Annotated in this window: 53 protein-coding genes, 1 tRNA gene and 1 rRNA gene (2 of these 55 only partly in view); 4 read left to right on the top strand and 51 right to left on the bottom strand. The window is 45.5% G+C overall.

Annotation, left to right across the window (positions count from 1 at the left end):
* From VV089_RS04945 to VV089_RS04920, 6 genes are all read right to left on the bottom strand, one after another.
* Positions 1–326, bottom strand: the 5' portion of a protein-coding gene (locus VV089_RS04945) for a hypothetical protein (protein WP_334335145.1). Its footprint begins 412 nt before the window's first position; 326 of the gene's 738 nt are visible here — the first part of the coding sequence; it begins with the start codon at positions 324–326; its stop codon lies beyond the left edge, outside the window.
* The gene (locus VV089_RS04940; protein ID WP_334335144.1) at positions 295–1023 is read right to left on the bottom strand and encodes a pseudouridine synthase; all 729 of its coding nucleotides are present in this window, start codon (positions 1021–1023) and stop codon (positions 295–297) included. Before VV089_RS04940 ends, VV089_RS04945 begins: the two co-directional genes overlap by 32 nt.
* On the bottom strand, positions 1010–2467 hold the full coding sequence (locus VV089_RS04935) for an RsmB/NOP family class I SAM-dependent RNA methyltransferase (protein ID WP_334336211.1): 1458 nt from the start codon (positions 2465–2467) through the stop codon (positions 1010–1012). Before VV089_RS04935 ends, VV089_RS04940 begins: the two co-directional genes overlap by 14 nt.
* 151 nt (positions 2468–2618) lie before the next feature.
* A complete protein-coding gene (locus VV089_RS04930; RefSeq protein WP_172543458.1) occupies positions 2619–3440 on the bottom strand; it encodes a GTP pyrophosphokinase in 822 nt (273 codons plus the stop codon).
* Between the two features lie 97 nt (positions 3441–3537).
* Entirely contained in the window at positions 3538–4197 is a 660-nt protein-coding gene (locus VV089_RS04925) for a M23 family metallopeptidase (RefSeq protein WP_172543457.1), read from the bottom strand.
* A gap of 39 nt (positions 4198–4236) precedes the next feature.
* Positions 4237–5685 (bottom strand): aminoacyl-histidine dipeptidase, encoded by a 1449-nt coding sequence (locus VV089_RS04920; protein WP_334335143.1) that lies wholly within the window; start codon positions 5683–5685, stop codon positions 4237–4239.
* 31 nt (positions 5686–5716) lie between these two features.
* Between VV089_RS04920 and VV089_RS04915 the strand changes: the two genes are divergently transcribed.
* A complete protein-coding gene (locus VV089_RS04915; protein ID WP_172543455.1) occupies positions 5717–6649 on the top strand; it encodes a transporter in 933 nt (310 codons plus the stop codon).
* Between the two features lie 43 nt (positions 6650–6692).
* Here the strand turns inward: VV089_RS04915 and VV089_RS04910 are convergent, their stop codons facing one another.
* From VV089_RS04910 to VV089_RS04835, 16 genes are all read right to left on the bottom strand, one after another.
* Complete coding sequence (locus VV089_RS04910) at positions 6693–7265, bottom strand: ATPase (protein ID WP_172543454.1); 573 nt, start codon at positions 7263–7265, stop codon at positions 6693–6695.
* A gap of 37 nt (positions 7266–7302) precedes the next feature.
* The gene (gene coaD, locus VV089_RS04905; protein WP_172543453.1) at positions 7303–7794 is read right to left on the bottom strand and encodes a pantetheine-phosphate adenylyltransferase; all 492 of its coding nucleotides are present in this window, start codon (positions 7792–7794) and stop codon (positions 7303–7305) included.
* Positions 7795–7979: 185 nt separating this feature from the next.
* Positions 7980–8543: a 16S rRNA (guanine(966)-N(2))-methyltransferase RsmD gene (gene rsmD, locus VV089_RS04900; protein WP_334335142.1), complete on the bottom strand. Its 564-nt coding sequence runs from the start codon at positions 8541–8543 to the stop codon at positions 7980–7982.
* A 4-nt stretch (positions 8544–8547) separates the two neighbouring features.
* Positions 8548–9789, bottom strand: a complete 1242-nt coding sequence (locus tag VV089_RS04895) for a glutamate-5-semialdehyde dehydrogenase (RefSeq protein ID WP_334335141.1) — start codon at positions 9787–9789, stop codon at positions 8548–8550.
* 189 nt (positions 9790–9978) lie between these two features.
* A complete protein-coding gene (locus tag VV089_RS04890) occupies positions 9979–10569 on the bottom strand; it encodes a 5-formyltetrahydrofolate cyclo-ligase (RefSeq protein WP_172544680.1) in 591 nt (196 codons plus the stop codon).
* Positions 10550–10768: a DUF896 domain-containing protein gene (locus tag VV089_RS04885; protein WP_334336210.1), complete on the bottom strand. Its 219-nt coding sequence runs from the start codon at positions 10766–10768 to the stop codon at positions 10550–10552. The genes VV089_RS04890 and VV089_RS04885 overlap by 20 nt, the downstream gene beginning before the upstream one ends.
* 265 nt (positions 10769–11033) lie before the next feature.
* Entirely contained in the window at positions 11034–11885 is an 852-nt protein-coding gene (locus VV089_RS04880; protein ID WP_172544678.1) for a patatin-like phospholipase family protein, read from the bottom strand.
* 81 nt (positions 11886–11966) lie between these two features.
* Positions 11967–12410: a hypothetical protein gene (locus VV089_RS04875; RefSeq protein ID WP_172544677.1), complete on the bottom strand. Its 444-nt coding sequence runs from the start codon at positions 12408–12410 to the stop codon at positions 11967–11969.
* 99 nt (positions 12411–12509) lie between these two features.
* Complete coding sequence (locus VV089_RS04870) at positions 12510–14180, bottom strand: putative polysaccharide biosynthesis protein (protein ID WP_334335140.1); 1671 nt, start codon at positions 14178–14180, stop codon at positions 12510–12512.
* Between the two features lie 29 nt (positions 14181–14209).
* On the bottom strand, positions 14210–15334 hold the full coding sequence (locus tag VV089_RS04865; RefSeq protein ID WP_172544675.1) for a DUF3048 domain-containing protein: 1125 nt from the start codon (positions 15332–15334) through the stop codon (positions 14210–14212).
* A 29-nt stretch (positions 15335–15363) separates the two neighbouring features.
* Positions 15364–15873 (bottom strand): rRNA maturation RNase YbeY, encoded by a 510-nt coding sequence (gene ybeY, locus VV089_RS04860; protein ID WP_334335139.1) that lies wholly within the window; start codon positions 15871–15873, stop codon positions 15364–15366.
* On the bottom strand, positions 15851–16858 hold the full coding sequence (locus tag VV089_RS04855; protein WP_172544673.1) for a PhoH family protein: 1008 nt from the start codon (positions 16856–16858) through the stop codon (positions 15851–15853). The genes ybeY and VV089_RS04855 overlap by 23 nt, the downstream gene beginning before the upstream one ends.
* A gap of 31 nt (positions 16859–16889) precedes the next feature.
* On the bottom strand, positions 16890–18125 hold the full coding sequence (yqfD, locus tag VV089_RS04850) for a sporulation protein YqfD (protein ID WP_334335138.1): 1236 nt from the start codon (positions 18123–18125) through the stop codon (positions 16890–16892).
* On the bottom strand, positions 18119–18361 hold the full coding sequence (locus VV089_RS04845; RefSeq protein WP_172544671.1) for a YabP/YqfC family sporulation protein: 243 nt from the start codon (positions 18359–18361) through the stop codon (positions 18119–18121). The genes yqfD and VV089_RS04845 overlap by 7 nt, the downstream gene beginning before the upstream one ends.
* Positions 18362–18433: 72 nt before the next feature.
* Positions 18434–18991: a DUF2284 domain-containing protein gene (locus VV089_RS04840; RefSeq protein WP_334335137.1), complete on the bottom strand. Its 558-nt coding sequence runs from the start codon at positions 18989–18991 to the stop codon at positions 18434–18436.
* Positions 18988–20325, bottom strand: a complete 1338-nt coding sequence (locus VV089_RS04835; RefSeq protein WP_334335136.1) for an AAA family ATPase — start codon at positions 20323–20325, stop codon at positions 18988–18990. Before VV089_RS04835 ends, VV089_RS04840 begins: the two co-directional genes overlap by 4 nt.
* Positions 20326–20507: 182 nt before the next feature.
* On the opposite strand from VV089_RS04835, the gene VV089_RS04830 reads away from it, so the two are divergent.
* Positions 20508–20580 (top strand) — tRNA-Ala (locus tag VV089_RS04830).
* 30 nt (positions 20581–20610) lie between these two features.
* Positions 20611–21597 carry a diaminopimelate dehydrogenase gene (locus tag VV089_RS04825; RefSeq protein WP_334335135.1) on the top strand — a complete coding sequence of 329 codons (987 nt, stop codon included), beginning with the start codon at positions 20611–20613 and terminating at the stop codon, positions 21595–21597.
* A 103-nt stretch (positions 21598–21700) separates the two neighbouring features.
* Here the strand turns inward: VV089_RS04825 and VV089_RS04820 are convergent, their stop codons facing one another.
* From VV089_RS04820 to VV089_RS04700, 25 genes are all read right to left on the bottom strand, one after another.
* Positions 21701–27061: a DNA cytosine methyltransferase gene (locus VV089_RS04820; RefSeq protein ID WP_334335134.1), complete on the bottom strand. Its 5361-nt coding sequence runs from the start codon at positions 27059–27061 to the stop codon at positions 21701–21703.
* A gap of 361 nt (positions 27062–27422) precedes the next feature.
* Positions 27423–28364 (bottom strand): hypothetical protein, encoded by a 942-nt coding sequence (locus VV089_RS04815; RefSeq protein WP_334335133.1) that lies wholly within the window; start codon positions 28362–28364, stop codon positions 27423–27425.
* A 5-nt stretch (positions 28365–28369) separates the two neighbouring features.
* Entirely contained in the window at positions 28370–29479 is a 1110-nt protein-coding gene (locus VV089_RS04810) for an MBOAT family O-acyltransferase (RefSeq protein ID WP_334335132.1), read from the bottom strand.
* Positions 29480–29580: 101 nt separating this feature from the next.
* A complete protein-coding gene (locus VV089_RS04805; protein WP_334335131.1) occupies positions 29581–29817 on the bottom strand; it encodes a hypothetical protein in 237 nt (78 codons plus the stop codon).
* Positions 29818–29877: 60 nt separating this feature from the next.
* Positions 29878–31026 (bottom strand): alginate O-acetyltransferase AlgX-related protein, encoded by a 1149-nt coding sequence (locus VV089_RS04800; protein WP_334335130.1) that lies wholly within the window; start codon positions 31024–31026, stop codon positions 29878–29880.
* Between the two features lie 8 nt (positions 31027–31034).
* Positions 31035–31718 carry an MBOAT family O-acyltransferase gene (locus tag VV089_RS04795; RefSeq protein WP_334336209.1) on the bottom strand — a complete coding sequence of 228 codons (684 nt, stop codon included), beginning with the start codon at positions 31716–31718 and terminating at the stop codon, positions 31035–31037.
* The gene (locus VV089_RS04790) at positions 31646–32428 is read right to left on the bottom strand and encodes a hypothetical protein (protein ID WP_334335129.1); all 783 of its coding nucleotides are present in this window, start codon (positions 32426–32428) and stop codon (positions 31646–31648) included. Before VV089_RS04790 ends, VV089_RS04795 begins: the two co-directional genes overlap by 73 nt.
* Positions 32429–32448: 20 nt before the next feature.
* Positions 32449–33390: a GNAT family N-acetyltransferase gene (locus tag VV089_RS04785; protein ID WP_334335128.1), complete on the bottom strand. Its 942-nt coding sequence runs from the start codon at positions 33388–33390 to the stop codon at positions 32449–32451.
* Between the two features lie 12 nt (positions 33391–33402).
* The gene (locus VV089_RS04780) at positions 33403–34497 is read right to left on the bottom strand and encodes a DegT/DnrJ/EryC1/StrS family aminotransferase (protein WP_334335127.1); all 1095 of its coding nucleotides are present in this window, start codon (positions 34495–34497) and stop codon (positions 33403–33405) included.
* Positions 34498–34554: 57 nt separating this feature from the next.
* Positions 34555–35973, bottom strand: a complete 1419-nt coding sequence (locus tag VV089_RS04775; RefSeq protein ID WP_334335126.1) for an oligosaccharide flippase family protein — start codon at positions 35971–35973, stop codon at positions 34555–34557.
* A 32-nt stretch (positions 35974–36005) separates the two neighbouring features.
* Positions 36006–36803, bottom strand: coding sequence for a glycosyltransferase family 2 protein (locus VV089_RS04770; RefSeq protein ID WP_334335125.1), 798 nt, complete (start codon positions 36801–36803; stop codon positions 36006–36008).
* A 171-nt stretch (positions 36804–36974) separates the two neighbouring features.
* Positions 36975–38033: a polysaccharide pyruvyl transferase family protein gene (locus tag VV089_RS04765; RefSeq protein ID WP_334335124.1), complete on the bottom strand. Its 1059-nt coding sequence runs from the start codon at positions 38031–38033 to the stop codon at positions 36975–36977.
* Positions 38034–38050: 17 nt separating this feature from the next.
* Positions 38051–39232, bottom strand: coding sequence for a hypothetical protein (locus VV089_RS04760; protein WP_334335123.1), 1182 nt, complete (start codon positions 39230–39232; stop codon positions 38051–38053).
* Between the two features lie 69 nt (positions 39233–39301).
* Entirely contained in the window at positions 39302–40399 is a 1098-nt protein-coding gene (locus VV089_RS04755) for a glycosyltransferase (protein WP_334335122.1), read from the bottom strand.
* Between the two features lie 16 nt (positions 40400–40415).
* On the bottom strand, positions 40416–41183 hold the full coding sequence (locus tag VV089_RS04750) for a glycosyltransferase family 2 protein (protein WP_334335121.1): 768 nt from the start codon (positions 41181–41183) through the stop codon (positions 40416–40418).
* Entirely contained in the window at positions 41128–41880 is a 753-nt protein-coding gene (locus VV089_RS04745; protein ID WP_334335120.1) for a sugar transferase, read from the bottom strand. Before VV089_RS04745 ends, VV089_RS04750 begins: the two co-directional genes overlap by 56 nt.
* 35 nt (positions 41881–41915) lie before the next feature.
* Entirely contained in the window at positions 41916–43154 is a 1239-nt protein-coding gene (locus VV089_RS04740; RefSeq protein WP_334336208.1) for a DegT/DnrJ/EryC1/StrS family aminotransferase, read from the bottom strand.
* A gap of 107 nt (positions 43155–43261) precedes the next feature.
* Entirely contained in the window at positions 43262–43777 is a 516-nt protein-coding gene (locus VV089_RS04735) for a transcription termination/antitermination NusG family protein (RefSeq protein WP_334335119.1), read from the bottom strand.
* Between the two features lie 297 nt (positions 43778–44074).
* A complete protein-coding gene (loaP, locus tag VV089_RS04730) occupies positions 44075–44602 on the bottom strand; it encodes an antiterminator LoaP (RefSeq protein ID WP_334335118.1) in 528 nt (175 codons plus the stop codon).
* Between the two features lie 522 nt (positions 44603–45124).
* Entirely contained in the window at positions 45125–45865 is a 741-nt protein-coding gene (gene sigE / locus VV089_RS04725; protein ID WP_172544664.1) for an RNA polymerase sporulation sigma factor SigE, read from the bottom strand.
* Between the two features lie 47 nt (positions 45866–45912).
* Positions 45913–46704, bottom strand: a complete 792-nt coding sequence (locus tag VV089_RS04720) for a sigma-E processing peptidase SpoIIGA (RefSeq protein ID WP_334335117.1) — start codon at positions 46702–46704, stop codon at positions 45913–45915.
* Positions 46705–46955: 251 nt separating this feature from the next.
* Positions 46956–47630, bottom strand: a complete 675-nt coding sequence (locus VV089_RS04715; RefSeq protein ID WP_334335116.1) for a uracil-DNA glycosylase — start codon at positions 47628–47630, stop codon at positions 46956–46958.
* A gap of 96 nt (positions 47631–47726) precedes the next feature.
* The gene (gene hisF, locus VV089_RS04710; protein WP_334335115.1) at positions 47727–48488 is read right to left on the bottom strand and encodes an imidazole glycerol phosphate synthase subunit HisF; all 762 of its coding nucleotides are present in this window, start codon (positions 48486–48488) and stop codon (positions 47727–47729) included.
* Positions 48489–48563: 75 nt separating this feature from the next.
* Positions 48564–49169: an imidazole glycerol phosphate synthase subunit HisH gene (hisH, locus tag VV089_RS04705; RefSeq protein ID WP_334335114.1), complete on the bottom strand. Its 606-nt coding sequence runs from the start codon at positions 49167–49169 to the stop codon at positions 48564–48566.
* A gap of 41 nt (positions 49170–49210) precedes the next feature.
* Entirely contained in the window at positions 49211–49645 is a 435-nt protein-coding gene (locus VV089_RS04700) for a hypothetical protein (protein ID WP_172544659.1), read from the bottom strand.
* A 223-nt stretch (positions 49646–49868) separates the two neighbouring features.
* On the opposite strand from VV089_RS04700, the gene VV089_RS04695 reads away from it, so the two are divergent.
* Positions 49869–50843 carry a CPBP family intramembrane glutamic endopeptidase gene (locus VV089_RS04695; RefSeq protein ID WP_334335113.1) on the top strand — a complete coding sequence of 325 codons (975 nt, stop codon included), beginning with the start codon at positions 49869–49871 and terminating at the stop codon, positions 50841–50843.
* Between the two features lie 3 nt (positions 50844–50846).
* On the opposite strand, the gene VV089_RS04690 is transcribed toward VV089_RS04695, so the two are convergent.
* The 4 genes from VV089_RS04690 to VV089_RS04675 form a co-directional block, all read right to left on the bottom strand.
* Positions 50847–51902 carry a dihydropteroate synthase gene (locus tag VV089_RS04690; RefSeq protein WP_172544657.1) on the bottom strand — a complete coding sequence of 352 codons (1056 nt, stop codon included), beginning with the start codon at positions 51900–51902 and terminating at the stop codon, positions 50847–50849.
* A 91-nt stretch (positions 51903–51993) separates the two neighbouring features.
* Positions 51994–52635: a corrinoid protein gene (locus VV089_RS04685; protein ID WP_172544656.1), complete on the bottom strand. Its 642-nt coding sequence runs from the start codon at positions 52633–52635 to the stop codon at positions 51994–51996.
* A gap of 93 nt (positions 52636–52728) precedes the next feature.
* Positions 52729–54915, bottom strand: a complete 2187-nt coding sequence (locus VV089_RS04680) for an ASKHA domain-containing protein (protein WP_334335112.1) — start codon at positions 54913–54915, stop codon at positions 52729–52731.
* Positions 54916–55164: 249 nt separating this feature from the next.
* Positions 55165–57671 (bottom strand): 23S ribosomal RNA (locus tag VV089_RS04675); it runs 387 nt beyond the window's last position.

The raw sequence follows: 57671 nt of genomic DNA, 5'->3' as shown, positions 1-57671 counted from the left end.
AATTCCAACAAAAGGTACTCAAAACATATGATACTCAACAAGAAAACATTGTCTTTCCCATCTGCATAAGTTTTTAACAGTTTTTGTTCCCTATATACCTGTAAATTGTCAAATGCATGATCTAATACGATGATATATTGATTGTTCCGATCCTGCAATGCTTTTACAGCTTTTACAAGCTCGCTGTTATTTTTCTTACTTTCAACAATCACATCAGGACAAAGCTCCCGCATCAATGTCTTCCAAAACAGGAAGCCTGCTTTTCCTTTGCGATCTCCAATCCAAAAATAGGTCTTAGACGGCATCCATTTCCCCTTTTCTTTCATTTTGCAGTTCAGCCAGCTCTTCTTCCGTCAGAGGACGGTACTCCCCCGGCTGTAGGCTCTCGTCCAGGGTCAGGCTGCCCATGGAAAGCCGCTTTAAGTATAAAACCTCGCAGCCTGCTGCATGAAACATCCGTTTAATCTGATGATATTTTCCCTCCTGGATGGTCACCCGTATGCGGGATATCTCACCGGAGGACAAAATCTCCAAAAGGGCAGGCAGGGTCAGGCGTTCTTCCCCGATGTCCAGCCCCTCGCGGAAGCGCTTCACATGTTCCTCCGTTACCCGGCCCTGAATTTTTGCCTCGTAGGTCTTGTCAACATGATGCCTGGGCGACAAAAGCCTGTGGGCCAGCTTTCCGTCGTTGGTGATCAGCAGCAGTCCTTCCGTATCCTTGTCCAGACGCCCCACCGGAAAGAGATCCTTCCGCTTTTTTGACACAATCAGATCCAGAACCGTCCGGCACTGCCCGTCAGTCCGGGCCGAGACGCAGCCGGCCGGCTTGTTCAGCATATAATATTCCAGTTCCGTATAGATAAAGGGTACTCCCTCCACCAAAACCGTCTGCCCCGGATTCACCTGGCATTCCGGGCGCGTCACCTTTTCTCCCTCAAGGGTCACAAGCCCTTTTCGAATCTTCTGCTTTACCTGGGAGCGTGTGCCCGCTCCCATATCACAGAGGTATTTATCCAGACGCATGCTGCCACCTCCAGCCTGGGTAATATTTATTCCGGAGCTGTCCGTTCACCAGCTTGCCCCAGCCCAGGGAAAATCCGTCCACACAGACGAGGCACCAGCCCGAACCGGGGAACTCCGTGTCAAAATCTCCCTCCTCCAAAGTGAGTGTTTCTCCCTTCAGATAACGGACTACCCTTTGATCCGAAGAAGAAAAGTCCACGCTCACCTTACAGGTATCCTTCCTTAAGGTCATGGCCAGGGGCTGGCTTGGGGTAAACCTCTTTTTCTCCACATCGCCAAGATACAGGCCTGTCCGGAGAAAACGCAGGCCCCGGATAGAATAATTCCAGAGGGGCTTAGGCAGACTATAAAGCCTTTTGTCATACAGGCGGAGGCTTTCCTTTGGAATATGGATGCCAAGTGTTTCTGCAAACTCCTCCCACTCCGGACAGGCATGCGCCGCTTTCAGAGAGACGCCACAGCTTCCTTTTTGCTTCCGGGTTCTTTTTTCTGTTCCGGCCTCTTCGCTTTCTCCGTCTTTTCCGGTATCTTCCTCACCTTTTTGCAGAAGCGCCAGAAAATGTCCCTCCCCCTTCATCCGGTGGGGATAGATGCGCACGCAATGCTTTAACTGCCAAAATAAGCTCTCTCTGTATTCTTCCGTTCTCCCCGGAGCAAAGCCGTCGTATTCCGGCAAGGGACACACGCGAAAAGAAGGCTCAGATTCCAGAAGATGTGTTACCGCCCCCTCGTTTTCCTTGGGGGAAAAGGTACAGGTGGAATAGAGAAGCATGCCGCCCGGCTTTAACATCCGCGCCGCCTGCACAAGAATCTCCCGTTGAATCGGCGCATACCAGTCCGGCCCATGCTCCAGCCAGTCCTTTACCATGGCCGGATCCTTGCGGAACATCCCTTCCCCGGAACAAGGAGCGTCAACCAGGATTTTATCAAAAAACTGCGGAAAATAAGAAGCCAGACGCTCCGGGCTTTCACTGGTAACAAGGATATTCCCCTGTCCGAAAAGCTCCAGATTCTTCAAAAGCCCCTTGGCCCTGGAATTGCTGATGTCATTGGCTGCCAGAAGCCCCGTCCCTCCAAGGCGGGCCGCCAGCTCCGTGGCCTTGCCTCCCGGCGCTGCGCAGAGATCCAGAACCCTGTCTCCCTCCTGAATGGGAAGAAAGGCTGCCGGCGTCATGGCGCTGGGCTCCTGGAGGTAATAAAGTCCCGCCGCATAGTAAGGATGCCTGGAAGCCGGAGCATCCGCCTCCAGGTAAAAGCCATTTGGAATCCAGGGAATCTCTTCCAATGGAAAAGGAGAAATTTCTTCAAATTTCTCCGCCTCCGCCTTGGAAGTATTTACCCTGAGCCCCCGAAAGCCGGCGCTTGTTCCGCTCTCCAGATACGCCTCGTAATCGTCTCCCAGTAAATCCTTCATATGTTCCAAAAATGCTTCCGGTAATTCCATTGCCATACCTTTTGTACCTATCGTAAGTCCTGTCATATCTCCTCCGGCACACCCTGTCTGAATCCATTTTCAGCCATAAATACCTATGCCTGAAATTTGATTTGCAGGCTGCAGGAGACATTACTGTTTTCAGTTCCGTAACATTACTGCTTTACGTAATCTTCGTAGTATCCGACAAAGCCTGGGCCCGGTAGCCCTCGGCAATAAGATCCAGCTGCTTGTCAAACCGCTCCAGCTTTTCTATATCGTTCATGGCATAAATCCGGTAAAATTCATCCTGAATCTTTACAATCTCCCGTTTGTTTGCCACATTATAGAGATTCTGAATGTTGTTCAGAATATCCGCCACAATATTCGCCTGGATCTGGAAGGAAATCTGGGCGTCCATAATCTCGCTGCGCACATTGGACATCTCATTGTCCAGGACAATGATAGCGTCCGCCGCATTCAAAAGCCGCTCTCTGATGTGCTCCGGAATATTCCGCTTATACTTGTACTGAAGGGAGTGCTCCACCGTCGCCCAGAAATTCATGGCCATGGTGCGGATCTGCACCTCCATCTGCAGTCTTCTAGGGCCCTCTAAGGTGTCCACCTCGTAAAAAATAATCATATGATAGCTGCGGTAGCCGGAGGTCTTCATCTGGCGGATATAGTCACGCTCCTGCTTCACATCCATGTCATTGCGGTTGCGGATGATCTCCACCACCCGGTCAATGTCCTCCACAAACTGGCAGATGATCCGGATGCCGGCCAGATCCACGATCCGATCCTCAATGCGCTCCGGCGCAATCTTTTTTTTCTGGCACTTATCAAGAATACTGGCAATGGTCTTCACCCTCCCCTCCACACGCTCAATGGGGCAGTAAATACCTTTGTCCTTGTGTTCTTTTATCAAATGGTTAAACTTTGTTGTCACTTCCTTGACGGCAAGCTCATAAGGATTGAGAATCTCTCGCCATAATTGTATTTCCATTTGTAATCTCCATTTCTCTTCTGTCACAGACAAGGCAAGCCGGACGCCGTCTTCCAAAAAGCCCCAGGCCGGCAGTAAAAATCCGGTTTCCAAAGCTTTAGTAGGCACAGCGCAGCTTATTCTGTTCCAGATATTTCAGAAACCAGTAGGGATTGACCGCAAGTTCCCGGATCTCTTCCGTCCGTATGTAAATCCCCAGATGCAGGTGCACATCAAACTTTCCCCTGGTTCCCTCCTTAACTCCGTAGCCGGTATCTCCCATGTAACCCAGGATCTGCCCGGCCTTTATCACATCGCCCTCCTTAAAATCCTCCGCATAGGAATCCAGATGGGCATAGTAAAAGTATACGTTGTGAAGGCTGCGGATTCCGATGCGCCAGCCTCCTTTTTCCAGCCACCCAACCCGTTCCACCACGCCGTCGCTGATGCTGACGATGGGGTAGTAGCCGCTTTTCTGAATCCCGGCCATAAGATCCGTGCCCTCATGGCCGTATGAGCCGCCGTAGGTCCGCTCGAACATCCAACTGTTTTCATAGGAAACCAGGGCCTCCTCATTCTGGGTAGACTCGGGCACCGGAAAATAAACCAGATCCTTCCAGATATCCTCATACAGCTCATAGTACTTACGCGCCTGCTCTTCCACATCCGACGCCTCCGTGGACGGCAGAGCCGCTTCCCCTAACCGGACAAGCTGGAATTGAATCAGAAAGCAGACCGAGATAATCAGTAATAGATAAGAAGCAATTGACAGCCGCATACGCGCTCCACTTTTTATACTCCATCCATTACTATATGCTTACCGGAGCTCTTTTAGAACCTCCAGAACAAATTCATACACGCGTTTTACGGAAGAAATGCTGATGCGCTCCTTCGGCGTATGGATATCGTACATATCCGGCCCGATAGATACACAATCCAGGCCCTCAATCTTTCCGCTGAAAATACCGCACTCCAGCCCCGCATGGATGGCCTCCACCTTAGGCTCCTTCCCATAAAGCTTTTCAAAAACCTGTACCATGGTATCACGAAGAACCGAATCCTTCTTATACTCCCAGCCCGGATAAGAGCCTGTTTCCTCGTAGCTTCCCCCGAGGAATTCCACACAGTGGCACAAGCGGCTTCCCAGTTCTTCTTTCTCCGTCTCCACAGAGCTTCTCACGCTGAATACAACATGGGCCTCCTCTTCCATCAGCTTCAAAGTCCCCAGATTCAGGGAGGTCTGCACCAGTCCCGGAATCTCCATGCTGTTGCGGATCACTCCGTTTGGCACCATATGAAGGAGATAGAGAAGCTTGGAAGCGCTTCCGCGGGTCAGCGCCTTTCCTTTTTTTCTTCCCTCTGCCTTATAGGTAACGGCGACGCCGGGATCATTGGATGCATACTCCTTCTTGTAGACAGCATCCCACTTTGCCAGCGCCTCCTTAAGACGCTCTTCCTCCGCCTGGCTGACGCAGATCCCGGCCTCGGTTCTCCGGGGAATGGCATTGTCCATCAGGCCGCCCTCCAGGGCTTCCAGGCGAAAATCCATTTCCTCAAACAATGCACAGAGCAGACGGCCCATCAGGATATTGGAATTGCCGTGTTCCTTGTGGATCTCCACGCCGGAGTGACCGCCAAGAAGCCCTTCCACTGCTACCTTATAATAGCTCCCTTCCGTGTCCTCATATGCGACAGGTAGAATACATCTGCTGCGCATTCCGCCGGCACAGCTTACGGTGAAAATCCCTTCCAGCTCGGAATCAATATTAATCAGCCGCTTTCCCGAAAGCCGGCTCATATCCATGGCGTTGGCCCCCAGAAGCCCCGTCTCCTCGTCGGTGGTGAACACGCACTCCAGCCGCGGATGCTTTAAGGTATCGTCATCCAGAACGGCAAGGGCCATGGCGACAGCGATCCCGTCGTCGCCTCCCAGGGTGGTTCCGTCGGCGGACAGCAGATCCCCCTCTACCTTCAGCTCAAGTCCGTCCTTTTCAAAATCAATGGGATTATCCGCTTCCTTTTCACAGACCATGTCCAGATGTCCCTGCAGAATCACTGTGGGAGCGTCCTCGTACCCTTCTGACGCTTCCTTTACAATCACCACGTTCCATGCCTCGTCCTGCCAGGCTGTCAGATTGTGATCCTTCGCAAACTGCATACAGTAATCGCTGACGCCCTTTGTATTGCCGGAGCCATGGGGAATGGCGCACAGATCCTCGAAATAGTGAAATACCTGCTTTGGTTCCAGATTTGCTAATTTGTTCATATGCTGCCTCCTGTCTTTCATATATATGAATATGATGAAAAAAATACTTTATTTTTCCGTAATTCTTATATTGCTGGCATTTCTTCTGGCAGATCCCGCTCATGCGGTGGATGCCTCCCGGGCCGGGCTGATGCTGTGGTTCCACACCCTGGTTCCTACGCTTCTGCCCTTTTTGATCCTGTCCAATCTGCTGATTGCCATGGATGGAGTGTCTTACCTTACCCGGTTTCTCTATCCTGTCCTTCACCGGCTTTTTGGCTGTTCCCGAAACGGCTGCTTCTGTATCGCCTCCGGCTTTCTCTGTGGCTATCCCGTTGGAGCCAAGCTGGCCGGCGACCTGACCCGGGAGGGGCGCGTCACCTTGGAAGAGGGCAGCTACCTCCTGGCCTTCTGCAACAATGCAAGTCCGGCCTTTCTCATCGGCTATTGTCTGACGGATTCCTTAAAGAGACCGGAGCTTCTGGCCCCCACACTCATGATTGTATACGGCGCCCCTCTTTTGCTTGCAGTTTTTCTCCGCAGAAAAAGGAATTTTCCGGATCCGTACATAGAAAAAGAGACATCCCGATCTCAAATCAGCTTCAAAATCGTAGATGTCTGTATGATGAACGGACTGGAAAGTATTTTAAAGCTTGGGTGTTACATCATCCTGTTTTCCATACTGGCAAGGCTTCTGATACAGATTCCCTGTCCGTCTTCCTTTGTAACCTGCATAAGCGCAGGAATTTTGGAAATGACCAACGGAATCGCCCTGGTTACCGCTGACAAAACCCTCCCGTTTCCCATGCAGTATCTGTCTGTCCTCTGCTTTCTCTCCTTCGGAGGGCTTTCCGGCGCTGCTCAGACAGAGAGCATGATCCTGGACAGCGGCCTGTCCTTTGGGGCTTATCTAAAGGCAAAGCTGCTGACAACCGCCCTTGCCGCCGCTCTTCTGGCAGGATATCTGCTGCTGTCCTCCCTGTAAGGAGACGACCTTATGCGCCGCGGTTCCCCCGGCAGCCCTTCCTTTATTCCTCCAGGTCGGACAGCTCCTCCTCATTCAAGGCCGGCGCCAGTTCGTTGCGGTTGTTGGCCAGAATGTCGCTGAAGCTTCGAAGGGAGCCCATCATATTCTCATACTTTGCCATATGGCTTTCCATGGTTTTGTGGATAAGATTCTGCAGGTTGCCCAGCATATCGTCGGTGTAATGCATGGCCTGCATCCGGAAGTTGTTCGCATCGATGGTGGCTGCGTCCAGCTTCCGCTGGGCCTCCGCCTCTGCCGCCGCCATAATCTCATTTGCCTGAACATAAGCCTGCTGCATGATCTCGTGCTCATTGATCAATTCGGAGGTATGTATATTTGCCTCCTTGATAATGGCGTCTGCCTTTGCCTGCGCATCTGCGAGAATGGCGTCCCGGTTGGCGAGCACCTTCTGGTAACGCTTAATCTCTTCCGGTGTCTTCATCCGAAGCTCCCGAAGAAGCTCCTCGATCTCCTCTTTATTCACAATGATGTTGGTCTTTGACAATGTCTGTGGCTTGCAGCCGTCAATGTACTCTTCAATCTCCTCGATAATCTGTTCAATCTTACTGCTCATGCTGCTCACTCCTTTTCAAGATCTATACTCCCTTAGCTTACCCTTCCGGCAGTACTTCCATCCGCTCCTGAATCTTTTTTTCCACAAAAGGCGGAACAAAGGCGGATATATCGCCACCAAAGCCTGCCACCTCTTTTACGGTGGTGGAGCTGAGATAGGCATACTCCAGACTGGTCGTTAGGAATATGGTATCCAGATCCGGATTCATAATCCGGTTGGTCTGTGCCATCTGAAGCTCGTAGTCGAAGTCTGTAATCGCCCGAAGGCCCCGGACAATCACGCGGGCTTCGCACTCTTTTGCAAATTCTACCAGCAGTCCTGTAAAGGATCTGATTTTTACATTCGGGTATTCCTTTGTTACTTCTTCTAACATCTTAACACGTTCTTCCACAGAAAACAACGGAGATTTTGCGCGATTGTTTAAAACGCCCACTACAAGCTCCTCCACCACCCGGGAAGCACGCACAATGATATCCAGATGCCCAAAAGTGACCGGGTCAAAGCTTCCTGCATAAATTCCTCTTACCATAAGTTTTTCTCCTATTTAAAGTCGCTGCGCGACGGCACTAAAGAGCAAAGTCCCTTCGGCACACTTGTAATGAGAGAAACTTTTATTCGAAAAGCACTCATAAAAGTTCCTCTCGTGCGCCTTTGTGACTTTGCCGTCCGACAGAAATTCTTTCTCAAAATACTTGACTTTTCTTAGCCGGACTCTTATGAATCCTCCTGGATACGCCTTAAAAAAAGATGCTTGTTGGTTTTATAGTTCTTGATCTTACAGGCCGTGAAGCCGCAGTCCTTAATCCAGTCTGCAGCCGCATCTTTTGTGGTCTCCAGGATCACGGTTGTCTGCCCGTCTGCCAGAGAGGAATTCTGAAGGGCCGCCAGCGCCTGCTGCTCCAGCCCCTGTCCGTAAGGCGGATCCATAAAAATAATGTCAAAGGCTTCCTCCCGCTCAAGCTGATAAAGGGCCGACACCGCATCTGCTTTCAGTACTCTGGCCCGATCCGAAAGCTTTGTAAAGGAAAGGTTCTCCTTAATACAGGCTGCTGCTTTCTGCTGATGCTCCACAAAAACCGCTTCCCTGGCCCCTCGGCTCAGAGCTTCGATGCCGATGGCTCCGGTGCCCGCAAAGAGATCCAGGAACCGGCAGCCCAAAATATCCTGCTGAAGCATATTGAAAAGGGTCTCCTTAATACGGTCCGTAGTGGGACGCGTATCCAGTCCTTCTATACATTTAAGCGGAAGGCTTCTGGCCGTCCCTGCAATCACTCTCACAAGCTTACCCCCTTACCTGTCCGGTTCCGCGAATCTCGTATTTGTAGGAGGTAAGGGCCTCCAGTCCCATAGGGCCTCTGGCGTGAAGCTTCTGGGTACTAATGCCGATCTCCGCCCCGAATCCGAATTCAAAGCCGTCTGTAAACCGGGTGGAAGCATTCACGTACACAGCCGCCGCGTCCACCTCACGCAAAAACTGCTCTGCATGAGCTTTATTCTCTGTAATAATGGCCTCGGAATGGCCGGTATTGTAACGGTTGATATGGGAAACCGCCTCCGAGATACTGTCCACAACCTTTATGGAAAGAATATAGTCCAGATACTCTGTTCCCCAGTCGGCTTCCTGGGCTTCCTTCATGGGAACCGCTTCCCTGGCCCTTTCATCCCCCCGTAGCTCCACCTGCTTTTCGGCAAGCCGCTCTGCAAGCATAGGCAGAAAAGCATCCTTTACCTTCTCGTGGACGATCAGGGATTCGCAGGCATTGCATACGCCGATGCGCTGTGTCTTGGCATTGAAGACAATCTCAGCCGCCATGGCAAGATCCGCCTCCTCGTCCACATAGATGTGGCAGTTGCCGGAGCCTGTCTCAATCACGGGGATGGTGCTGTTGTTTACTACCGCAGCAATGAGGCTTGCGCTTCCCCTGGGAATCAGCACGTCGATATACTGATTCAGCTTCATAAAAGCCGCCGCTGTCTCCCGGCTGGTATCGGAAAGAAGAGAAATAGCCGCCGGACATTCGCACGCATGCAGGGTCTCTCTCAAAACCTCCACAATGGCCTGGTTGGAATACAGTGCGTCGCTTCCTCCCCGGAGCACCACTGCGTTGCCTGTCTTAAAGCAAAGGCCGAAGGCATCCGCCGTTACATTGGGCCTGGCCTCATAGATAATCCCGATGACGCCTAAGGGAACACGCACCTGGCGGATATGCAGGCCGTTTGGAGGCCTGTGCTCCCCCATAACCCGGCCGATGGGATCGGGCAGCGCCGCAATCTGGCGCAGTCCCTCTGCCATTCCCTCGATCCGCTCCGGCGTCAGAAGGAGACGATCCAGAAGGCCTGCCTTCATGCCCTTTTCCCTTCCCCTGGCCATATCTTTTTCATTGGCCGCCAGTATCTGAGCCCTGTGTTTTACCAGATCTTCCGCAGCCTTCGTTAAAACCTCATTCTTTTTTTCCTCTGACAGGATGCGAAGAAAGGGCTCTGCTTCCTTTGCCTCTTGTCCAATCCGTTCCAATAATTCCATAGCTTTCTCCTATTTGCAGCCGCTGTGCGGCTACACTAAAGGGTAAAGCTGCTTCGCCACACCGGTAATGAGGGAAACTTTTGTTCGAAAAAGCACTCATAAAAGTTCCTCTCGTGCGCCTTTGCAGCTTTACCGTCCAGCAGAAATTTTTTCTAATTAAATATTTGACATTTCTCAGCCGGACTGTTTTTATGTATCGGATCCTGCCATAAGGCACCGCTTTTCCGTCACAACCTTTGCCGGGCGGATATCGAATTCTTCAAAGGGTACTTCCTCTTTTACCTGGAATTCAAACGCCAGGGCAACGGTTACAAGTCCCGGATGTTTTTCCAGAAAGCGGTCATAGAAGCCTCCTCCGTATCCTACCCGGCGGCACTTTAGGTCAAAGGCTACCCCCGGCATAAGCAAAAGGGCATCCTCCTCTTCTGCCGGATGTTCCTCCCTGGGCTCCTGGATGCCGAAGCTGCCCTCCTCCAGATCCTCCTCAAAGGAAGTAATGTAGAAAAACCGCATCTCCTGCCCCAGCACCTTGGGGACGGCTACCCGTTTCCCGGCCGCCCAGGCAGCGCGGATCACATCCCTTGTCTCTACCTCATGCTTGCAATCCATGTAGGCGTAAAGAATCCTGGCCTTCTGATATTCGGGCAGTGCAAGGAGCCGTTCCTTCACGGACAGGCTCATGGCGTGGATCTCTTCATCTGTATGGGCCTTACGCAGGCTGCGGATCTCCCGGCGCAATTCCTTTTTTTCCTGTTTTCTGTCAGTTTCCTTTTTTTGCATGCTTCTCTCCCAGATTCGTTACCGTGCCGTCTGCTTCTCTGATATCGATGCGGTCAAGCTGTCCCCGGAGGTTCATGCGCACCGCCTCAATGTATTCCCGGCGAAGCGCTGCCTGCTCCTCTTTCTCTGCGTCTGTTAAGCCCTCTGCTTTTGAGCGGTGGTACAGCTCATTGATCCGGGCTATCTTCTTTTCGTCCATCATTTCCTTTGCTCCTATTCCAGTTCCGCATAGAGCCATTCCGTACACGGGATCTAGATGGATTTCCGGTCACAAAAAACATGTGCCCGTAAATCCATCTGTGCACGTAACGGCTCTATGCTGTTTCCAGTTCCGCATAGAGCCATTCCGTACACGGGATCTAGATGGATTTCCGGTCACAAAAAACATGTGCCCGTAAATCCATCTGTACACGTAACGGCTCTATGCTGTTTCCAGTTCCGCATAGAGCCATTCCGTACACGGGTTACCTCCTCAGGTACTCGGTCACCTGGGAGAAATTGTCCTTTGCGTACTCGTAGCCATGATTGTAAAAATCTGTCAGTACCTTCACGTTATCCTCTGTATTCTTCACCACCGGAACCTGGGGGCGGATCACCAGGATGTGTCCCCGCGCCTCCAGCTCCTCCAGAAGCTCCATGGTCTGATTATAATAATAAGCCCGGTTCTTAATGGCCCGGATCAGGTACGGGTACTTCTGGTACAGAAGCCTTGCCATCCGAAGGGATCTTCTGGCCGGAGGCTTCCGGTAGCCTGCCTGCCGGGTGAGGATCACCACATTCTTCTTCACCCCGTCATGTAAGGCCTTCCGGATGGGAATGGAATCGGCCACGCCGCCGTCCAGCAGCGGAATCCCGTCCACCTCCACCATGGGCGACACAATGGGAAGGCTTGCAGATGCCCTGCAGGCTGCCATCAGACGCTCCCGGCTCCTTCGCTCCGTAAGATAAGCGGCTCTTCCCGTCAGACAGTTTGTGGCTGTCAGAACACAAGTCTGCCTGGAGGAAAAGAAGGTGTCATAGTCAAAGGGGATAATCTTATTGGGAAATATATCAAAGATCAAATCCATATTAAAAAGACTGTGATTCTTCACCAGATTCCGAAATCCCACGTAGCTTCCGGCCTCCAGAAAATCTATGGTACAGGTCTTCATCCGTCCCGGCTGGCGGGACACGTAATTCACGGCATTGCAGGCTCCTGCGGAAACACCGATGACATAGGGCAGATAAAGCTTCTGTTCCATAAAATAATCCAGAACACCTGCCGTAAACACGCCTCTGGTTCCGCCGCCCTCCAGTATCAATCCTGCTCGTCTCATTTCCTATTGCCTCCAGAAAATCAAAGCCAAATCTTTGTATAACACTTCTAATTTACACCATAACCAGAAGAATAGCAAGTTTTAACTGGAGTAATTCTCCAAAAAATCATAAAGCTCCCCGGGACTTTTCAGTCCCTTTCCCCGAAGAACCTCCTCTTTCAAGTCATCGGGAAGGTCCTCCAGGGTGATCTCCGTCTCCTCATAAAGGGTCTCCCGGTCTCCCAGATATATCTTCACATTGCCGGCCTCAAAAACGAGATAATAAAGGTAAGCTTCCGTCTCATCCCGGACTGCCTCTGCTGACGCTTCCCTTCTGGCGGCCTCTATGGCTCTCTCCTGCTGTTCCTTTTCTTCCCGTTCTCTGGCTTGTTCCAAAGACGCCTGCCGGATGGGGAGCGTCATAGGCCCCTGAAGGCTCAGCAGATCCTCCTCCCCCGCATGTTCCGAATAAAGTGTTCCCGAATAATAGGCCAGTCCCCCCAGAATCCCCACCGTCAGAAGGCCGGCAATGATCCTTTTTGTCATAAAAAAATCCTCCTTTTGTCCATACATGCCCAAAAGGGCTGTCTCCCAGGCAGGTTTCTGCCATTTACGATAGTATGGACAAAAAAGGAAGATCTTATCTTACAAAAGATGCATTTTTTTCAAGATACGCACCAGAACATGGCCTTTGGGAAAGGCTGCAAGCTCCTGTTCCGTAATTCCACGAAGGATCAGCATAAAAAAGCCATAGATAAAGACGGCCAGGATAATGCATACCACCGCAGTAAATCGCACTCCAATCAAGTCCTCCAGAGGGATGGACACAAGCCAGCAAGTTAACCCCATAATCGTAGAGGACACAACAGGAATGACAAAGGTGCGCACCAGCTCCTGCCGGTAGCGCAGGTGCCTGCGGATAGCCAGCCCGTTCAGAATGCACATCATCACTGCAAAAAACAGGTAAGAGAGCACCACGCCGAATATGTGAAGCTGAAATACCTGGACAAGCACTACCATAAGCCCCAGATGCAGCGCCAGGGAAATCAAGGCGTTGCGCACCGGAATGTGCATTCGGTCAATTCCCTGAAGAATTCCGTTGGTCAGCGTGGACAGTCCGTAGAAAATCACTGCCATGGAGCCTGCCCAGAACAGCTTCGGCGCAATCGGGTCTGTATTCCAGGAAAGCAGATTCAGTATCGGCTCCGCCAGGGCCGTAAGCCCGAAGGCGCTGGGAATACAGATAAACATTACCATACGGATGGCCCCGTCTGTCTTTCTGCGCATCTCTTTGCGGTTTCCTTCCATCCTCGCCCTTGTCAGAGCCGGGATAGTAGACGCAGACAGCGCCGAGGCCACGGCAATGGGCACGTTGGTAAGCAGCTTGTATTTTCCTACATAAATGCCCCAGTAAACCTCAACCACAGACTTTTCCATCTTCTGCACATCCAGCATCAGATATTTAAAAAGGCCTTGATCCAGCACGCCGCTGATGTTGTAGACCGCCGTGCTTAAAATAACCGGGACAATGGTCAGAACCAGCAGCTTAAAAACCGTTCCATAGCTTTCCCGGCTTCCCGTGCGGTCCCGCTTCATCTGACGCTGCAGCACCCGGTTATACATAAGCATCACGATGATGAGAAAAATAAGGCCGGACAGGGCTCCCAGACTGGTTCCAAGGGTACTGCCGGCCGCCCCGTAGATAGGGCCGCTTCTGCCGTCCGCGATTCCCGCCTTCTCATCCAGGGAAACGCCGTACCGGAACAAAAGGCTGGCCGCCGTAATGCTCACTACCGCATTAAAAATCTGCTCAATCACCTGGGAAACCGCCGTAGGCATCATGCTCCCCATGCCCTGGAAAAAGCCCCGCAGCACTCCCATGACAGCCAGGAAAAATACAGCCAGAGCCAGAACCTTGAGGCTCAGCTCACTCTCCGGCGTATTCAAAAGGCTTCCCGTAAAAAAGCCGGCCCCCAGATACGTCACCGCAGAGCCTGCAAGCCCCACTACAAGGGCCATATACAAGGCTCCCTTAAAAATGCGGTAAGCATTCCGGTACTGCCCAAGGGCCGCCTTTGCCGAAACCAGCTTGGATACGGCCAGAGGCAGGCTGTAGGAGGAGATCAGCAGAATGATATTGTAGATCTCGTAGGCTGCCGAATAATAGTCGTTTCCATGATCGGTAATGATATTGGTGACAGGCAGACGATAAAGCATACCGATGATCCGGCTTAAGATCGAGGCCGCCGCCAATATACTGCCCTGCATTATGTAATTGGTGCGGTTTTTTGTCTTTGTCTTTTTCTGCCTGCTCATATCTGCCCTTTCACCGGCATGCATCCAAACTACTGAATCACTGCCTCATCCGCATAATCATTCCAGACAATGCAGACAAAGGTTTTTCCATTATTTAACACAATCTGATTGTTTTCTTTATCATAGTACCGGGCCGGCGCTCCCAGATCCCCTTCCGTATTCCAGTAGCCTTCAATCATCTTCCCGTTGGTGAACACAATACAGTCGTTGTTGTAGGACTGGCTGGCAAAATGGAGGTAATCATCCTCGTCCAGCACAACGCCGTCGCAGTACTGGAAGATCACATTGGTCACCGCCACCTGCTCTCCCGTCAGTTCATCTATATGGGGGTTGCCGTAGGTGGAGCGGTAATACTTCCGATCAGAAGCATTGTACTCAAAGGTCGCCTTCACGCCGCCGAAGCCGTTCTCGCCATGGGTTCCGCCGGGCTGGAGAAATACGGCGTCCGGGTATCCCTCGTACTCTTCAATCTCTCCGTCGGCTGCAAAACGGAACTTCTCGGCGAAATCGCCCGGCATATCCATATTGTAGCCCTTTTTCTCAATGTCCTTCCAGATTCCCTCCGGAAATGCATACAGGGTATGCTCCCAGTCCTTGCCGGGACGTGAAATACGGTCGTACATATTGGCGGCCGGCTTCTTAATCCCCTTGGTTCCTCCGGACAGCACGTCAAACTCGCCGCCGTTCAGGGAATCCAAGGCATAAAACGCCTGTCCGAAATGAGCGTAAACAGCGTCGAACTCCTGTGCAAAATGAAGGAAATACAGACGGCAGCTTCGTACAGAACCAATCCGCTCCAAGTCCTCCCAGTCCTCAAAGATTCCCATCCAGCGCGTAATCCGCTTTTCCACGGGGCACTCGTAAATTACACTGGCATTGTTCACACCGGACATAGGAAGCGCTTCCTTCTTATTGTTGAGCATGATTGCCAGGGGCCGTCTTGACGCCAGCTCCTGATCGATCCATTCGCCTGTAAAGTAGCTGCGCACCTTTCCGTCCACTACTTCCCGGCCGTCGCTGCCCTCCGAAGCCTCTGCGCTCTCCACAATCTCACTTTCCGTATCCAGGTCTTCTTCCTCTGATTTGTCTTTTCCACAGCCTGCAAAAATCAAAGCAAAAGCCAAAGTCAGAAGAAACAGCTTTCCCTTTTTCATATTGCGTCCTCCTATTCTCATTCCTGTTCCTAACGTAATATACGTAATATATTCAAAGAATGAAGAATGGCCTCCTGCCTTTTCTCCATTTCCTTTGCTTCCCCGGTTTCCATGTGATCGTAGCCGAACAGATGCAGCATACTGTGCGTAATCAGAAAAGCAAACTCCCGCACCTCGCCGTGCCGGTACTTTTTCGCCTGCTCACGCACCTTTTCCATGGAAATAATAATGTCGCCCAATAAAAGCTCCCCGGTATCCGGATGAAAGCAGCCGCAGGCTTCTGCCTCTGCGCAGGAAAAATCCGACGGGCTGTCATACTCCAGCATGGGAAACGACAGTACATCCGTGGCCCGATCGATATTCCGGTGCTCCCGGTTAATCTTACGTATTCCGGCGTTGTCTGTCAAGAGCAGGCTGACTTCCGCCTCATAGGGACAGCCCTCATAATCCAGCGCCGCCTCTATCACCTTTCTGGCCAGAGCCGGAAGGTCTGTTCCCTGGATCTCTATCTTACTCTCATCTTCTAGATTGATTGTCATAAGCATCCTTTCTTCTGCCCCTGCGCTCCAGAGCCTGCTCGTAGCTGTCATAAGCCTGTACAATTTTCTGAACCAGCGGATGACGCACTACGTCCTTGCTTGTCAGGGCGCAAAAGCCTATCTCTTCCACCCGGGACAGTACCTTTAACGCCACATCCAGTCCGGAGCGCGCTCCAAAGGGCAGATCCTTCTGGCTGGAATCTCCGGTTACAATCACCTTAGACCCAAAGCCAATCCGGGTTAAAAACATCTTCATCTGGGCGGGGGTGGTATTCTGGGCCTCATCCAGGATGATATAGGCATTATCCAGAGTTCTTCCCCTCATATAAGCCAGAGGGGCCACCTCAATCAGCCCGCGCTCCATATTTTTCAGGAAGCTGTCTGCCCCCATAATCTCATAAAGGGCATCATAAAGAGGCCGCAGGTAGGGGTCTACCTTGCTCTGGAGGTCTCCCGGCAGGAATCCAAGCTTCTCCCCGGCCTCGATAGCCGGCCTCGTGAGAATGATACGGCTGACCTCATTGTTCTTAAAGGCCGTAATGGCCATAGCCATAGCCAGGTAGGTCTTGCCCGTTCCGGCCGGCCCGGTGCCGAAGACTATCATCCGCTCCCGGATCAGATCCACATAGCGCTTCTGTCCCAGTGTCTTGGGCTTGATGGGCTTGCCGCTCATGGTGTGGCAGATGAGATCCCGGTCAATCTCCGTCAGAGCCTCCTCCTGCCCCTCCATGGAGAGAGCCAGGGCATAGTCTACATTCTGTTCCTGTATGACATTGCCCCGTCTGGAGAGAATTAACAGCTGCTCCAGAACCCGGGCAGCCTGCCTTCCCCTGTTCTCCGGCCCTAGAATCTTTACCGTCCCGTCCCTTGGAATCACGGAGACCTTCAAGGTCTGCTCAATCTTTTTCACAAATACATCAAACTGGCCGAATACATTGCGCTCATGCTCGGCCGGGATATCTATCAAGGTTTCTGCTATATTCAAATCTTACTGCTCCTGTCCTTTTCATTCCTGCTTACTTTTCTTCCTGGGAAGGCGGTGAAGGGCTTTCCAGAATCTCGGCTGGCGCGCTGCTCCCAATTTCCTCCACTGCAATAATCGTTCCTACAGCTATACAGGTATTTGTGCCGACTTCTATTTTAACATTATTTTCAATAATTTGAACCCCCTTTTGTATTAAATTTTCCTGAAATTCTTCTAAATTTTCCTTTGCGATAGCTTCTGCCTCTGCCCGGCTGTAAGATTCTGTATATATTTCATACTCTTCATAGAGGGTGGTGCCAAATGCCAGGGGCAGGTAAAAGTTCTCGGTAAGCTTTAGAGGGTACTCGGTATTGAGGGCGCTGAAGCGTTCAAAATTCGGCTTCAGATTGAGGGAAAGGGTTTTCTGGCCCAGCTTTGCATAGAAGCCGTGACGCTTTTTTCCCGTGGGATGCCGGACCTCATGGGACAGGACAAACTCGTCGTAATAGGTGTAGGTGGTTCTGGCATATACATCCGCGTCTGCGGCCGTATACTGGTACCCCGCCACCTCGCCGCTGTCATTTAAAATGTCAATCCGCCCCTGCACCAGGAGCTGTCCCTGTTCCACCTCGTCTCCAACCTGGATCTGGGACACGCCGCTGCGGACGAGGACGCTTGTGATAATGCCCTCCCTGGCCGCCGTGATATCCTGGGGCTCTTCGGACTTGGCTTCCTCTGTTACGGGCATGCTGTCCATATTTTCCCGGATGCGGATGAGAAGCCTTGTTCCCTTGATCTCTGCGGAAACCCAGATAATGTCCGGAAACTGGATACGGATCATGGACTGGATCTCCTTACAGTCCACCTGGCTTTTTTTCATGCCGTGGACGATATGCTCGGATTCCAGGTAGTCCAGAATCACGTTGGTGGTTCTGGAATAGTTCCCTTCAATATGAATGTTCCAGATGAATAAGGACATGGTGTACAAAAATGCAATGCACAGGAGGATCCCCGCCACGAACATTTTCCGGTTCCGGTAACGGTGCAAAAAAAAGGGAAGCCCTTGCCGCTCTGTGACCAGAAGATGGGCTTTCGTCTTCCTTCTTAAGGGCTTAAGCCTCCGAAAATCCCGGATACTTACATTCATTTCATAACAGCCGCCTTGATTCTGCAGATCCCAGATCTCAATGTGGTGAGCCTTGCAGAGATTTAAAAAACGCTCCGGAGAATATCCGGTCAGCCGGACACGCACATATCCGTAAAGGTAACGAAAAAACGAAGTCAGCAATATTTCACCTCCAGGATCTCTCCGGTAATCTTCATTTCGTCATTCGTATAGTAGGAAATGTACAGGCCGGCTCCGTGAATCTCCAGCTTGCAGGTCTTGGTCTGGATGCGGATCAGCTCCTCTGTATATTCAATGAGGCTCATGTAGTTTTCCACATAAGCCTCGTGTTTTCCTGTGATGGTTATAATTGCTGCGCCGAGCATCAAATCCTTGGGCAGATTTAATGCGTCTGTCATTTCTTCCTTCCAGTTCATTGGCCCCGGGCTTTCTTGTTTCCTTACTCTTACTATATGCCTGGGGCGGCGATTCTATACCCTTTCCTGTGAATGTGATTCCCGGTACAGAATCAGGCTGAACCAGGTGACCAGGTTATTTCCGCTAAGGAAGGCGATGCCGCACTGCTCTGCAAGGCCTGTGACTAGGATTCCGTAGCCTTCCATGCATGGAAGCATCCGATCCGGAAACCGGCAGGGCGCATCCGGCCAGGCGCAGCGCTGGCAGACAGCACAGGATTCCGTAGACAGGGTCAGGGTCTCCTGCTGCTGATTTTGAAAGAGTTCTCTGATCTGATGGGTGAGCTTTTCGTGCTCCGCCCGGGTAGAGAGCAGTTCGTCCATGTTCTCTATATCGGAAACCTCCGTCATGGTGGTAAACAGGAAGCCGCCCTCGTAAGCTTCACAGCGCTTTTTGCATTCCTCCACAGTTCCCACGGCCGGAGGGCAGGACCAGGACTTTCCGTATCTGGGGCACTCGGTTCTGCAGATATGGCGCACCTCTTCCTTAAAATGGATGTCTTGGATCTGGATGAAGGCGTAGGCGCAGATGGGGTAGGCTGTGATGGCAGATTCGATAGTTTGAAGATTCATAGGCACGCCTCCCTTTCCAATATGTGCTTAAATGCTATCTCTAAATCCATGTGCGGCAAGGCTCCATATTTTCCGTCCAGATAATTTTTTAAAATACGCTCTTCCGGACGTAATTTATAATCAGACAAGGAGTAGATCTCGCTTACCAGATTATCTTTATCCTTTTCAACCATAACAATCTGATCATGCCTGAGCAATTCACCATCCAGATAAATCGGATTATGTGTATTAAAAATCAATTGAGCTCCTCTTTGATTTAATTCTTTGTTGTTAAAAATCCGAATCAGAGATACCACAATTTCAAAATGCAGGGATGCATCCATTTCGTCCAAAACAATTACACCGCCTGTCTTAAGCGCATCGATAAAAGGCTGAAGCAGCCTTATTAAATGAATCGTCCCTTTTGATTCCATTAATTCAGAATCAACAATCATCCGGATAGCGTATTTTGAGTTCGCAGATTCTTCATTTTCGAAGGGAACGGTATACACCGAGCACATCGCCAGCTCATCATTTTCTGTTTCAGTAACAAAGCTGATTTCCTGATTTCCAAACTCTGCAAACCCCATGATCTCCTTTACAGAATCACTTTCAAAATACTTCCTTCCAACCTCCTTTTTCTTTTCTCCGGATGCCTGCAAAATGCGTTTTAAATCCTTCTGCCGAAAATTCATTTCATTGGCATTCATAATAACATGAAAATTTTCAAACCATTCCCGAAACTCTGAAATATAGTTTCCTGCAATCAAATTGCTGATAGCGCCTGTAACCACTAAACTTTTTTCATCTAATGACTGATTTAATTTTTTCAATAAAATCGTGGCAAAAGCTTCCTCGTTTTTTTCGATATATCCCTTTTTTACCAAACTGCTGATTGGCATTTGAATATTATCCTTATTTGTCCTTTCAAAGATCTCATCTTCATTAATATATAGATATTCTCTTATGACATCATACTTGTCAATATCTGTAAATTCAATTCCATATCTAAATATGTTGTTTAGGGTGGCAAACACAATTTCCAGTTCCACAGGAAGAAACCAATTATAGTCTCTTATAAAAGAAAGGGTGCTGTTATAAGGAGCCAATTCTTTACAATCCAAAGTTCCTTCTGTTATCATTTTGTGCAAAATATCCATAGCTAATATAACATTAGACTTTCCGCTTGCATTCGCTCCATAAATAACAGACATCGGAAGAACACGAATCCGGTTTCCTGACACCGTTCTATTAACAATATAATCGTTGTGCGTCTTCTGCAGGCTTGACAGCATCGTAAAAACGACTTCATTCCTAAAGGATCTAAAATTTTTCAACTTAAAGTTTAGTAACATGATTCTTGTTTTTCCTTTCGAACATATATCATCATTATACTATAATATTGAATTTTATCAACAATTTTATTGTCATTTATAATATACACATTTTCGTTCTCCCTATACGCACAATATCCATAGCATAATTTGAAAAATTAATTCTTGTGCTGATAAAAGTTTTGTGCTATACTATCAGCAATGGGGCATTGGCGCAGCTGGGAGCGCGCCACACTGGCAGTGTGGAGGTCACGGGTTCGAATCCCGTATGCTCCATTATTTTTATTGAAAAAAGGAGACGACGCTATGAGCATTCGAATTGGAATTTTAGGCTACGGCAATCTGGGACGGGGCGTAGAGTGCGCAATCCGCCAGAACCCGGACATGGAGCTTCTGGCCGTATTCACCAGAAGAGATCCGAAAAACGTAAGCATTCTCACAGATACGGCAAAGGTCTGCCATGCAGACGAGGCGAAGAACTGGAAAGGGAAGCTGGACGTACTCATTCTCTGCGGCGGAAGCGCCACAGATCTTCCGGTTCAGACTCCGGAGTATGCAAAGCTTTTCAACGTAGTAGACAGCTTCGATACCCATGCGCGGATTCCGGAGCATTTTGCAGCCGTAGATGCGGCGGCAAAGGAAGCCGGCAATACGGCAGTCATATCCGCAGGCTGGGATCCGGGAATGTTTTCCTTAAACCGCATGTATGCCAACGCCATTTTGCCGGAGGGGAAAGATTACACTTTCTGGGGCCGCGGCGTGAGCCAGGGACATTCCGACGCTCTGCGCAGAATCCCCGGCGTAAAGGATGCCAAGCAGTATACCATTCCCGTAGAAGCAGCGCTGTCATCTGTGCGCGCCGGAGAAAATCCGGATTTGACCACCAGGGAAAAGCATACCAGAGAGTGCTTTGTAGTGCTGCATGAGGGAGCGGATCCGGCGAAGATAGAAGAAGAAATCAAAACCATGCCCAACTACTTTGCAGATTACGACACGACCGTGCATTTTATCAGCGAGGAAGAAATGAAGCGGGATCACAGCCGCATTCCCCACGGAGGCTTTGTCCTGCGAAGCGGCGCCACAGGCTGGGAGAAGGAAAACCATCACTTAATTGAGTACAGCTTAAAGCTGGACTCCAATCCGGAATTTACTTCCAGCGTGATTGTCGCTTATGCAAGGGCAGCTTACCGCCTGTCAGCGGAAGGCGCTCATGGGTGTAAGACCGTATTTGATATAGCGCCGGCTTATTTAAGCGCAAAGAGCAATGAAGAACTGCGGGCATCCATGCTTTAATTTTAATCGTCGGCAAATGAATAACCAGGTATAAACAAGGGGCGCTCTTACTTAGCAGCGCCCCTTGTTCACGGAAGATAAATCTCACAGCTTCCGTTCCCTCTCACGCCCGCTCTCTCAGCCGTTTTTCCACGGTTTCCGGAATTAACCCATGTGTTTTTATATTCCTGCAGTATATTCCAAGCTTCATAGTTTCAGCCGGCTCCCGGCGCAGCTGCCTGCTTCCTTCCTCCCAGTGCATCAGATGAACCGCTCCTTCCCCGTCCACGGCCGCCAGGCTTTGGTTCTCGCAGAGCGCCGTGTATTTAAGCCCCTGCTGCCGTCCCTGTGCCAGAAGGCTTGCGGCGCCCTGACGGTATCTGTATACAAAAATTTCCCCGGAACTGCAGCCTGCCGCAAGCTCCACGCCGTCCCCCTGCGCCAAAGCGTCAAGCGTAATAAGATTTCCCGGCAATTCCAATGCAAATACTCCCACATCCTCACATGTTTCTGCTGAAAACAGCTCTATCCTTCCTCTCCCGTCACTGATAACCGCAAGCTTATCTCCGGTTAAGGTTCCGCTCCCCTCCTCCTTTACGCTCCATTCTTTCACAATACGGTAGTCCTCCATATGAATAAGAAGAATGCTGGTATGCTCTTTGTGCCTGTCCTTGACAAGGGCCAGCTGCCCTTTGACACAAAGCAGGCTGCGCTCTCTCTGCTTTTTGTATTCCTGCCGGACAAAGGCCTCGCCGTTCTGCACCTCAATCACTTTCAGCATACTGCCGCTCTGTGTAAAAATCTCACCCTGTTCCCCGAAAAACGCATTTTCCAAAAGGGGCACCGGGAACAGGTGGGAAATCTCCTCCTGCTGCCTTACCTCCCATCTGCGCATGCTGCCGTCCCGGTACAGGCAGTGCAGCTCGCCCTTCTCATACCGAATGGCGCAGATCGGGCAGGTCTCTTCCAGACGGGCGCCCGTCATATCACAATAGGAGCAGTCGCTGTCATTAAGGCACACATTATTCAGGTTGGCATTGTGAAACCAGGAACCTCTTAAGCTCTGGCCGGAAAGATCTGCGCCCGGAATGTCAACACCGCTTAAATTCTTTTCCTGCCAGTCTGCCTTCGGAATTCTTTTGTCTATAAAATAGAACATCTGCATGATTTTCCCCGCCAGGCTTTTGCCCCGGACTGCCTGGCCTCTCTCACTGCCCACATCCTCCGCCATACGTATCAGCTTCTGCCGTACTTCTTCAAACCTCGTCCTATCCTCTGTGATAAGCTCCGATAAAAATCTTAAAATCTCATCGTTAAAATAGCATTCTTTGAACAAAGCTTCAAAGTCCCCGGAATCCCTCTGCAATACCTGCTGCAGATACACTGCCACAAAATATTCCTGGATGGAGCGGTGGGAAAACTTCACTCTGCTGTCTCCTGCATATTGAAACAGCGTCCGCATGGAAAAACGGTGATCGGCGTCTTCCCTCTCATTTTCATCCGGATTCTTTTCCTTCCACAGCACCTCCGCCGCAGACCTTCCGAGATAAGTTTCGAATTCTCTCACAGAGAGGGTTTCCTGCCCGTTCTGCCAGAGGGCATACGCCATGGCCGAAAGCGCTTCACAAATCCGATCCACGGTCTCTTTTTTATTTAAAAGAATTTCCTCTTTATATAAAAAGCTTCTGTCAAACTTCCGGTTCAGACATTCCCGGATGTAGTGGTCATAGATAGAAACACTGGAACGGATACTCCACTCCCCGGACGCCAGCAGCTGTCCCATCATATCCAGGAAGAAGGGCTTTCCCATCAGCCCGAAGAGCTTTTTATCCACCAAAAGCTGCTCCTGCCTTTCGATTCTTTTTTCCTCCGAAATTCCGGACATCAGAAATTCTTCCCTGTCCTCTGCCTCTACCGGGGCCAGGCTGAGGGCCTCCAGGCCGCCCACGCGTTCATCCAGCCACTGCTTCACATCGTTCTGTTCAAAACACTGTGTACGCGATGTAATGAGCACTTTTGCTTCTGTCATAAACTCTATGCATTCGTTCAAAAGGCGGATATTTTGGGAAACGGTTTTTCGGTCAATCACAGAAGAGATCTCGTCAAACCCGTCCAGGCATATCAGCACATGAAACTTCTCCTTTAATTCCAGAAAATCCGCATAGTCACAGGAAAGCTCTTTCATCCGCTGCTCTATAAAGGCCTTCGGATCCTTCGTGCGCTCCAGGCCTTTCAGTGAAATGCATACAGGCAGATAATTCTCCTGGGGATTCTTCACGAATTCCTCCAGAAGCCTTCTGCACAGGCAATACAAAAAGAAGGTCTTACCGTCTCCGAATTCTCCAAGAACAGCTCTTACCCGAGGCCCCCCGCCTTTCAGCCAGCGAAGCATATCTTCCTCCAGATACTCTTGCGACAGCGTTCCGTTTTCCTCATAAAACTTCAATTTTGTCCTGCGCAGGAAGAGTTCTTCATACTGCCTGCGTATGGCCGGATCGTTCTGGAGATCAAACATCAGCCGCTCCGGCTCAAAGGGATAGCTGGTCAATCCCTTGGGCAGCATCAAAACCGGCATCAGCTTCCTTTTCCATTTTTGAATGATTCTCCACTTTTTATCCTCGCTCCAGCCAGCCGGATCCTCCTTAGGCCTGGCCGCTTTTCCGAAAAATCTTTCGTAAAGCTCAGGCTCTAACCCCATCAATTCCTGAATCTGGTTTTCTGAATTCCAGACCTGGATATCTTTGATGGGCGGATAAAACCTGTGCTTATGCGCCTCCTCAAATAACTCCACGGAATAGCTGTCCAGACGGCAATTGGGAGCAATCAGAACCCAATGCTCAATTTCTTCCTTGGCAGATCTTTGAGCCTCCAGGATTTTCGACACAATATCCCCTTCCCTAAGCGCTCTTGATTCCACTGATTTACATTCGAAATAGCAGCGTCTTTTCTGCCCGGTCTCATCGGAATAAACAAGATCCAGATCACGGCCGTTCTGGATTCCGCCTGGCTTTTTCTGTATGTATTCCAAGTCCGCCGAAGCTTCCCTGGGCGCATCTGCCGCCTCCCAGGTAAAGAGATGACTCAACAGGGAGAGAAACGCCTGCTCCAGAACCTGTCCTTTCTCCGCAGAGCTTTTGTACAGCTTCTCTTCTTTTCCTACTGGAATGCTGCTTTCCTCCTGGAATGCTTCTTCTGCGTCTGCTTCATTTGCCGGCTCCTTTTCTGCTGCTTCTGCCAGCGTATACTTTTTAAGCCCCTCAAAGGGACTGGCCGCCTTTGACAGCAGCAGCCAGAGCCGTGCCAGGCTTTTTCCGGAAAGGGCTGTCTTCTGCTCCCTTAAGCCCGACAAAGCCTCCAGCTCTTTTTTTATCTGCCCTGCAAGCTGCTTTGCCTGGATAGACAGCTTTTGAAAGCTTTCTTTTGCCTTCTCATATTGTTCTTCCAGAATGCAGCTGCAAAAAACCTGCAATTCTCCGGCTTCCTCTTCCAGCTCAAGAAGCGTCCTGGCTTCCTCGCGCAGATTTTGTTCCAGCAGCACAAGACGCCCGTAATTCTTTCCCGGGAATTTTTTTGCTGCCAGACTGAGGATAAAGTGCAGGCTGTTCCCTTCCTGCTTTCCCAAAACATAGATTTGGCGAATGTCCGGCTCCAAAAGCATACGCCACATATTGACCGTAATCAGCCGGCCGGAGGCGGAAGTATGGAATCCATCTAAGTGCTTTTCCCGTTCCCTTGAAGCCTGAAGGGAGTGGCAAAGATACGTCTGGCTTTCAGCCTCCTGACCGCGGCTGCGCCTGGTAAGCTCCTGATACAGTTCCTCCGCCTGCTTCACAGATTCTGCTATGATCACGGTTTTTCCGCGATATAAGGCCAAATCCTTCCAAAGCCAGTCTGCCAGGGCATTCTCCCGGATTCCGGGAACCGATGCTTTTTGCTCTTTTTCTTCTTCCTGCTCCCACACTTCTCCTTCTATAGAAACAGGAAGAAGCTGCCGCTCCCGAATGGCCTGGGCTAAGGTATAGGAATAGCGGACAGGGCCGAATATCTCCTCTGCCCCGGAATTTTCAACGGATGTAATGCCTGCATAAATGATTTGGGGCAGGTATTTCCTCGTTTCCTTCAATTGCTTCCAGCCGTCTTCCACATCCATTCCAATCAAAATCAGATTGGCGCGGAAGTCTTTTGGATGAATTTCCTTTACAAAATTTGACCATCTTATATAGGAAGTAATGAAAACCTGCTCTTCGTTGAAAAGAAAGCGGTAAATCTCCTGTACCGATTCCGCAAGACATGCCTGTATCTGCTTTGACGCAAGTCTTTCTCTTATCTGGCGGCCGCTTCCGGCGTAGGCCGACAAAATAATGATCTTCCATGCGCCTTTTGTCTCTGTCCTCATTCCTTGAACCAGAAGGCTTAAGACTTCTGACTTGCCAAGACCAGAGGGCATACACAAAAGACCTGTTTTTTTCTCATAGAGGAACCTTTCAAAGGGCTGCAGCAGATGCGCAGCCAGCTTTCTCTGTAGGGAATTCTCCGGTTTGTCCTCCTGCATTTCCTCTGGCTTCTTTCGGAGCGTTTCCAGAAGCTGTGGGGCAAGCCTCTTTTCCACTGCATAGATGCCCGCTTTATTCAGCGCCTTTAAGATGTGGGAGCGGGACATTTTGTCCGGAAACATGGTTTCCTTGTCTCCCGAAAGCAGCAGATATTCTTTTTCCGTAAGATTGCGGACTCCACGGGAATCTCTCACAAAAGTTTCTCGATAGCTTCGGGGCGTCAACGCCGGACAGACCGTACATTCTCTTAATTCAAACTGGGGCCCCTGTTCTGTTCTATGAGATACTATCTTATAAATTTTTCCCCGTTTTAATTCCTGCTGTGCAAGCAGCTCTTCATAGCGCCGGGGAATTCTGTAATAGACGTCTTTCTGTTCCTCTGCTCTCCACAATTCTTCTATTGTCCTCACAGAATGGCAGGGCTCTGGAAATTCAAATTCATAGCTGCTCGCACCCTCCCGTATGCCTATGAGATATCCTTTCTTTCCCTGTACAGGCACACCTCCGTCTCTTCCTTTTTCTAAAATGCGATAGCTGTATTGATAATTATTCTGCTTTACCAGCTCCAGAATCTCATTGTTATGCGCCAGCATCTGAAACGCCGGAAACATAAAGCAGACAGCCCGGGGCTGATGTTTTGATAGGAGGCTGTCTACAAAGTAAAGCTGCTCCCTGCTTTTATCTTGATAAGCTCGATTTACCGAAATCGAAAAAGGGCCGCAACTCAAAGATGCCAGGAGTATGTCATGGCTTGGGATTTTGTCTGCGGCATGGCTTAGCTCTCCCAGATAAAAAGGAATGTCTGGAAAATTGCAGCGGTGGATCTGGGCCTCATCCTCGGATTCTCCCTGGGCCCAGATTACCTCGACTCCCTGATTTTGAAATGCTCTTGTAAGTGTTCCTGTTCCTGCGAAGAGATTGACTGCTTTCATGTGCTTTGGATTGTCCTTTTCTGGTGTATTTCTGTTGTTCTTACTATAGCAAAAAGTGGGGGGAGTTGTCGAGAAGGAATGTTGGATGTGTTTATGATTTTGCTGAACTTTTAGTATGGTGAGCAACGGCTATGAGAAGCAGCCGCTAATTGAAGTTTATGAAAATGATATTTCCAGACACAAAGGCAAAGTGAACCTCTGCCTTTGTTAAACTGGATTAATTTATACAATATGAAACAGTGATTATTCCTACAGAGACCCAAAAAAGCGAAGATAAACCTGTGCCTTCCTTTAAAATATATGTCTCTGTACAGAAAACGCAGTATGCTTTGCACTTCTCAAATATAGCTATTGCAGCTGTTTAATTCTCTTTAATAAAAACCTCCTTCATCAGAACATCAACAAATTTTTTTGCCCCCTCTTCATTTAAATGATCTCCATTCATAAATAAATCATAATTATCTTTGAAACGTTTGTCAGAAGAATAATCATAAAACTCCACCTCTGTACTATTGACAATTTCATCTATTACTTGATAAAAGTTCTGATAAAAATCAGTGTCTCTCATCTCTACTGCTTCTAAGTATTCTGATAAAAACGGAGTTATTAATAAAATCGGCCTAGTCCCAAGCGCTTTGCATTCCTTAATGATTTGGACTAACGCATCTATCTCTTCTTGATTAATAATTCTATTTCCATATTCATCAAATTTGTTTGTAATAATATGTCTCTCTGATGAAGCAGATACATTTTTCTCCAAATCAATATCAGATGCCTTTCCTTCCCATTCGCTATGATCTGCCTTTTTGACAATCGCTTGAAAAACCTCTTCATAAGCAGAAGTAACCGGAAAATATCTTACATATATATCTGTGTCTAATTCATAGTTTTTGATTAACTCCGGCGGCAAAATTTTATAATACCTTTTATTTTTTGATCCAAAATCCTGCGCCTCTTCCTCTTTCTGGCCAAATAATGAAAAGTAAGAAACCGGAATAAATACAATGGCTCCCTCTTGAATGTTATCTTTATAATTTTCAAGGATTCTTAAATCATATGACAGCATTTGTGATTCAAGCCCAAAATTGAAACATACATATTGTTTCTCATAGTCTTCATAACAAAATCCATAAAGTCCATGGCTGGAACCAAAATTACACACTTGAATATTACTGGGTAACGTTTCAAATTTTTTTGTATAATCTTTATCTAAATCCCTTCCTTTATACCATTCATTTATTCCTATTATCAAAAAACTAACACAAAAAACATAAAGCAATATTTTAAAAATAAATTTTCTCATATTTATTAAAACTGAAAATATACAAATTCAGCTGCTACTCCTTTCTGTGCAAACAAAACAATAAATACACCTAATATAATATAAACTCCCCATTCAATTCCCTTATTCTTCATACAAGCCAACTTCAATGTCCTTTTTTTATATGTAACAAAATCTATTGCTGCGAGAATCAAAATGAGCATGCCTAGATAGAATAACCTAAAACCGTTTATATCCAGTGCCATATAGCCTTTTTGTATATATGCTGCCGGCATAGTAATTCCATTTAAAATATTAGTCAGCACGTATACTGCATCATCTAAATTATCAGCCCGAAAAAATACCCATGTCACATTACAAAAGCCAAATACTACAAGCCATGATAAATATCTCCCTATTCTCCACTGTTTTATTTTCTTTATTGATTTATAAAATATATTTTCAATAATTTGTGCACATCCATGGAGCCCTCCCCATATTAAGAACGTCAAATCTGCACCATGCCACATGCCGCTGACAAGAAACGTAATAAGAAGATTTCTATTTTGTTTTAAAGCAGAACATCTATTTCCCCCTAACGGAATATAGACATAATCTCTAAACCAGGTGGACAGGGAGATATGCCATCTCTTCCAAAATTCCCGAATCGAACTCGAAAAATATGGTGCTGAAAAATTTGTCATCAAATCGACTCCCATAAGTTTTGCTGTTCCAATAGCAATACTTGAATACCCGGAAAAATCACAATAAATTTGTAAACTAAAGAAAAAAATAGTAACTATTAATGCTAATCCATCATACCTTCTCAATTCTCCATAGACTTGATTTACATATAGAGCTAAAGTATCTGCTACAACAATTTTTTTAAAATATCCCCAAAGCATTATTTTTAATCCTTCTATAGCCACTGTCCCATTAAATTTCTTTGCACTTTTGATTTGAGGCAATAAATTCTCTGCTCTTTCAATAGGACCAGCAACCAATTGTGGAAAAAAAGAGATAAAAGCTGCATAATATCCAAAATGATGCTCTGCTTTAATATCCCCACGGTAAACATCTATAACGTAACTTAATGTTTGAAATGTATAAAATGAAATTCCTACAGGTAAAATCAGGTTTAATGTAACCGGGCTCAATTCTATTGAAAATATTTTCAGACCTTCAAATATACTGCTTATAAAAAAATTGAAATATTTAAAAAGGAAAAGAATTCCTAAACAGAAAACAGATGCTGCAATTAAAAATGTACGTTTATTACCCCCCCCCTAACCTCTGCTTTTTCTATTTCCAGCGCTGCAAAATAAGAAATAGCTGTTGTTCCAAAAATCAAAATTATATATTGAGGATTCCAGCTCATATAAAAATAATAGCTTGCGATAAGAAGTAATCCCCAACGATATTTATGGGGTAATATCCAATATATAATAAATACTACTGGTAAAAAAAGAATATAAGCGAAAGAATTAAAAAGCATAGCAAACTCCTTATTATAATTTCATATTTTATAAAAATCATTAGCTATAAAACCTTTTATTTATAATGATATTTCTCCATTATACATAAGCACTACAACGTCTGGTTCATAACTTTGAATATACTCTATATAACTACTGTTATACCTGCCTGGAGATGGATCTAAATATCGAATTTCTTTAAAATATAAGCTCATATACTGTGACATCGGCCTGCCATATGAATGCGAAATAAATAATGCTTTTAACTCATTATTACTTTCATTATTTTTTATAATATTCTCAACATATCCTCCTCTTAAAAAAACCATATATTTATTTTTATAATTTTTATCAAGCAACCGCTTTTCATCAATAAAACACTCATAAAAATCACCCGAAAAATATCCTGTTCTTTTTCCATTTATTAAATGTTCATAATTAAAATCTGTAGAGAATGCAGGCATAATAATAGAAAAATTCTCCTTTTTAGAGTAATGCTCCCCCACCCTAATCCCAACGCTCCCTAAAAATGAAGATTCATAATCTATCAGTTTATATTGATCTATATCCTGGAACTTTTCCATATCATACTCTTTAAATGAAACTTCAAATTTTTCATATAAATATTTCATCACTATACTATTCGCTTGAAAAGCAGCTTCACAAGTCCAATGGTGATCTGTCTTATAATAAGCTTCATCCGTAAAATATACTCGTAAATCACAGACAGGAACTCCTCTTTCATTTAACTTTTCAACTAAAAGCGCCTCATTTTCCTTCGTTTTATCTATCCCATATCCTTGCAGATCCTCTACATCTGCATAGCTTTTATAAGGACATTGTACAAAAAGAAATGGAATATCCAGCCCTTTTGTATATTGATATAAAGTCTCAATATTATCAGACACATTATCCACAGCCGCATAAGCCGGGCTGTCCTTAAAATACAATCTCCCATTTTTATCACTTACTACATCTAATAAATCTCTTTTTAATAGCACCTTTTGTATTAATCCAAAGCTATTAATCCATTTATCATCCGTCTGAAAAACTTCTTTAAGACTTTTCTCAAAATGATATGTCTGCTCTTTAGTCAGTACCTTTTCATTTGAAATTACCCTCCATGATTCTCTATAAAGCTTCAATATGCTTATTCTATTCAAAAATATGTTATAACAAATAATAAAAAAAACGGTATTTATGGATATATATTTTATAATTTTTCTCATAAAGAACCTCAAAAATTAAAATAAATAAATGGATTGTATGTGCTTTTTATTAAATAACAGCAGCAAAAATAAAAGAGTATAGGAACCGATAATTGTTCGAGAATTTCATAAATAATAGTATTTCCAATTTTTTTCTTTATCACGGACATAACAGGGATTGTTCCCAGAATACCCACTATCAAAAAAATAAAATTTTCTTTTAATAACACAATACTGCGGACGTTCATATACCCATTTACACCAATTCCCATCATAATTTTTATATATTTTATTGCCATTTCAACCGAATCGCTTCTAAAAAATACCCAGCCGGCTATAACAACTCCAAGCATATATAAGCGCCCTATGAAAGCATTTTTTTGTTTTCTTATCAATAACTTTTCAAGTACTATTGCAAGAAAATGAATAACACCCCACAAAATAAATGTCCAATTTGCTCCATGCCACAAGCCCGTCAAAACCCATACGATAAAAAGATTTCTAACTGTCTTCCGCTTCCCTCTTTTACTTCCTCCCAAAGGAATATATACATATTCTCTAAAAAAAGTTCCTAATGAAATATGCCACCTGCGCCAAAAATCAGTGACACTCGCTGCAAAATAAGGATAATGAAAGTTCTCTAAAAATTCAAAGCCGAATAGCTTCCCCAATCCAACGGCCATATCAGAATATCCTGAAAAATCATAATATATTTGTAAAGAGTAAAATATAATTCCGATCCATGCCAGGGATAAATACCCCCCCCGACATTTTCAAAACACTCGTCTGCAACTATAGCAAAGCTATTAGCTAAAATAACTTTTTTTGACAGACCAATTACAAATCTTGAAACTCCTTGGCAAACTTTATCCCAATTTTCTTTTCGATTTGTAATCTGTTCTTCAATTGTTTGATATTGAACTATCGGCCCTGCAACCAATTGCGGAAAAAAGGCAATATACAATCCTACGCCTAATAAAGTATTTTGGGATTTCACTCTGCCTCTATATACATCTATCAAATAGGATAATGCCTGAAATGTATAAAATGAAATTCCTATCGGCATAACAATCTCTTTCATCTGTATATTTTCATTAAATCCCAACACTTTTAAATTATTTAGAGTGAAATTCAAATATTTAAAAATAAAAAGCACTGCTAAATTCACTGTAATAGAAAAGATTAAATATATTTTCTTGAACCTTTCTCCTCTTTCAATACATTTAACAATGCTATAATTAAAACAAATAGAAGCTAAGAGAATTAAAACATTTTGAGGTTCTCCCCATGCATAAAAAAATATGCTGGAACAAAACAAAATCAAATTGCCAGCAGTACGTCCTATACAATAAATAACCAGGTAATATAGTATCAATACGAGAGGAAAAAAGAAAAATAAAAATGATAATGATGAAAATAACATCTTGCTCTTACCTTCACAATTTATTTCTTTATACAGTATCTAAATTTAAGAAATTCCTGATAATCACGTATATAGTCAGATTCATCATAAAAATCAGATGCTGTGACACAAAGGACTGAATCCTTCTCTAGCCACAGCATCTCTCTCCATATGGGTTGTTCTATTAAAATCCCTATAGACGGATCACTTAAAATAATCTCTTCTTTCCTATTGCCATCATCAAGTATTAACTGAATTTTTCCATATGGGCAAAAAAGCAGTTGTTTCAGTTTTTTATGAGCATGGTATCCTCTTCGGACTCCCTCTGGAACTTTTGATATATAATAAACTCTCTTTATATTAAATGGTATATCTTGAATCGCTTCAAAATAAGACAATTCGCCTGCATCTACAGTTGGTATTGTTTTAATGCTGATAATTTTACATCCGGCTATCATTTTTCGCTCAAGCATTTTATTTTGGTAATCATCCCCACTTAAGACAGAATACCATTTTAGATCTGTTATTTCTTCATACCTTTTTTTAATTCTATCTGCTATATCTAAGGCTTCATGAAAACCGTGTTTTTCATAAAACTTAAGTGCCCGTTTATTCTTTTTTGACACGCACCAATAAACGCAATTCAACTCTAATTCTTCAAAAGCGATTCTAAGAATCTCCATCATAGCATACCGCGCATAACCTTTTCCCATTGCACGTTTACGAACAATAATTGCAAACTCAGCATTTTGTGCATATTTATCAATATTTTTCAAGCTGACAGTTCCCATGTATTCGTCTGTATCGGATACAATCGCTAAATGCAGATTTTTCAACTCTTGTCTGTTGGAAATTATAAACTCTTCAGCATCTTTTAATTGCTTCTTTTCAAAATCCGCAGCCAGATCCTTAGTCACTTCTTTATCATGCATCCATTCAAGCATATATACAGCATCTTTTTGTTCGAACTTTCTCAAGTACATAACTATTCTCCATTAATATTTATTTAAAGCATCAATGACATAAGAAACTTCATTTTCTTTCATTCCATAATAAATAGGAATACTAAGCTGTGTAGCACTAATATTTTCTGCAACAGGTAATTCGTTTTTCGCAAGATTTAAATCTTGATAACATTTCTGAAGATGGATAGGTATTGGATAATGTTTATTCGTACCAATACCGTAATTCGCCAAATACTTTTCAAGATCCTCCCTCTTTTTGCAGCAAATACTAAAAACATGCCACACTGGTTCCACTTCCGGAATAACATATGGCAGCAAAATTTGTGAATTCTTAATTTCATTTAAATAACGATCTGCTATTTTCCTGCGCTCGCTATTCATCCGATCAAGATGAGGTAACTTAGCCATTAAAAATGCGGCCTGCAATTCATCAAGCCGCGAATTATTTCCTTTATATATATGATGATATTTGTAATCCGATCCATAATTGCCTAAAGCCCTAATTTTATCTGCAAGTTCCTTATCATTTGTTACAACCGCTCCTGCATCCCCAAGAGCCCCCAAATTTTTTCCCGGATAAAAACTGAATCCTGCAGCATTTCCAAAGCTTCCGATTTTCTTTCCTTTGTACCTGGCTCCGTGTGCCTGTGCACAGTCTTCTACAACATAAAGCCTATGTTCCCTGGCAATTTTCATTATTGGTTCCATTTCGCACGGCTGCCCATAAAGATGAACCGGAATAATTGCTTTCGTTTTATTCGTTATTTTCTCTTCAATTAATAATGGATTTATATTAAACGTTCTTATATCCGGTTCAACAAATATTGGAACAGCACCTACATAGGTTACCGCTAATGCTGTAGCTATATAGGTATTAGACGGAACAATTACTTCATCTCCTTTCCCAACTCCCAATGCCTTAAGAATCAGCATTAGTGCATCAAGACCATTTCCAACACCTACACAATAATTAGTCTCACAATATTTTGCAAATGCTGCTTCAAAATTTTTATCTTCCATACCATTAATATAACAGCTTCTTGTATAAACTCTTTCAAATGCACTACTTATATCATAAGCAAGCTCTTTCTCCATTGGCAAAAAACTAGCAAAAGGTATTTTCATAATACAATTCCTCCCATAATATTCCTTCTTATCAAATATATTTTTATCTGTATCCTTCTACTCAATTAACATCCTTTTGACAACTAATAGGTCGTCCTTATAGAGATAAAAAATTCCAGCCACAGCAAACATAGAAGCTATGATTCCAAGATAAATCATGTCTGCAAAATAAAATTTCCAGGCAATCATATATATCATTGTTATCAAACATGCAATTAAAAATTTACGCCTAATAACCATCAGCTTCATCTTGATTAAAACGACCGCACAAATAATATCTGACACTAAATACCCTGCCAGTGTAGCAATTGCTGCACCTTCTATTCCAATTCTGGGAATTAATAAAAGATTTAATGCAATATTAACTACGGCCCCAAATGATAAAATTATCATATTCGGCCATGTTTTTTTTATTATCATAAACTGACTTACAGATACTTGATAAAGCATTTGTAAAAGCGGAGCAGCAAACAAGTATGAGGCTGCCTTATAACCTAATAAATACTCTGATGAAAACAATAACTTGAAGAAATAGTAACTAAATGCACTGAATAAAATGATTGCTGCAAAAGAAACACCTCCCAATCCCTCAAATACTTTTGAATTATTTTCAACTTGTTTTTTTTCTTTCATAGTAGAAAAAGCAAAATACTGCCATCCGCCAGCAAAGGCTGTATAAATCAGCTGGCTCATATGTCCCATTTTAGAACTTACTGCATAAATTCCAGCAGCATCTATACCTATTAGGTTTGTTATCATTATTTTATCGCTGGAATTAAATATCCAATAAATTAAAATATTAGGAACAAGAGGTAAACCAATCATCAGCAGTTGTCTTAAAAGCTGATAATCGAATCGTTTAAACGAAAACCATTTACGATTCATTACATAAAATGATATTTCTATAAGCAGGCTTGAAACAGCTGTGGCCAGTGGTAATGCAGTAATAAAATACCCCTTTAACAGTAATGGAATTGATATGCTATAGGAAAGTATTGGAGATATACAGTTTGCCAGCAAATAAATAGCCCTTTTATTTTGTACTCTTGTCGGTGCTGCAACTATATTATTTGTAGAACTAACCAATGTTGTGATTGCACAAATATATATTAAATAGGAATATTCCGAATTCCCATAAAATAGATTTGAGATTTTTTCTTTTTCCAAAAGCATTACCATACAAATAATAATTGAAGTTATTACTGTAAATATAAAAGCAGTTGAGCAAAGACTTTTTTGATATGCCAGAGAGTCCTCTTCGAAAAAAAGTCTGAATAGTGCATCATACATTCCCATAACTGCAATCGAACTGCCAAAACTTACTATTGTTGCTGATAGATCGCTTAATCCATAATATCCTGTATCTGATACTAACCTGGTAACTATCGGCACCATTAGTAACGGAATAACTTTACTGATAATTCCTCCGAATCCATAAATAATAAAATTGTCTATAAATAACCTTAACTTCTTCAATACAAGTTTACTCCCATTAAAATCAAAAAAATTTATTTTAGCGTCAGACAAAAACGTATATTCATTTTAATCGTATACCAAAACCTATATATTTGTTCCATAACCTTCTTCCCAATATTTAACTTTATTGTATTGGCCGCTAATTTCATGCACGCCAAATTATAACGCTTAACATTCTTTAAATTTTCTCTTCTATCCAGGGTTTTTGTTAAATTATTAGAATGTATTCTATAATTTGATTTAATTTGAGGAACATATCCAACTTTTCCTACATTGCATAACTTTATCCAAAGATACCACTCTCCATAATTACGAAACCCTAAATATTCTGGATACCATCCCACTTCTCTCAGTTTATTCACATTCATCAATAAACCACATGCATTAACTACATTTCTACGCAGCAGCAGCTGCAGATTTTGAGAAATATCTTTTGTATCAGACTGACCTATTTTTTCTCCAGCCTCATTAATATAAATACTTGAACAATACAAAAAGCTATAATCATCCTGTTCCATAATTTTTACCATACATTCAATATGTTCTGGTTCCAAAACGTCATCATTGCCTAGAACCATTGCATATTTCCCGGAGCATGCCTGCAGCCCAACATTTGAGGTTTTTATTACGCCTAAATTTTTTTCATTTTTTAAAATCTTTATTCGGGAATCTTGTCTCTGCAATTTCTTAACAATTTCAATGGAAGAATCTGTTGAACAATCATCTATAACATAAATCTCTATATCTTGATATGTTTGAGTACAACAAGAATCCACTGTTGTTTTAATAAATTTTTCCGCATTATAAAGCGGAATTATAATACTTACCATAATTTGTCTCCTCTTATAAGCTTACCTTTATCACACAGCTATTGTTTAAAAATTACAATAAAAAAATGCCCTACAAATAAAAATCCATAAATGGAATCCTTTAATTGTGGACATTAAAAGTATAAAAAAATACTCCCTTGGCTCCTAATAACTAAACTCTATTTTTATATCTTATTGAAACTGCTTTAAACTTTTAACTAGTGTATCTACGCCTTTTATCGCATTCTCCTTAATATTAGAAATTGTCCTTTTTGAAGATAAAAGATACTCCTTTTCAAAAGTATTAATTTTCTCAGACACTCTAATTGGTATTATTTTACAACCACAGAGCATTGCAATTATCATTGCATGCATACGGCCGGTAATTATAACTTCGGAATCAGAAAAAAGATTGGATAATTCCTCCGCAGTTGATGTTATATTTATGACTGCATCAACATTTTTTGTGGAGAGATACTCTTTAAATTGTATACACTCTCCTGCATCCGATGAAGTAGTCGCTGCCAATACAATTCTTGTTTCTTTCTTTATATTCATTTCCTTAAAAATCCCGTCATAATATTGAATTTTTAAAAGAGATAACCCAAATGCGCTTTGAGCTGTCGTATAACTATAGGGCATGACTAAATAATCTATTTTCTTTTTTTCATTGCAGGCAGTAGTCTGTGTGGGACAATAAGCAAATGCTATATCGGGAGAAACTTGTGCTTCTGCTCCCAAAAAGCTTTTTACCATCTCCGCACTATCCGTATCTCTGCAATTAACAAAAAATGCCTTACTGAACACCCATTTATATAACTTTTTTTCAGCAATTGTAAGGTTATTATCTATACCAATACCATAAAAAGCAAATGGAACAGAATACTTTTTTGCTATCCGCGCCCAATATATTAAGCAATAAAGAAAAACGCTTTTATGTTTTATCAATTGTCCTCCTCCGATAACTATTGCTTGATATTCCGTCATTTTTACTTTTTTTTGCTGTTCTCTTAGCTTAGGTCCGAAGTTCAGCAGATACTTTATAAGTACCGGACATTTTTTTTTGACAGAATTTAAAAAATGTCTGGTATTATTCGCTTTCTCATATGTTACATTTTGTTCTGTTGTCTGGGCAAATCCTAATTCTTTGGTTTGAACTCCTAAATTATTTAATCTCTCACAAAGCATTTTGCTTAATAACTTATCGCCTATATTATCACTTTTATTTTGATTGATAATAAGTACATTCATATAATGTTTTCACCTCACTATAAAGCATCAAATGTCGGTACCACAACAAACATAACCATTAATATTGCCCCCGATAAACATGGATTTAAAAAGCCTAGTATAAAAAATGTTATCCAAACTGAGAGCATGAGATTTCTTACCTCTTTGTTTGAATTACAACGAATCGTATATTTCGCAATCATAATATAGTTTACTATAATGAATGCATTCCCAAATATTCCATATCTCCCCAAGTCATCCGGCCACTGGCTATGCCCTCCAATAATACCTGCATCGTGTGTTCTAAAATTAATGCCAAATAACGGGTTCGCTTTAAAAGATTGAAGTGACTGTTTTATAAGCGTAACTCTTAAACTTAATGTATCTATATAAGAAAAATCGCCTACTATGACATTTGCAATTGCTCTTATTTTGTTACTTGTACTCCAATAAAAGGTTCCACTATCTGCTATTTTATATAAAAGTTTTCCCCATGTTTGTCTCAATAAAATTACTAATGTAATAATACCGCCGCCAAAAATATATTTTAATTTCGTTTTTATTGAAACTGCAAAAGAAATCGTAATTGAAATAGCTGCAATAACAACAGTTGTAACCAAATTACATAGCAGCAGACATAAACCAAATAAGATAAATGCAAGCATTAAATACCAGCATTTCCCCTTTTCTTTTTTTCTTTTCTTAATTACTGCAGCCAGCGGACCCATAAGCATTGCCATAGCATACATTAATTGAAAGTCGCCTACTCCCCAATAAGAAACTCCTTGTGTATTTCTTATTGCTTGAGGATCAATAAAAAATATATAATAAAATGATACAATTACTGTTATTAAAACAGATATCAAAGACACGTTAAAAATCTTTCTTTTATCCCTTTTTTCAAGTGCAGAAACATAGATAAATATACACGGATACGCAAAAAATTGATATCTTGCTATCACGGCCTGCATTGGACTAAAATAAGTCATATCAAGCTTTTCTGCAATAATGCAGCGAAGAAAAACTACTACAAAAATTAGCAGACTTAGATAATTTAACTTAATTATCTTTACTATAATTTTTTTATTACCAGCAACTGACAATATCCATAAAAAAAATAGACCTATTTGTATATAACTCGGAAACAGGTCACCTAAAAGATTTACATATTGAAATACTATTAATAATTCCAGCAGAAATAACGATACTTTTAGCCTCATACACAATGATACATTCCTTATAAATTATTTTCTATTTCGCTGATCCGCTCTTCAGCTATCCTGCAATTTCTATCCGATTATACTTTTATACCATTCAGCAATTTTTTCCGCTTCATTGCCTATCTCATAACCGCTATTAAAAAAATTGATATTCTGCCGATTTAAATTCATTGAATATATATTTTTTATCCACTCTTCATAATTAGGCGTTCCATCTTCTTTCATCAGCATAACGAATTGAAATTCTCTGCTTATTTTTGCTTCTAACGGAATCCCGGTTGATACAATACATGGCAATCCATTTCCCTGTGCTTCTATTACTGCTTGTCCAAGTCCTTCATTTGTGGATGGAAATAAAAATATATCCATGCTGGACAGATAATTTTTAACTTCGGCCCCTGGAACAGTTCCAGTAAAAATCACCTTTGAGTTTAAATGGAATTCATCAACTGTGCGTTTTACTTTTTGAAAATTTTTTCCGTCTCCAACGAGCATCAAAACATACTTTTCACTTTGTTTACATAATTCATTTAAAATCTCAACTAAGTATTCCTGATTTTTACCATCATCAAACCTTGCAACATATCCCAGCACAATTTTATCTGATTCCAAAGAAAAACGCCCCCTATACATCTTCCTCATATTCTCTGAAAATTTACATTTATCAAAAGGAATCGCATTATGCATTATTTGAAAGTTATTTTTTTCTATTGCTTCCGGCCAAAAAAATTTTGCAGATTCTAAAGAGCAAGATGTTAAAAAGTCTGCAATGGCACCTATACGATAACACAATATTCGATTTCTAAATGAAGCAAGCTTTCTTTGTGAATATTGTACTGTATGACTATGTAATATTAATATACGATTTTGTTTATTTATAAATCTAGTTAAATATAATTCGTGATTTTCAATCGCATCATACTTACAACAATTCGAATGAATAAACGAATGCATTTTTATAATTGTATTTAAACTGCCTGATCCTCCACAATAAAATACACTTCCATTTAACTTTTGTATTTCTGTAGAATAATCTATTTCAGTTTTTCGAAAAAATAAAAAATCAAATATAATGTTATGTTTCACTAATTCTCTATAGTAATTCATAATTACATTCATTGCACCGTTTGTCTGAGAAATAGATGAAACTATGTGTAATACTTTCATTTTAACCTATTTGCCTCTATTTCAATTTTAATATTTTAATTACACACCAATAACCAATATGAAACATGCTTCTTGCTATACTAAGATGTTCAATATTCCTATAAAGTATCCAATGATACTTTATAACTTTCAGCTTATTGCTTGAAATAGAATTTTTTCGAATACGATAACGCATCAAAACTTCGTCCATTCCCCATATATACTTTTCTTTTTTCAACATTTGAAGCCACAATGCATCGTCATTCCGTTTGCGAATATTCGGAACTTCAAATTTCCCCATATTTTCTGCATTATACATAACTGTACTATTCCCAACCGGACAATCCAAAAGCAGGCGGTTATAATCACATTTCTTCTTTGGTCTTACAATTTTATTTAAGTTTTTACCATCTTCCCCCATATGCTCATAAGCTGTGCAAGTAAAATTCTTCCCTGTCCTTTTCATAAATAGCAATTGCTTCTCAAGCTTATCTGGCATCCATAAGTCATCCGAATCACAGAACGCTATATATTCCCCTTTTGCCAGCTTCATTGATACATTTCGGGCTGCAGCTGCCCCGGAGTTTATTTCCAGACACTGATATTTTATCCTTGAATCTTTTTTCATGTATTTTGCTGCTATTTCTTTTGTATTGTCAGTTGAACAGTCATCTACAATGAGCAGTTCCCATCTTACATATGTCTGGGCTTGAATCGATTCTATCGTCTCCTCAATAAACGAAGCACAATTATACGTCGGCATTATTATTGAAACCAGCCCTTTTACCATCTTCTTCCCTCTCATCAGCATAGTTCTTCCCACATACAGAAAAGAATGTCATAAACATAATTCCAACATCCTTCCAGAATCCATACTCTTCCATCCCTTTCAGATTCCACTTCATCTTTTCTGGAAGAATCTTTTCCCTATAAATCCGATCCGGATCTTCTGTCTTATCCAGAAGCCTTCCCTCATCTTTATAATAAATAGAAGTAAGATTTGTAATCCCTGCTGGAAGAAGCAAGGTAGCCGTCATCTCTGGTGTATATGCTTTCACATATTCAGGCACCTCCGGCCTCACACCCACAAAGGTCATATTTCCCTGAATTACATCAATAAGCTGTGGGAGTTCATCCAGCCTTTTATCCCGGATCAAACGACCTATCCTCGTTATCCTGCTGTCTCCCTCTACTGTTACAAGGCTTCCTCTCTTATCTGCCTTATCTGCCATAGAGCGGAACTTATGGATCCGGAATTTCTTCCCGTACTGTGTCACTCTCGCCTGACGGTAAAATACAGGTCCTTCTGAGTCCGCCTTGATTGCAATGGCAAGAAACAGAAATACAGGTGAAAACAGAACCAGCAGAATAGAAGACACTATCACATCCAGAATGCGTTTAAAAAAAAGACTTTTCTCTTTTCTGCGTAATATCTCATAATACTTCCTTACTTCTTTCACCTGCATAAAGTGCGGCAGTTCCTCCCACTTTCTTAAAACCATTCCTTCATTTTCACCTTTCTCGAAATTACTCTCATCTATTTCAGATACCCTGTCAAAATCCTGCTGTATTTCTCTAACACATATGCTGCTTCTTCGTCTGTCAACTTTGTGTGAAGAGGTAATGTTATCTCATTCTCAAATTTCTTGTAGCTGTTTGGATAATCCTCTATTTGAAATCCCAGCCTCTTATAGGCTGTATGCATGGGTAACGGCTTATAATGAACATTTGCAGAAATACCCTGTTCGGCCAATTCTTCTATAATTTCCTGCCGCTCTTTAAGGCCGATGCCCGGAATCCGGGTCATATAAAGATGTCCGGAAGATCTATGTTCTTCTGTAAAATGAGGAAGAACCTCCACTCCCAGAGGTTTTAATACAGTATCATATATACCTATAAGTTCCCTGCGCCTCTTAAGCATGTCCGGATATCGGGCAAACTGGGCGATACCCAGAGCTCCCATAATATCTGTCATATTACATTTGTACCAGGGACCCAGAATATCATATTCCCATGCTCCCAGCTTTGTTTTGGCCAGGGCATCCTTGCTCTGACCGTGAAGGGAGAACAGCTGCAGCTGATGATAGATTTTCTCGTTATCCACTTCCTCTAACTTCCAGGTCAAAGATCCCCCTTCTGCCGTGGTAAAATTTTTGACTGCGTGGAAGCTGAAATTGGTGAAATCTGCAATAGAACCGGCTGTTCTGCCTTTATAGACAGCTCCAAGGGCATGGGCCGCATCCTCAATTACTGCCACACGTCCGATCGCTTTCTGAAGCTTATTTGACGGACAGAAAATCTTTTTCTTTCTCTCCACTATTTCAAATATCCTGTCGTAGTCACAGGGAATTCCCCCCAGATCCACAGGGATCACTGCCTTGGTATGCTCATTAACGGCCTGCTCCAAAGCATCATAATCCATTTCCAGGCTTCCCTCCTGGCAGTCCACCAGCACAGGTTTTGCACCTACATGGCAAATCACCGAAGCGGAAGCCGTGTAGGTGTAAGCGCATGTAATTACTTCATCCTCTTCACTGCCGTACACCCCGTCCATGCCGCAGGAATCCCTGCCTATCCCAAGGAGTCTTAAGCTCATCTCCCCGGCCGCCGTCTGGCTGTTCAGGCAGACACATCCGTCTGCCCCTGTATAATCTACCAGCAGTGTTTCTAACTTTTTTACCTTCGGCCCGGTCGTAATCCAACCGGAACGGAGTGTATCTGTAACCTCCTTGATTTCTTCTTCCGAAATATCCGGAGGCGAGAATGGAATATTCATTTTTTTTCTTGTCGTTTCAATGGTTCTGTCAAGTTTCATCACAATCCCCTACTCTATCCTTTAACACGTTTATTTCAGACAGCTTCTGCCTGGTCTTTCGTATTCATCTAATCCCCATTAAGCCGGAGTCCCATCAGAATCTCCCGATCCCTTCCAAATAAATGTACCCGGATAATCACATACCGCAGACGAATCCGCTTCTTTACCACCCGATCCAGATATTTCTGTAAAGGCCCTTTGCAGGCTATAATATTTCTCTGTTCATCCACTTCCGCTGGGGAAAGGCGTACCGTATAATCCTCATCCCCATTCAGCAGATCCTTTAAAAATTCCTCTTCTTCTTTTGAAACCGGATAAAATTCCTCCCCCTCTTTTCCCAGCACCTTTGTATAGGAAGAAACTCGTTTCAACTGCTGATATACTTCCTTTGGATGCTGCGTGCTTATAAACACATATCCGGGAAACAAGCGTTCCACATGAACTCTGCAGATCCCCTGAATACGCCAGACGGCTTCCCGTTTCAGCAGGAAACAGTCCTCATAACTCTCCGCATCCACCATCTTTTTGATACCCTCTGCCGCCTCTTCTTCATTTCCTGTGATAGTCTGTATGGCATACCACATATTTTTAATTCCTCCTGCACCAGTTCCATAATCCTGTAACTCTCTGTCAACCAAATACTGCAAACTTCCAAAATATACTTTCTGGAATGTTTGCAGCATACAAAAAAGGGTATGCTTCGCCGCTTCGCGGCATATACCTCGAATCTTTTCCTATCTTATAACGCACTTCTACCTGCTCCGCAGTCTAAAACTGTAAAACAGGTATGATACTTTTTCTCTAATACGAAATTACATGAATCTTGAAAAATTGTTCATATCAAGGCATCCAATGTTATATCAGTGAACTGACCATTGCCATTAACTCTTCGCCACAATCTCCAGCCCCACCTGCATCTCCCGAAACCGTCCCACAGAGGGCATACCCACCCGGGCAATCCTTTTGTGGCGGTCAATCTTCCGGATGAGATTCTCTCTTCCTCTCAAAGGCCCTTCCGTCACAACAGTCTGTCCGTCCCGGATATATCCCCGTGACATCCGTGAATGATGGCCTGCTCCGCAGAGCATCCGCAGAAGCTCCTCTTCCTCCGGCTCCACCCTCACCAGCTTCCCGTCGCTCTCGAACACAGAAAGCACCTGGGAATACTGCCTCAGTTCTTCCTGAAGCTTCTCCTCATTCCTGCTTTCTAAAAAAAGATAGTGGGGAAACAGGGGCTGCCGTTCCAGATGCCATGCGCCTCCGTAGCGGCGCATACAATCATAAGTAAACACAAAAGCGTCTGCAAGCGCCTCACCTGTCAGATGTCTTTTACAGGCATAGAGCGCTTCCTCTTCCTTTTGATTAGGACAATAAAGTACGTACCAGATAGCAAAGACTCCCTTCTTCACAAACCGGGCTCACTGTGCCGGAATCAACGATAAAACAGATGATTTTTTCGTAGAGCATCTTACTCTACGAAAACGCGGAACAGATAAAGTATAAAAGAGGAAATAAATGTAAGATGGTTTTGGAATATTTCAGAATACTGCACCCATGAAAACCGAGGAATAGTAAAAAAATGTTATATATTTACATTTACTATGCGGTTTCGAAAGAAAATTACGATTTATATTGAAATGTTTTAAGAATTTGGTTATAATAAGAAACGTTGAAACAGAGGTATTTGATTTTTATTTACGTAGAGTAAGATGCTCTACGAAGAAATATTCCTAAAATCTTCCTGCAAAGATGGTGCTTGTCAACCGTCTTTTTATTTTTGCCAGCAATGGGCCAGGTGCACCTCCCCATATACCGATTAAACTTTTTCCGCCATACGAATAAGGAGCTGCGGCCGATAGACGCCGCAGCTCCCTTTTTTTTCAGCAATACTAGCTTCTTAAATCTTTACAATCCCCCCAATCTCGTTCTCGCTACTCATACTTCAAAATCTCCTTCTTCAGCCTCCGTATAATCTTCTTCTCCAGCCTGGATATATAAGATTGCGAGATCCCAAGAAGATCCGCAACCTCCTTCTGGGTCATCTCCTGCCCCATGGGATTCTTAAGGCCGAAGCGGAGCTCCACAATCGTCCGTTCCCGGTCCGACAGCTTCTGGATTGCCTTATCCAGAAGCTTCCGCTCCATCTCATTTTCAATATCACGGTATATCACGTCCTCGTCTGTTCCGAGGATATCCGACAAAAGCAGCTCATTTCCGTCCCAGTCCACGTTGAGAGGCTCGTCGATGGACACCTCCATACGGGTCTTGTTATTCCGCCTGAGATACATCAGAATCTCATTTTCAATACACCGGGAGGCATAGGTAGCCAGCTTAATATTTTTACCGCTGTTAAAGGTGTTGATCGCCTTGATAAGGCCGATGGTTCCGATGGAAATCAAATCCTCCACCCCGACGCCTGTATTGTCAAACTTCTTTGCTATGTATACCACCAGGCGGAGATTATGTTCAATCAGAAGGGAACGGGCCGCATTTCCGGCCTCGGTGCCTAGCTCCTGGATAGCTCTTGCCTCTGCGTCCGCCTCCAAAGGGGCCGGAAGGACCTCTGCTCCTCCGATATAATGAACGTCATTCTGTTTTCCCACAAACATCGTGGAAAAATTCGGGACTAATTTTAACTGTACCTGGTTTGGAATTGCCACTTTAATCAGCATAATTATTTGTTTCCTCCTGCAATTGTTCTCGTCCTCCGGACGCCTTGTCATTCCAACAGCTCCGGATGTGCTATCATGTCATAATCCATTTGGGAAGAAAGTGGTTCTTTTGTAATCCCTATGAGAGGGCGCTCAATCTGCTTTCTGCTGCCGTCCTTTTGGTAAATGTACAGAACATCCGCAAAAAAAGCCGGCAGTATGCCATTTGGCTCTCCAAGGCTGTGAAAGGGAATCATCTGGTACAGAGGCTCCTCACCGCCGCACAGCTCCCACTTCCGGTTTTCTGTGAGAATGCTCACCGGCTTCCCAAAAACAGGATCCCTAAGATGGTTGCCCGTGTCCAGCAGTCCCTTTACATGAATGGTTCTTCCGTGATACCCCAGTTCCCCTTCAAAGACATCCGCCATGCGTTCCCGAAATCCCAGCAGCCAGCCCATACAGGCGGAAAGGATCCAGTAACTGATAAGCGTAAAGCCGGCAAAGGGATATAAGGGAAGCTTCAGCCGGCTCTGCACCCACTGGTAAATCCCTCCCAGCAGAAAGCTGCATATGTACAACAGGGCCACTGCCTTTTTGACAGTACGCAGGTCCTTGATACCAAGTCCGATTTTTACCATAACTGTGCTGAATATGACATAGATGAGCAGCTGTCCGAAAAAAGTGCTTTCCATGGAACATACATACAATCCACACACTCCGGCGCTCCCGATGGCAGCCCCAAGAAGCCTTCTTAGCCGTCTGGCCGGACATTTCAGAATCCACCTTAAGAGGCTAAGGAGCAGGTAATCTGCCAGAAGATTCTCAAGAAACAGCACATCCAGGTACAATTCATAGTACACAGTCCACCTTCTTTCTGTTCTTCATTATAGGGAAAAGCCTATGCAGAATATGTCAAATGGAGGAGCCTCCCATAAGGATTTGTCCCTGTTTTTTCGACAAAAAAAGCCCTCAACGAAGAAGGTCGCTTACGTGTTCCTTTCTTCATTGAGGGCAGTCTCCAAAAAGCTTACAGCCTGTTCTCTCTCGTATGCAGTTCCGATTGATTCCCCATCAATCCAGGGGTCTTTGGCTCCAATCCATCCGTCCCCGCTCACACATTCTCAATCTGCCAGTCAATGGGCTCCAGCCCGTTCTCTTTCAGAAACTCATTGGTCTGGCTGAAGGGCCTGCTGCCGAAAAATCCCCGGTAAGCAGACAATGGGCTTGGATGGGGCGCTTTCAAAATAAGGTGCCTGGAATTGTGCAGCATAGCCGCCTTTTTCTGTGCCGGGCTTCCCCACAGAATAAATACAATCGGCCTGTCCTGCCCATCCAGAACCCGGATAGCAGCGTCCGTGAACTCCTCCCAGCCCTTTCCCCTATGGGAATTGGCCTGATGGGCCCGGACGGTCAGAACCGTATTGAGCATCAGCACCCCCTGCTTCGCCCACTTAGTGAGATAGCCGTTGTTGGGGATGTAGCACCCCAGATCGTCGTGAAGCTCCTGGTAAATATTCACCAGGGAGGGCGGCACGTCCACATCCGGCTTCACGGAAAAGCAGAGCCCGTGAGCCTGTCCGTCGTTGTGGTAGGGATCCTGTCCCAGAATCACCACCTTCACCTCATGGAGGGGCGTCAGATGAAAGGCATTGAAAATATCATCCGCCGGGGGAAATACCTTCCTTGAAGCGTATTCCTCCTTCACGAACTTGAACAATTCCGCATAATAGGGCTTGCGAAATTCCGGGTTTAAGGGCTCCAGCCAATCATTCTCAATCATTCCCATAATCCTTATCTCCTGTTCTTTTTTCATTTCTGCCGTAATGATATCTGCATATTAATATAGAAGATACCGCCGTTCTTCCGCTGTAAGCACGCTCTGCTACAGCCGCACCGGAACCTGGTGTTCTCTCAAGTATTCTTTCAGTTCCCGAATCTCCAGCTCTTTATAATGAAACAGCGAAGCCGCCAGCACCGCGTCGGCCTTTCCCTCCGCCAGCGCCTCCAGAAAATGCTCCTTCGTCCCTGCTCCGCCGGAGGCAATCACCGGAATCGACACATGCTCCGCAACGGTACGGGTCAGCTCTATGTCATACCCCGCCTTTGTCCCATCGCAGTCCATACTGGTCAGCAGTATCTCCCCGGCTCCCAGACGCTCCACCTTCATAGCCCACTCTACCGCATCCAGGCCCATATCCACCCGGCCGCCGTTCTTGTAGATATTCCATCCGCTTCCGTCAGCTCTTCGCTTGGCGTCAATGGCCACCACCACGCACTGGCTTCCGAACTTGTCCGCCGCCTCGCTTATAAGCTCCGGCCGCATAATTGCTGCAGAATTCACGGAAATCTTATCCGCTCCCTCCCGAAGCAGCGCTCGAAAGTCCTCCACGGTACGGATGCCTCCTCCCACCGTAAAAGGAATAAATACCTTCTCCGCCACCTTGCGCACCATATCTGCCACGGTATTCCGGGAATCGGAGCTTGCCGTAATATCTAAGAATACCACCTCATCCGCCCCGGCCTTATCATAGGCCGCCGCAATCTCCACCGGATCCCCGGCGTCCTTAAGATTCACAAAATTAACACCCTTTACCACCCGTCCGGCATGTACGTCCAGACAAGGAATGATTCTCTTTGTAAACATCACGAAGCCCTCCAGCTTTCTGTGAAAATATTCCGCCTCCAATGCGTCCATTCCACAGCCAAACGAAATCCCTTCTCACAGATCTGCAAAGTTTTTCAATATCTGCAGCCCGGTACTGCTGCTCTTCTCCGGATGAAACTGGCAGGCAAACACATTGTCCTGCTCTACCGACGCATGAATCCGGGTTCCGTATTCCGTAACTGCCTTTACAATGGATTCGTCCTCCGCCTTTAGATAATAGGAATGGACAAAATACACATAAGGCTCTTCCTCAAGTCCCTCAAACAGCTTTCCTTTATTCTGAAGTGCCAGGGAATTCCACCCGATATGAGGAATCTTAAGCCCTTCCTCTGCCGGAATCCGTAAGATCTTCCCTTTCAGAATCCCAAGCCCCGGCACGCCGGGAGCCTCCTCACTCTCCTCAAAAAGCAGCTGAAGGCCCAGGCAGATGCCTAAGAAAGGAATCCTTCTCTTTGCGATCTCCTGTATCACAGGCTCCAGGCCGTAGGCCCGAAGCTTTCCCATGGCATCCCCAAAGTTCCCTACTCCGGGAAGAATCACCTTGTCCGCTCCCAAAAGCTCCTGCCGATCCCTTGTCACAAGGGTCTCCTGTCCCAGAGACAGAAGGGCTTTTTCCACGCTTTTTAGGTTGCCCGCATCATAATCAATGACTGCAATCATCTTTTTCGCTCACTCCTCATATGAATTTCCACTCCTGCTTTTTATCCCTTTGCTTCAAAGGGGGCCGGCTCCTGGCTGTCTTCCCCCTTCCGGCTGCCCACATAGCTGCTCACAGCCTTGGCCCGCTTTATCTGTTTCAGCTTCAGCTCTTCCTCCGCCGTCATAGGCGCGGCTTCTTCCGAGGGATTCCCTGATTCTTTGATATCCTCCGCCTGATCCGGCAGAGCCTCATACTCCGGCGTCCTTGTAAATTCCTCTATCATCTCGGCCATCATAGACAGCTTGGTATCCTTAATCACGGTAAATTCCAGTTTCTGTTCCAGAGACAGTACGGAATTGCTCTCCACCACACTGATTCCAAGAAACAGCGCATCCTCATAATCCTCTTTGATCTGCCACACCTCTTCCTTGGATCTGCATTGCTTCACCTTTTCCCTGTATGTATCGATTTCCTGTTGGAGTAGTTCCTGTTCCATTCCTGCTCTCCCTCGACTTTTATTCTGAAAACCATTCTCAATCAGTTGGCACTTCTCTATAATAATACAAGTCTATCATATTTTGGGGAAAATGACCATAGAGCAAAATCAGATATCACAGGTTTTTCACAGGATGCCTGTCAAGGGCCATATTTTATTGCACAATGGGGCATATTTTGTTAGAATAATAGAAAAAGATTTTTCAATATGGGAGGTTTGTCATATGAATTTTTTTGAAGAAGAACGGCCGCGCCTGAATCCCCTTCACGGAATCGGCCTGTTTTTGATCATTATGCTTTTGTTTCTCTTTGTATTCGCCCCTTTGCAGCTTCATTTCGGCATGACAGGGCTTCTTCTGACGGAGCTTGGGCTTCTGGCTGTCACTTTGCTGGCAGTCCGTATCACCAGGCAGAGCTTCCGGGAGGTATTTCCCATCCGGCTTCCGCGGTTTGGACAGATTATGGGAACCATCCTTATCTGGGGCGGCTGTTTTCTAGTCGTAATGCTTGTGACGCTGGTTTCCATGATGCTGTTTCCCGAGGGCTTTCTGGATATCAGTTCCAGTATGAGCTCGATGTTTTCCTCCATACCGGCATTTTTCTCCTTCCTGGTTGTAGCCGTGTCCCCGGCCATCTGCGAGGAGGCCATGCACCGGGGATTTATCATGCATACCTTCCGGGGGCTCAAAAAGGACTGGGCTGTAGTTCTGTGTATCGGGCTGATCTTCGGATTGTTCCATCTGGATCCCTATCGTTTCCTGCCTACTGCTCTTCTGGGCATGGGCCTGGCTTACATTATGCGCAAAACCAACAATATGATCCTCCCGGCTCTGTTTCATTTTATCAACAACAGCCTTTCCTTTCTGGCAAGTCTCTCCGGCGCCGGCGAAGTAACCGGGGAAGCAGAACAAGCGGCTGCGCTCCTGATGGAGCCTTCCATGCTCCGTTTGAGCCTTGGCTCTTATCTGATCGTCGGCTGTCTGGCCCCTGTCCTTCTCTTTGCCGGAAGCTACCTTCTGTGCAAATCCTCGGGATGTCTCAAAAAGCGTTCGGATCTTTGCCTGGTGCTTACCATCGTAGGCGTCATCGGCCTGAGCCTTCTTATGCTGGCAGCCGGGTTTATCATCATCATACAGAATATGGGGTCTGCCATGAATCTGGAGGAGCTGCAGGAATTTCTCTGTCTCGTTCGGCCGTAATCCTTATACCGATCCGCCAAAAAGGCCTTCCCTGTATGCCTCAATGTATTCCAGACAGCAGCCTTCCTCCTCCCATCCAAGCAGCGCCCGTGCCGCATATACCATCCCGGCCAGATCCCGGTTTTTTAAAGGCGGCTTCACATTCTCTGCCCCGGCGCCCATGGCAAGCACTGTCATTGCCAGTTCCAGGGCCTTACGGCCCTCTTCCTCTTCGAAGCCCTTAAGCTTTGGAAATCCGCTCTTTTGCAGGCAGTTCTCTTTTACCGCATCCGAAAGCTGTTCCAAAACCGCTCCCGGAAGTCCCAGAAGCACCTCCGAAGCCTTGATAATGCCAGGCATACCCGGATCCAGCGGATCCAGGATTGCGCTGTCTAACCCGTAGGACAATGCCAGGACGATAAAGCTGTAATTCATATAGCGCCGGGCGGGCAGACTGTGGGATATATTGCTCACGGCTGAAGTAATATGCACGGCCGGGCATCTTCTGCGGATCGTTTCAATGACCTTTTTGTTCACAGCGATTCCCGGGCCGTCCTCCATCTCCGGATCCATCAGAGCTGCCGCTTCAATAATGGGATCGATATAAATTCTGTCCGGGGTGATCCCATAGAACGCAGCCTTTTCCATAATTGCGTCAAATATCTTCAGCCGCTTTGCAGCAGACCTTGGGATACCGGAATCATCGCAGAGCATGGCAATCACCTTCCATCCCGGATTTTCCCTCATAATACAGAATATTTGGTCTATCCGTTTCTTTTTTTCCATAGATACAGAGTTAAAAAGGCCCGGTCTTTTGACCTGTCTGTAAGCCTTGGCCAATACCTCTGTGTCAGGACTGTCAATGGAAATGGGTATCTCTGTTACGCTTTCCGCCAAACCGATCATCCATTCCATCGTTTCTGTTTCGCCTGATTCCACATAGGCACAGATATCAATAAAATCGGCTCCTGCATCTGCCTGTTTTTTTACAAGCGCCCTAATCCAGTCCTCATCCTTCCCTGCAATGGCCCTTGCCACAAAAGGAATGGAGCCGTTTAAATTTTCACCAATGATAATCATGCGATTCCCCTTTTAGAACTGTTTCCGGATACACAGCTCCCCCTTCTTCCTATTAAAAATCGCTGTGCGACAGCACGAAAGGGTAAAGCCGCTACAGCATGTCCGCCAGTTTCTTCGCAAGCTCTGCCGCCTCCGCCGCATTTGCGCTGTAGCCGTCTGCCCCGATCTCGTCTGCAAATGCCTGCGTAACCGGAGCGCCCCCTACCATAATTTTGATTCGGCTGCGAAAAGGCTGGGCATTCAATGCCGCCACGGTATCCCGAAGGGACTGCAGCGTGGTAGTCAGCAAAGCGGAACAGCCCACCAGCACCACATCCGGATGCTCCTCAACTCCCCTGATAAATCTCTCTATGGGAACATCAATCCCTAAGTCAATCACCTCAAAGCCCACGCTCTCAATCATCATTCCAACCAGATTCTTTCCGATATCGTGCAGGTCTCCGGACACGGTTCCCAGAATGATCTTCCCGGCAGAGGCTGCCCTTCCAGCCGTCAGGTGCGGCCTTAGCACCTCTACTCCCTTCTTCATAGCTCGGGCCGCTGCCAGCATCTCTGTCACAAAAATCTCGTTGTTTTTGAATCTTTCGCCGATTACCCCCATGGCGCCAACCATGCCCTTATTTAAAATTTCTGTAGGATCGCAGCCTTCATTCAGAGCTTCCCTCACAAGTCCTGCCGTCAGCTTCGCTTTTCCTCTCTCTACGGCATCTGCAACTTCCTGAATCTTTGACATCTCTAACACCTCTGTATCTATTTCATTTGCCTCGTGCTATATATCATCCCACAAATCACATGTTATTTCAATCCCCTCGGAAAAGAGAAGCTGTTATGCTTCCCCAAAGGACAGATACTCCATATAAAACTCCTGAAACTCCTTGCTGTCCGAAAGGGAAACCTCCTCCGCTGTCTTGGCAATCCTCTTTATCTCTCCCTCCGCCAAAGGGTCAAGCAGATACCTCACTGCGCCTTTTAAGCTGGTATTCCCCGCCGCCTCAATTTTCCCTTCGCATTCCGGCGGAAAAAGGCCGATCCCAACAGCCTTATGAATGTCCATCTGGCAGCCGAAGCCTCCGGCAATATAGATATGCTCCACTTCATCGCAGGTAATGCCGTATTTCAGAAGCAGTGTTTCCATTCCTGCCCGCACGGCGGATTTTGCCAGCTGAATCTCCCGGACATCCTTCTGGTAAAAGCGGATATTTCCTTCCCGGGCGATGAGAAAGCCTTCTTCAAACCATGGATCCTCCATGCGCCCTGTCTCATCTACCGCCTCTTCCTTCAAAAGCTCATAGACTGCAGCCACAACCCCCGTTCCGCAGATTCCCGAAGGCCTTGCGCTTCCGATGGTCTCCGGATACACGTCTTCTCCCTCTATGGTCAGTCCGCAGACTGCTCCGGGAACGCTGCCTGTTCCGCAGACAATATTTCCCCCCTCAAAGGCCGGCCCTGCTGCCGTAGATGCCGTCAGAATCCTTTCCCTGTTTCCGACCGCCATCTCTCCGTTGGTTCCCAGATCAATCAGAAGGGAAGGCATTTCCCTGCTTCCGAATTCCAGCGCAAAAAGACCGGCAGTAATATCACCGCCCACATAAGTAGAAATGCCCGGATAGATCATAATCTCAAATTCCTGCATTTCCCTGGACGCATCTCCAAACAGTTCCCTGACTGTCGTATGAATGGTTTGAAGATTCACCGGCACAAAGGGATATACCCCCAATGTTTCACAGGAATACCCCATCAGCAGATGCACCATGGTCGTATTGGCGCTGATGACCATACGGCTTATCTTTCCCTGACTGTTTTCTGCAAGCGCACGGATTCCATTTTCCAGATCAGACAGGATACTTCTTTTCAGTTCCTCTCCTCTGCCGGAATTGGATGCTTCAATACGGCTGATTACATCTGCTCCATAGGCACGCTGCCGGTTGATAGCCGTATAAACATCCACAGCCCTCCCCCCCGGAAGCTCCACCAGCTCCATGGCAATGGTGGTAGTTCCGATATCTGCTGCAATTCCGTAAAGCCCCTCTTGCTCCCGTTCATTTATAGGCTTCCTATCTGTTCCCTTCTCCTCCATATCAGTCGGGACATAAAAGCGTTCTTCCTTCTGCTCCATCAAAACAATGCAGTCCTTTTGCGGATATGCTTTGCAGGCCAGCCTCCATCCCTCCGCCAATTCCTTCCCTGTAAAAAACTTTTCGTCCTCCCTGGACGGCTCTGCTGCTCCTTCCAGGAACCGCACCTTACACTTTCCGCAGGTTCCCTTTCCGGCACAGACAGCCGGCAGATAGATATGGTGCTCCTGAAAGATATGAAGAAGGCTTTCCGACTTTCTGGCCCGGATACTCCGCTCCTCCTCCCCTGTCCGCAGCGTCACCTGTACGGCTGGCAGGTTTCGATGCTTACAGGTGAGATTATCGCACCTGCTGCAGTCATGCTCCGGATGGTAACGCTTCACATTCCCGTCCAGAAGATACACCTGGCAGACGGTTTTCACCGGATCGAACATATAGCTTTCCCGGATGCCGATGCCCTCCTTCTCTGCCTGTGTCGTATCGTAAGCTTTTTTTTGAATGCTCATGGGAATATCCTGGGGCGCCTCCGCCCTCCCTGCGATTCCCTTTCCCTGTTCCCTGCAAAGCCGTACCACATTTTCCGTCTGCTGCGTATCCATCTGAAAAAGATAATCATCTGCAATGGCATCCGCCAGCATTCCTTTCAGATAATCTCCCTCGGCAAAAAGCCTTGCAGACCATTCTCCCATCTCCCTTCCGATAGAAAGAACCCCGTACAAAGCCTCTCTGACCGGTTTTCCGTCGGCCTCCACCGGGTATCCTTCCAGATCTCCGAATTCCAGAAGGGCCACTGGTTTAATCTTCTCATAAGCCTCCGGCAGCATCTCTTCAAGCTCCTCCAGAACCTCCTCGTACATCGGGCTGTCTTTTCCCACGTCCAAAAAGGCACACACACTTTCCTTTGATATTTCTATATTGAATTCCGTTCTTTTTTCCATTACTGGCTCCCGTAAGCTTATGTTATCCTCTTAGTATATCGAATCCGGGTTGATATTACAATTGGATTTTCTAAAAACACCAATCTACAATACTGAAGGGCAGTTTTACAAAGTCAAAAATAGCATCAAAAAAACAGCCTCTCATCAATAGAAAGACTGTTTCTATAAAGTATATCACATATACCTTCAAAACTATATACTGATTTATCTCACATCTTGGTTTTCTTTGTTCTTCCTTTCCTATGACGCTCTGGTCAAGCCCTCGACCGATTAGTAGCAGTCAGCTCCATGCATTGCTGCACTTCCACCTCTGCCCTATCTACCTTATCGTCTTTAAGGGGTCTTACTGCTTTCGCATGGGATATCTCATCTTGAGGGGGGCTTCACGCTTAGATGCCTTCAGCGTTTATCCCGTCCCGGCTTGGCTACTCTGCCATGGCCTTGGTAAGCCAGCAGATACACCAGCGGCCGGTCCATCCCGGTCCTCTCGTACTAAGGACAGCTCCTCTCAAATATCCTGCGCCCACGCCGGATAGGGACCGAACTGTCTCACGACGTTCTGAACCCAGCTCGCGTACCGCTTTAATGGGCGAACAGCCCAACCCTTGGGACCTGCTGCAGCCCCAGGATGCGATGAGCCGACATCGAGGTGCCAAACCACTCCGTCGATGTGAACTCTTGGGAGTGATAAGCCTGTTATCCCCAGGGTAGCTTTTATCCGTTGAGCGATGGCATTCCCACTTAATACCACCGGATCACTAAGTCCTACTTTCGTACCTGCTCCACCCGTCGGTGTCACAGTCAAGCTCCCTTCTGCCTTTGCACTCTTCGAATGGTTTCCAATCATTCTGAGGGAACCTTTGAGCGCCTCCGATACCCTTTCGGAGGCGACCGCCCCAGTCAAACTCCCCGCCTGACATTGTCCCACCGCCGGTTCACGGCGGCTGGTTAGAAACCCAATACTGCAAGGGTGGTATCCCAACAGCGGCTCCATGGCAACTGGCGTCACCATTTCCTAGCCTCCCGCCTATCCTGTACATGCAGTACCGAATCCCAGTATCAAGCTGGAGTAAAGCTCCATGGGGTCTTTCCGTCCTGGCGCGGGTAGCCAGCATCTTCACTGGCACTTCAATTTCACCGGATGCATTGTTGAGACAGCGCTCAAATCATTACGCCTTTCGTGCGGGTCGGAACTTACCCGACAAGGAATTTCGCTACCTTAGGACCGTTATAGTTACGGCCGCCGTTTACTGGGGCTTAAGTTCAAAGCTTCGCGTTTCCGCTAACCTCTCCCCTTAACCTTCCAGCACCGGGCAGGCGTCAGCCCATATACCTCACCTTTCGGTTTCGCATAGACCTGTGTTTTTGCTAAACAGTTGCTTGAGCCTATTCTCTGCGGCCGGTTCGCACCGGCACCCCTTCTCCCGAAGTTACGGGGTCATTTTGCCGAGTTCCTTAACAATGCTTCTTCCGTCGGCCTTAGGATTCTCTCCTCATCTACCTGTGTCGGTTTACGGTACGGGTACCATATAAACAATAGCGGCTTTTCTTGACGCATGGCTCACGGACTTCCCTACTCTAATTCGGTACGCATCACGCCTTTGGATTGCAAGGGGGATTTGCCTCCCCTGCTCCTGCTTCGCTTGCACCGGCTTTTCCATTTCCGGCTCCCGCTCTCCACACGTGTCCCCACAGTTCTGTTATACGGCAGTACAGGAATCTCAACCTGTTGTCCATCGGCTACGCCTCTCGGCCTCGCCTTAGGTCCCGACTTACCCAGGGCAGATCAGCTTTACCCTGGAAACCTTAGATATTCGGCCGGAAGGATTCCCACCTTCCTCTCGCTACTCATTCCGGCATTCTCTCTTCTTAACAATCCACAGCTCCTTACGGTACTGCTTCCTCTCGTTAACAATGCTCCTCTACCAATTGACATTCATCAATTCCTGAGCTTCGGCGGCGTGTTTTAGCCCCGGACATTTTCGGCGCAGGACCTCTCGACCAGTGAGCTATTACGCACTCTTTTAATGTATGGCTGCTTCTGAGCCAACATCCTGGTTGTCTTTGAAATCCCACATCCTTTTCCACTTAACACGCACTTTGGGACCTTAGCTGCAGGTCTGGGCTCTTTCCCTTTTGACTGCCCAACTTATCTCGTGCAGTCTGACTCCCGGTCATCATCTCCATGGCATTCGGAGTTTGATATTCTTCGGTAAGCTTTGACGCCCCCTAGGAAATTCAGTGCTCTACCTCCATGAGACTAAACCGAGGCTAGCCCTAAAGCTATTTCGAGGAGAACCAGCTATCTCCGGGTTCGATTGGAATTTCTCCCCTACCCACACCTCATCGCCACCCTTTTCAACGGATGTGCGTTCGGCCCTCCATCGCCTTTTACGGCGGCTTCAGCCTGGACATGGGTAGATCACCCGGTTTCGGGTCTGCCTGGTCTGACTTAATGCCCTGTTAAGACTTGGTTTCCCTTCGGCTCCGGACGTATGCGTCCTTAACCTCGCCAGACCCGGCAACTCGCCGGACCGTTCTACAAAAAGTACGCGGTTGACCTCTTAAGGGTCTTCCACAGCTTGTAAACACAGGGTTTCAGGTTCTCTTTCACTCCCCTCCCGGGGTCCTTTTCACCTTTCCTTCACAGTACTATGCGCTATCGGTCACTAAGGAGTATTTAGGCTTACGGGGTGGTCCCCGCTCGTTCCCACAAGGTTCCACGTGTCTCGTGGTACTCTGGATACCGCCATGTC

The organism is Candidatus Merdisoma sp. JLR.KK011 (assembly GCF_036941125.1).
Lineage (GTDB): Bacteria > Bacillota > Clostridia > Lachnospirales > Lachnospiraceae > Laedolimicola.
The sequence above is the reverse complement of the archived record's forward strand: the minus strand, read 5'-3'. Positions and strand labels throughout refer to the sequence as shown.

Coding starts and splice junctions, on each gene's coding strand:
- VV089_RS04770 (WP_334335125.1), bottom strand. CDS start 36,803: ATGGTAAGTATTATAATTCCGCTTTATAATGCGGAAAAATTTATTAAA.
- VV089_RS04820 (WP_334335134.1), bottom strand. CDS start 27,061: ATGAAAGCAGTCAATCTCTTCGCAGGAACAGGAACACTTACAAGAGCA.
- hisF (WP_334335115.1), bottom strand. CDS start 48,488: ATGTTTACAAAGAGAATCATTCCTTGTCTGGACGTACATGCCGGACGG.
- VV089_RS04760 (WP_334335123.1), bottom strand. CDS start 39,232: ATGAGGCTAAAAGTATCGTTATTTCTGCTGGAATTATTAATAGTATTT.
- VV089_RS04700 (WP_172544659.1), bottom strand. CDS start 49,645: ATGGAACAGGAACTACTCCAACAGGAAATCGATACATACAGGGAAAAG.
- VV089_RS04765 (WP_334335124.1), bottom strand. CDS start 38,033: ATGAATGTACTTATTATCAATCAAAATAAAAGTGATAATATAGGCGAT.
- VV089_RS04840 (WP_334335137.1), bottom strand. CDS start 18,991: ATGAATCTTCAAACTATCGAATCTGCCATCACAGCCTACCCCATCTGC.
- VV089_RS04930 (WP_172543458.1), bottom strand. CDS start 3,440: ATGGAAATACAATTATGGCGAGAGATTCTCAATCCTTATGAGCTTGCC.
- VV089_RS04755 (WP_334335122.1), bottom strand. CDS start 40,399: ATGAAAGTATTACACATAGTTTCATCTATTTCTCAGACAAACGGTGCA.
- VV089_RS04895 (WP_334335141.1), bottom strand. CDS start 9,789: ATGGAATTATTGGAACGGATTGGACAAGAGGCAAAGGAAGCAGAGCCC.
- VV089_RS04785 (WP_334335128.1), bottom strand. CDS start 33,390: ATGTACTTGAGAAAGTTCGAACAAAAAGATGCTGTATATATGCTTGAA.
- VV089_RS04925 (WP_172543457.1), bottom strand. CDS start 4,197: ATGCGGCTGTCAATTGCTTCTTATCTATTACTGATTATCTCGGTCTGC.
- VV089_RS04940 (WP_334335144.1), bottom strand. CDS start 1,023: ATGCGTCTGGATAAATACCTCTGTGATATGGGAGCGGGCACACGCTCC.
- coaD (WP_172543453.1), bottom strand. CDS start 7,794: ATGGTAAGAGGAATTTATGCAGGAAGCTTTGACCCGGTCACTTTTGGG.
- VV089_RS04780 (WP_334335127.1), bottom strand. CDS start 34,497: ATGAAAATACCTTTTGCTAGTTTTTTGCCAATGGAGAAAGAGCTTGCT.
- VV089_RS04695 (WP_334335113.1), top strand. CDS start 49,869: ATGAATTTTTTTGAAGAAGAACGGCCGCGCCTGAATCCCCTTCACGGA.
- VV089_RS04875 (WP_172544677.1), bottom strand. CDS start 12,410: ATGACAAAAAGGATCATTGCCGGCCTTCTGACGGTGGGGATTCTGGGG.
- VV089_RS04680 (WP_334335112.1), bottom strand. CDS start 54,915: ATGGAAAAAAGAACGGAATTCAATATAGAAATATCAAAGGAAAGTGTG.
- VV089_RS04825 (WP_334335135.1), top strand. CDS start 20,611: ATGAGCATTCGAATTGGAATTTTAGGCTACGGCAATCTGGGACGGGGC.
- VV089_RS04815 (WP_334335133.1), bottom strand. CDS start 28,364: ATGAGAAAATTTATTTTTAAAATATTGCTTTATGTTTTTTGTGTTAGT.
- VV089_RS04735 (WP_334335119.1), bottom strand. CDS start 43,777: ATGTGGTATGCCATACAGACTATCACAGGAAATGAAGAAGAGGCGGCA.
- ybeY (WP_334335139.1), bottom strand. CDS start 15,873: ATGACAATCAATCTAGAAGATGAGAGTAAGATAGAGATCCAGGGAACA.
- VV089_RS04915 (WP_172543455.1), top strand. CDS start 5,717: ATGATGAAAAAAATACTTTATTTTTCCGTAATTCTTATATTGCTGGCA.
- VV089_RS04870 (WP_334335140.1), bottom strand. CDS start 14,180: ATGAGCAGGCAGAAAAAGACAAAGACAAAAAACCGCACCAATTACATA.
- VV089_RS04690 (WP_172544657.1), bottom strand. CDS start 51,902: ATGATTATCATTGGTGAAAATTTAAACGGCTCCATTCCTTTTGTGGCA.
- VV089_RS04910 (WP_172543454.1), bottom strand. CDS start 7,265: ATGAGCAGTAAGATTGAACAGATTATCGAGGAGATTGAAGAGTACATT.
- VV089_RS04845 (WP_172544671.1), bottom strand. CDS start 18,361: ATGACAGACGCATTAAATCTGCCCAAGGATTTGATGCTCGGCGCAGCA.
- VV089_RS04885 (WP_334336210.1), bottom strand. CDS start 10,768: ATGGACGAAAAGAAGATAGCCCGGATCAATGAGCTGTACCACCGCTCA.
- hisH (WP_334335114.1), bottom strand. CDS start 49,169: ATGATTGCAGTCATTGATTATGATGCGGGCAACCTAAAAAGCGTGGAA.
- VV089_RS04750 (WP_334335121.1), bottom strand. CDS start 41,183: ATGAGAGGGAAGAAGATGGTAAAAGGGCTGGTTTCAATAATAATGCCG.
- sigE (WP_172544664.1), bottom strand. CDS start 45,865: ATGCTGATTAAAGTGGCAATTCCAAACCAGGTACAGTTAAAATTAGTC.
- VV089_RS04800 (WP_334335130.1), bottom strand. CDS start 31,026: ATGAGAAAAATTATAAAATATATATCCATAAATACCGTTTTTTTTATT.
- VV089_RS04865 (WP_172544675.1), bottom strand. CDS start 15,334: ATGAAAAAGGGAAAGCTGTTTCTTCTGACTTTGGCTTTTGCTTTGATT.
- VV089_RS04805 (WP_334335131.1), bottom strand. CDS start 29,817: ATGCTTTTTAATTCTTTCGCTTATATTCTTTTTTTACCAGTAGTATTT.
- VV089_RS04835 (WP_334335136.1), bottom strand. CDS start 20,325: ATGTTACTAAACTTTAAGTTGAAAAATTTTAGATCCTTTAGGAATGAA.
- VV089_RS04890 (WP_172544680.1), bottom strand. CDS start 10,569: ATGCAAAAAAAGGAAACTGACAGAAAACAGGAAAAAAAGGAATTGCGC.
- VV089_RS04880 (WP_172544678.1), bottom strand. CDS start 11,885: ATGAGACGAGCAGGATTGATACTGGAGGGCGGCGGAACCAGAGGCGTG.
- VV089_RS04920 (WP_334335143.1), bottom strand. CDS start 5,685: ATGAACAAATTAGCAAATCTGGAACCAAAGCAGGTATTTCACTATTTC.
- VV089_RS04790 (WP_334335129.1), bottom strand. CDS start 32,428: ATGTTATTTTCATCATTATCATTTTTATTTTTCTTTTTTCCTCTCGTA.
- VV089_RS04745 (WP_334335120.1), bottom strand. CDS start 41,880: ATGGTTTTAAGAAAGTGGGAGGAACTGCCGCACTTTATGCAGGTGAAA.
- VV089_RS04740 (WP_334336208.1), bottom strand. CDS start 43,154: ATGAATATTCCATTCTCGCCTCCGGATATTTCGGAAGAAGAAATCAAG.
- VV089_RS04685 (WP_172544656.1), bottom strand. CDS start 52,635: ATGTCAAAGATTCAGGAAGTTGCAGATGCCGTAGAGAGAGGAAAAGCG.
- VV089_RS04715 (WP_334335116.1), bottom strand. CDS start 47,630: ATGGGAATGATTGAGAATGATTGGCTGGAGCCCTTAAACCCGGAATTT.
- VV089_RS04935 (WP_334336211.1), bottom strand. CDS start 2,467: ATGGAATTACCGGAAGCATTTTTGGAACATATGAAGGATTTACTGGGA.